Consider the following 44,091-nt stretch of genomic DNA (forward strand, 5'->3'; position numbering starts at 1 on the left):
AGGGGGTCGGAGCACCGACCCCCCAAAGCAACGCTGCCAGGGCAGGATCCAGCCGGCCCGCCCCGCGAACACCCCGCCTCCCTTCACCCCAAAACCTGACAACCCAGGAACAAAAGCCCCCGGAACACCCAGCCGCGAGGCAGCCGGCCGACCCTGGCCGGCACCAGCCAAAACTGGGGGGGTGGACCGCCACCCCCCCCCCAGCCGAAACGACACCCACACACCAGGAACAGCCAAGGCAGGGAAACCGAAGCACCCCCCAGTGAGCAACCACCACCACGCTGGCCGACTCCCTTACAACGAGCCCCCGCCCAAACCGGAATGCGGCCCAGGGCAGACACCCCAGGACAGCCGGCCAATCAGTCCACAGCGAGGCAGCAGCGACCCAGGGCAGCCGGCCGGAGACTAATCTCCGGCCGCGCGCCGCCGGCCCCTGAAACCCCGCGTCCCTCCACCCCAAAACCTGACAACCCACGCCAGGGAAAACAAAACCGTGTCCTGCTGCGGGCACCCCGCCTCATGGGGTTTTCTAGGACCAATGAAAGGTCGATTCCATCGGAAGTAAAAGGACCAACAGACGTACTGGAACCACCAGCACCACTAGTACCCCCAGGCTGGGCACCGCAAACCGCCGCGTTACAAATCCCGGAAATAACGGTCTTACCCACTTGCGAGCGCAGACCCCCCCAACCAGGCCATGACACTCCTGCGACGTGTCCGCACACAGAGGAAGTAGTCCCCCGGCTGCTGAAAACTCGGTGTCCCTTTGGCCTTTACCCTGACAACCCGCGCCGGGGTAACCAGAGAAACCAAGTCTGCTGAACCGGGCGGGAGCAAAAACTATATGTGAGATTGGTCACTCTCGTCCTCTTTTTGGCCCAAACGGTCACCTATATCCATGACGGAGAAGAAACACGGCGCTGCCAGCAACCGCCGTCGCCAGCCGGCCTACGCATGGAGCCATGTAACCCATCGCACGGTGGCCGACCGACACCTCCGATCTTCCACGCAAGGATCCCACTGCCCATGAAACGTCCCGGTAAGAACGCCGACATTCTTGGCGTCCCACACAAGTCCCGCAAGCAGAAAGAGGATCGAAAGATGCAGACCAAAACCCCCCGGAAAAGCCGTTCCAAACTCTCCTCGGTCCTGGCCTATGTCTTCGCTGGGTTCTTCGTGATCCTCGGAAACATTGCTGACACCATTGCCCTCATGGAATGGGTCCTCGCGCAGGACTGGACGGCGCTCATCGCCTGGTTCTGGTCCAACTTGCCGTGGTTGTAGCCCGGCCCCCAGCGGAACGATCCCCAGCTCCAGAGCCTAAAATGTTCCGGTGATACTAACTGGCACCATCTCGACCGCAGACAACCAACGAGACCACATCAGTGCTGAGGGAAACACCTACGATGAAGCACGGGCAGCCCTAGATGCCCTGCTTACTGAGGGTCAGCGTCTCATCGTTATCCGCACCGACAGGTAACCCACGCTGACCATCCGTTGCCGCTGAGCTATGGATGGTAGCCAATAACCAGGGAAAGCTTTTATGGATTAGTTGTTCCCGCTCAGGGTCAAGGTTCCCCAGTCGCTTGCAGTGCCGCTGGCGAGTTACCCAAACGGACAAGACTTTTTCCAGCGGGTATTCAGCCGTTTTGTACTGCGGGATCCGGCCGTATTGCCTAAGGAAAGCATCCAGCTCCCGTACCCGTTGCGTCCATAGCGCATCTTCCCGTTCTTTCTTCGGTGGCGTCAGCCAGCCAGGTAAGTGCTCATCCAGGAAGGACTTTCTAACAGTGGGAAGTTTGCCCGCTCGATATTGCTTCCGCTGATACTGCAAGAAGCTGTACAGCTGCTGCTCGCCGTCGAGATAACCGCGGGGAAATCTGCCGTGCTCACGCCTGAATCTAGAAACTTCGCCGGCGCGTTCCATCCACGGGATTTTTGGTGTCGGTTTCTTCAGTCCTCCGGGTGGCAGCTTCGGATGGTCGTGAAGCATCAGGCGTTGTCCGAAGCGCTCGGGCTTGTACGAAACCCGTGCATGGATGTGTTCGTAAACCTTTCGATACGGCACCCTGCACACTATGGCGATGCGTCGAGGATCCAACCCCTTAGTCCACATGTAAAACCACTCTTCACGGGACCAATGCTGCGGGGCAACGAAATCTATAACATTGTCGTGTTCCAGGGTTGCTGAGCGAGACATAGCCAACAGCCAATCAAATTGCCCAAGCATTCACCACGGTAAATGATGGCTGGGGATAATCACCGGAACCATCTCCAGCGCAGAGCATAAGTACGACTTCGTTAGTGCAGAGGGCTCCACCTATGAGGAGGCTAAGACAGCTCCGAGCCCTTGTGGCCTCGCTCTACCGCCACGGTCGTATGAGGTATCCCGTGGCCTTATCGCGTGGGCTGAGGGCAAATATGAGGGCTGCGTAGGCAATGGCGGAAGGGATGGTGATTGCCAGCCAGATGAGGACTTCATTCATGGAGGTGATTCCTTTCTCTGCCTGGCGGGGCTCCAGAGCGGGGTAGTCCAGGCATTCAGCGGGCAGGGAACAAGCTTTTATTCGTCTGACAAAACGCTGCGGGCATGCTCGTATTTTGCTGCAAGTCTCTGCCGTGTTGCTGGGTCGAGCCGGGCTGTACGAGTTGGGTCGGTGTTATCGTCCAGATCGGCCTGCTTGACTACTCGTGCGATGCGGTTGGACCGGACTCGCCTGTAGTAGGTATCGCGGTCCTCATCGGCGCGTTTCGTCATTGCATCGACGGCGGCCACAACATCGGCAGGGAACTGCTGGGCCAGATCCCCCAGGCTCACTTGGGTGTCCTCTACAACGTCGTGCAGCCACGCGACGGTCTGTGCCTTTTCCAGGTCTTCGCCGGCGGCGTGCTGGGCGACGTGGCCGGCCACTCGTTCTGGGTGTCCGATATACGGGGCGCCGGTTTTATCCACTTGGCCCTGGTGCGCCCGGGTGGCAACTTCTTTGGCTTGGGAAACCAGATCATGCATGGCCGGCCTCGCTTTCTACTGTGGAGGTTGCTGCCTTCTGAGGTGTCCCTACGTTGTTTTTCCTGACAGCGCGTGCCTGGACCAGGGGTGTCTGCTGGTCACCGGTGATTCGCATTTCCAACCCATCCAGACCGAGCGGCTGCTGTCGGCGTGACCAGTCGCTGACGAGTTGACGCGGGGCGCTGCCGGCTCCGGCGGGATACCGCGCGAGGGTACGCCACCGGTTCGACCTGGCAGACCTCCGCAGCAGCTCGGCCAGTCCTGGGGCGCTCATCGGCTTCATTCTGGTCTGTGCCTGGGATAAACCCATTTCAGCATTGGTGCGCTGTTCGGCCGGTTGCTGCGCCCGGTAACGGGCCAGGATCCGCTGGGAGACGGCGCGCCGCTCATCGAACGGGGTCACCTGACTGATCAGTTCGGCCGCTTCGTCTGCGCTGATGGGCTCGTAAGTGCCGCCCTCATCGCTAAACAGGAAGTCGTTTTCGAGTTCAGGCGCGCGGTGCCACAGTCCAGTGTTAGGCACCCAGCGCAGCAGAAAGTCCGCTTCTGTGTCCTCAGCAACCACTACGACAGTCCCGGGGGCTTGCTCCTGGGCATGGACCCTAAAGAACTTGATCACCGGATGGCCTCCTTTCGCCTTGCCTTCAACTAACTATATCGCTTTTTGCTGACAAGCACACTACCTAGCTTATCCAGCTCGTCCAGGCCGGCCGGGGCGGGTAGGTCGTCATAGAGGGCTTTGTTCTCCTCTACGGCTTTGCGGCGTTCGGACAGCGGGCGGCTGTTGTCACGGGAGATTTCATAGAGTTCATGGGCACGGTCTTTGAGCTTCTGAGAGCGGGCGGACTGTATTTGCAGCTCGGCAACCTGTCCGTCGTCGTGACGCACCAGCAGGTGAAGTCCCTTGTAAGGGTTTCCTGACACGTAGGACTGTTCAGCTTCAATTACGTGCCAGCCGCGTTCCTCCAGATCAGCAACAGCAGACCTGGCTGCTGGGACGATCTGATCGTGTTCCTCCGATAGGACCGTATATCGGGTTACATCCGTGATGCCGGCAGCAGTTTCCTCCGGGCTGGCCTGTTTTCCCTGAGCTTCGGCCGCTTCCATTTTGGCGCCTATTTTGCGGGCCAGGGATCCCGGAGATTTGATGCGGAAATCAGCTCCGTGTAGCTGTGCGCCAGCGGCAGCAGCAGCGGATCCCATATCTGTGTAGGTGCGCCCGTCGTGATTTGCGGCTGCTTCCACGGTTTCCAGGGCAGTGCAGACTTCGGCCCTGTCGTGCTTGGTCCACAGAGGCTTTAGGTCTTCGTTGGCCCAGTCAAGGCTAGGGGCTCCGCTGGTGGAGGGTGCGAGGTCGGCAGCGCTCAGTTTCTCCAGTCGGCGGGAGTTAGCGCAGCGGCGTTCCCCGTCTGCTTTAGATCGACACATGAGGGGAAGCCTAGTGTCCCTTGCTTATCTTCGCTGACATTCCCAAGAGCGTGTGTCCGGGATCCGGCAAGTCGCAATAATACTCATCCTGGTGCATGTGGGGGCGACTCCTAACCCTTTGAAACAATTAAGAGCAATTGCAAAGCGTTGGCCATATTTGAAATCCGCGTGTTTGCAGCGGCTCCCCTTTCTGTTAGTAGGCTGTCGCGCATGAATATTTCGCTCACCCCAGATTCCGCAGGGGTCTACGCCCAGATTTTCGCTACCCTTTTGATTGCGTTGGCTGTGGAGCGATTTGAGCCGATACCCAAAGACGCACCGCGCATCCTCCTGATATTCGATTCCACCTCTCGGGCATTGCGAGCCGTAGCTGTCCTCGCCACAGCAGTAGCTCTGGGAACTCTCTTCCCGGTTATCGGCGGGGCAGAAGCAGACGGCTTTAGTATTTTTTTGGTTTACGTTGCCATTTACGTTTCTTCCTTGGCCATCTCGTCCTGGGCCGGTGCAAGAATCGCCTCGATGCTCGTGGACACCAGGGTTTAGCACTCCGCGTCATTACATCCAGTACTGGGTGCCAGACCCCGCGGCCGGGCTGCCCCCGCCTTGAAATCCGATATTCTTGGGCCGGCGTGGCGGTTTGGTCGCTGCCGCGTCCCCGCTAAGTCTGCGTCAGTGAGTGATGGGTTTTTCTCGCGATTTTCCTTCTCACCAACTGCCGGAGCTTGCGGCCTGAAGGCCCCCTCTGATTCCAGTGGGGGCCTTCGGTGTTTTGCTCTGCCACAGGTTTGCTGTGCCAGTGAGAAACATTCGCCTGGGCCTGTCACTACGCCGAACCAGGACGCGGGGTGGCTCTCTGTTCCAGCTGCTGCGGACTGGTGAGAGCGTCCCCCCTGAAGATGCTGGCAACTCGGCAAAGCAGAAATAGCTGCTCCCTCAAACTGCCAGTGGGATTGTAGATCCGGTGGCGCGCAGGCCGGCTTGATCAGGATGGCCGCCGGCAGCTGCTCCTCGACCATTACCAATGGTTCTCCAACCTCTCGGTCGCCGGCTCCCCCTGGTCCAAAAATACTTCCATTGGATCTATTAGTTCCATTGGAAGCCTTGTTCGATTTGGTGCATGAGTTGTGGAACTCAGCAGCAGTGAGCACGGTCCGACACCACGCGACAAGGGTGCTCGCATCCCGCGCACAAGTCAGATCCTTGCCTTTCGCCCCCGGTCGTTTCGTCCTGGGCCGCCGGCTGTCGGGGTAACTAATTCACAGCTTCCCAACCGGCAGCCCAGGGTGGCGGCCGAAAGGTGCCAGCGGTCTCCGTGGATGCTCTGGAGCTTGCCGGGCCGGTTGGGAGTGCTGCCTAAATTGCTGCGAGCTACCCCCACTCGGGAGTGGTGTTGGCGGCACCGGTGAAACAGGGCAGCCAGGAGTCTTGTCTCCTTGCTACGGGTCTCCTGGATGAAGGCTTGAAGTTCTCAGCTAAGCCGGCTCTCCAGCGTCAGGCGCATCGGGTGGGAGACCGTCCTGTGCAGACACTATTTCGACGGCCGCCGGCAGCTGTGGGGGAACTATTCAGCCCCCCCCTGGGCTGTGCAGCTCGGACGGTATCCGGGATACCGTGCGACGTTCCCTGATGGGTTGAAGGCCAGGCGTTCCTGCCAGGGTTAGGCCGGGGCTCTGGTCTGCGCCAACGGCTGCCCGCTTCCTCCCACGGACCCCCAAGCCAGGGTCAGACAGCCCTGGCAGCATTTCATCTTGTCCCCACTACTGCTGATAGGGATGGCGGGGCCGGCGGAGTCAGCGGAAGTGTTGATGGCTTTACTTCCAAGAGGGTCAAGCCTGCGCCTCCTGGGGAAGGGTCGGCCGACACGCGGAAAATGAGGCCCCGATTTTTCTCGGTGTGCTACGCTCGGGGTAGTCTGAACTCGCGAAGCGAGGAGCTAAGCGGACCCGAGCGGACACCTCCAAAACCCTTAATGTACATGCCAGATCTGGCCTTATGTACATGGTTTTTAGCCCCCGATGTACATGCTTCTGCTGGGTACGTTACTTCCACTGGGTGCGGTGGAGACATTGGATCCGGCGTTGCTTTTGATGCTTTCGGAAGCACCTGGCAGGCCCTGGGCGTGGGGCATTTTTCAATCCACCCTCCCTCCTCTTGGAGGAGCGGTGGTCCGAGCTGGGCCTGTTCCTGGTTTGTGTTGGACTGTCCTAAATTCTGATTAACGACACTAGCCGGCGACCCGTTTGCGGAGTCATGTGGAGCGGTGCTTTGCCGATCATCTGCGAGGGTCAATGGGCGGGCCGGGGGCACCCATCTGCCCCCCCGGGGGCTTCATTCTTTGGCTGCCGGGCGGGGTCGGTCAGCTTACTTTTGGGTGCCGCGGGGGATCCTTGCCAGCCCTTGCCTGCCCTCGGTCAGGCCCCGTGCAGTGTCGTCCAATTGGGAGGGGAGGGCTGGGTTGGTCTACCCCTTTGAGCAATCTCTTGGGAGGAACGCTGAACTGATCGGAACAGCTTGTTTCGTTCCGACCGGTATTCGATCCGTGGGTGCTGGATCCGGCAAGTGGGCGCCGGCTTTCATGAGGTTCCGTGCTGCTGCCGCTCACTCATCCCCGCCGGCAGCCGAATCGACTCCCGGCAATTTTGTCTTGTCCCCTCGGGTGGCTCTGCCGCTGTCGCGTAGAGGCTCCCCCTGGCCGCCGGGCTGGCCAAGACGTGCCAGTTCTGGATCCAACCATTTAGAGGGGGGCGGGACCGACCCGCGGGCCGGCCCCGTTCCCTGCAACCTGTACTTCCATTGGAAGTATTACTACCTTCTGGCAGCGGCCACCAGCTACTTACTGCGGACGTTGCTTGCCGGCTTTCCGGGGATCCGTTGCACCCTTGTTTTTCTTCTGCCGGGTCTGTGCGTATGCCTGAACTTCGAGGCGGGCGTACCGGCGTTCGTTGATGGCAGGGCGAGGAAAGATCACGGACTGGCGCATGAGTTTGCGGACGGAATCAGGTTGAATCTGGAGAGCTTCGGCGGTCTGGCCTGCGTCGTAAGTTGCCAGCTCCACTATCTCTCCCAGGGCTCCGCTGGCTGTTATCTGTGCTGCCAGTTCGTCCTCGGTGTTCGTGGATTCCAGGGCTTCGCGCAGTTTGGCGCGCAACCCGGGGGAGTGCTTATCGGCAGGTCTCATCGTCCGCTGCCTGCCCGTCCCCAGCGGCGCCGTCCGCTGGCTTCCTGTTCCTGCCGCTCCACCTTGGTGCGGGATGCGTCGAAACTAGTTTGTTCCATCTGCACTACCTTGAAACCTGCCAGTGATTCCGGCGCTGAGGATCCCGGCTTGGAACCGGCACCCTGTAATTGATCGTCTACCCAGCTCTCCATATTTCCGCCGTGCACAGTACGAACGTCAGTAAGAACATCGGAGGCGTGATAACCGGATTTGGAACCAATATTTACTATCCGGCGCTCTCCGTGTTCATCTTCCAAAACAACCCGAACTTTCACCCGCTTATCTTTTCGTGCCTGCGATTTGGAGACACGGCGCAGCTCATCCCTGACGCTTTCCCAACCTTTTTTACGTCCCTGCGAGCGCGAGGTTTTGGGCATATCAGTAATGGCTATTCTGTTTCCGCCTGCGAGGTTTTGTACTTCGTGGCGGAACCGTCCTCTTTTTACAGGTTGTGCTCGTAGTCCTTTGGTATCGACGGGGGCGACTGATTTTGTGTCGGCTCCTCGTTTTGCTCGGACGGGTGCCAGCTGTCCGTCTTTTCGCCGGCGGCGGGGTGTGAGGTGTTTTACCTGACCGTCTTCGTAGAGTTCGGTAAGCGATTGGCGGAAGCTTTCGCCGGCGGCTTCCCCTTTGGCCAGTTTGCGGATCATTTTTTCTGATCGTCCCAGCTGCTGGCCCATTTCTGCCCAGGTGAGTCCGTAGGCATCTTTGGAGCGCTGCACCAGCTCCTGGATGCTCAGTCTGTCGTTGTCTGTTGGCACTGGATTATTCCTCCTCGGCGTAGGCTGCTGCGTCGTCGTTCTGATAGGTGAACTCGAAGTCGAAGGTGGCTTGATCCATCAGCAGCTCGGGGGTGACGTTCACCCCTGCTTTGTTGGCCTGGTCGCGGAGTTTGTCCCGTTCGGATCTGGTTACGGGAGTTTTGATTGGTCCGGGCAGGTATCCCTGGAGGCGGAGCCGGCCGGCTTTCCCGTCGTCGGCGCCTCCCTGGTCGGTGGGCAGGGACCAGCGGGGGAGGTGGGAGGTATAAACGGCATCACCGTTGATTCCCAGGATGGAGTTAGCCGGCAGAGTGAGTGCACCGCATTCCTGGCCGTTGGTGACGTTGTGCAGCACCTTCGCCCGGCCGCGGCCCCATACCTGCACGGCGAACTCGGGGCGGTAGTACAGCTGTTGTTGTGCCGTCATTTTCTGAGGCACCAAATAGGTGTACGCCTGCCCCTGGCGCACAACACTGTCGGCGTATTCCGGCGGGATGGCCTTGGGGTCATAAGTGACCTTTGTTGAACCGCGGCCGCGAGAAGCAAACTTACCGATGGACTGGATGAGGATGGCCCGCAGCGCGCCACCGAGTGCTGTCTTAAGTCCTTGGGGAAGCTCAGGATCCTCTGCAACCATCTGGCGGGCCTCGGTAAGTTTCTTCGCCCAGGTGTCCAGGGGCTTTGATTCCGTCATGGTCCGCCTGGCCACAGCATCACCCTCACGGAAACGCTTTCGTTCAGCCGGCATCTTGTCGTTGAACAGAACAGCCTCCAGCGGGTCCACCAGCCAGCCGAATTTTTGAGCAACAAAGATCTCTGCCCCGTCGCACCAGGTCTCTCCTGTTGCTCCGGGCCGGTTGGGGTAATACCAGCCCTGCCTGGCGTTGTGGTGCTGCACTCCGAAGATCCCGACGTTCCGCCAGCCCGGGGGAACGGTAAACCTGATCCGGTAGCGTGCCCGCGCATAGGGCTTTTCGAGCAGCAGATCCGCAGCCTCGGAACGTTTGAGTCTGATGCCTGGACCAATACCGAGCCGGTTGCACAGTGAAGCGTACATAAACCGACCGTCGATGTAGGCGAACCCATCAAGTTTGGGCAGCACGTTTGGATCCACCAGGGGCAACACGTCCTCGTGCCGATCCATCGACGGTCCTGCCACGGTGTGCTCCAGGTGGTGCTGTCCGCTCGTGGCGTGCAGTTCCTCAGCAATATCGTCTGTGCAGGGAAGCAGTTCGATCTGTTTGGGCAAGGCAGCGGCCCACAAATTCATTCCCGTGGCAGCCGGGGTTTTCATCAGGACGGTGGACATTCCCTCAGGCAGATAGCTGCGGAAGCGGTTCGCCAGGATCTGCTCCAGCACCATAAATGCCTCGCGCGCCTGGGGCGGGGTCAAGGCTGCGGATCCGAACCATTCGGCTGCCGTTCGTACCTCTATGTACTTGCGGGTGTTCCTATGCTCGAAACGGCCGGTGGGGGGAGTGCCCAGCCAGTGGCCCACGGATTCCCAGGCTCCGGTACGGACAAGTAGCCAGTGACGGCTTTTTGCGTCCTCTCCGGGTGCCAAGTCGCCGGGCTCGACCTTGGGCACCTTGCCGGTAAAAATGATCGTCGCCGCTTCCTGAGTCTGATTGGCGAGCGCGGCAACGGTTTCCAGTTTGTCCTCCAGCGTGGGGTTTTTACGCCCTGGGCTCACGCGGGAAGTGAAGGTGGCACCGCTGTCAGTGACCCCGCGCCCGGTCTGGAAATCCATGTAGAACGTCTCGATGCGCTTGGGGCTGTACGGCCTTGGTCTTGTACTCACGGGCGCCCTTCCTTGGTTATGTCGCTTCGTCACTACTCTACAGGTAATGACGTTCCGTCACCACCCTTTGGTCGGCGCGCCGCCTCTTTGGGGTGGCCCCTGCTCATAGGGCTTCTACTGACCCCTTTGGAAGTATTGGAACCATTGGAAGCAAAATTACCAACGCTCGTGGATCACTGTAACCACGCGGTTTTTTTGGACGCGACACGATTACTTCTAATGGAACTATTGACTCTTTTGGAAGTATTAGAGGTACTGTGACTGCCAGAACAACTACGACGGAGGGCAGCACCGTGACGACAACCATCGCCATTGCAAACCAAAAAGGAGGGGTGGGTAAAACCACCACCACCTACCACCTGGCCCGCGCCGCCCACAGCCAGGGCCTAAAGACCCTGGTAATCGACATGGATCCCCAGGGCAACCTGTCCTCAGCGCTCGCGGAAGAACGGCTGCCGGAAAATATTGCCGGCGCTGCTGATGCGCTGACCAAGCGGACAAATCAGACTCTGACGCTTGAACAGGTCACCATCGGCACTATCTGGGACCAGGTGAACCTGGTTCCAACCGTGGGTGATGTGTTGGCCGATGTACGCGACGAGATTGCCGCTGCCAAAGTAGGCCGGGAGTTCCGACTCCGGCAGGTACTGGAACAGCTGCCCGCCGGCTATGACCTGATCCTCATTGACTGCGCTCCGAGCCTGGATGTGCTGACTATCAACGCCTTCACAGCGGCCGATCACGTCCTGATCATCACCCACGCAGCGCAGTGGTCCTCCAACGGACTTGCCCGGCTGCTGGGCACTATCAAGGACATTGCTCACTACTACAATCCCGAGCTGACCGTGGCCGGTGTCGTGATCAACCAGTACGAAAAGAACACCCTTTCCGGCGCCCAGTGGCGTATGGAAATTGAAAAAGAGGTCACGGATCGCGGCCTGCGTGTGCTGCAACCGCCGATGCCCAAGCGTGTCTTTATCAAAGATTCCGCTGAGGCTGCTGTCGGGCTCGATGAGTGGCCAGATACCCAGGCACCCGAGATTCACCGCCTCTACGTGCAGTACCTGAAAACCATCACCAGCTGACCTGGCATTCCCTCCCGCACCCCCCCATCACGATCACGGAGATTCACCCAATGACACCTCGCCCCGCAGCCCGCCCCTCCAGCCTCGCTGGACGGTCCCCCGTAAAGCCAGTGGAGAGCCCTGAGAGTCGCGTAGAGCCCAATGTGGCCACTGAGACCCCGGAAGCCCCTGAGGCAGCCCCACAGGCTACCGCTAAGCCTGTTGGCGGGAGTCCAAAAGATGATGAAGCAAAGAAGGTCGGTTTCTACATGAAACCCACCGATCAGATCAGGGCTAAGAGAGCGCACACTACGACGATCATTCACACCGGGCTGAGTTCCTGGACCGCCTACGTCAACGAGGCAGTGATGGCCTACACCAAGCAGCTTGAAGCGAAGTACAACGACTCAAAACCGTTCTAAGCAAAACCCAACTCATGGATCTGTGTTTGAAGTTCTGGACCACAGCCAGGTGAGTGCAATGGACAGTGGCAGCAGGCACAGAGATGAGTTGCCCAGGTGATCATCTGCTGAGTTGCCTGGGTGATCAGTAAATCCTTGAAGCCCAGCGAGATGAGTTTTACGAACGCTTCCCCTGGTAACTGGTCACCTTAAGGTGACCAGGTGTTAAAGGTGGTTACAGGAGAGTTACAGGGGACTGTGGTGAATCAGCCGAAAATCCGCGCCACTACTGGGATGCAGGCCCCTAATCGGATTGAGGGGCGCGACTAAAGTACGGACTTCCGCGACTAAAGTACGGACTTCCGCGACTAAAGTACGGACTCAAACCCAGTTATCCACAGGCTTAAACCCCGTACTTTAGTCGCGCCTCGCCGGGGCATGTGACGTGCACAGCAGTGAGGCATCGGGTATTGTCCGAGGTTGCAGGTAAATAAAAAGAACCCCCACGGAGCGCGAACTCCTGGGGGCGTGGATACTCACATGATTGGGATGGAGCATCACCAATGAATAATACCGCCAGCGGGCTGGCTGAGGCCCAAAAGTCCTCTGCCGACAGCCCCGGGTCTAAGCGCAAGCCTCTGATCACCAGGCGACAAGCAGCCATCACCACCGCCGCCGCTGAACTGGAAAAACGTTCCGTCCAGAGCCAGCCCAAGGCACTCGTTCCCTGGTTCATGGCCATCCTGTCCATGCCGTACAAAGATCCTGGAAACGTGCCTGCCTGGGAGCGTGTGAACGGTGATTACAGCATCCAGATAGTGCCAGATGTGGTGGACGGAGTAGCCCGCTACCCTTACGGCAGCATCCCCCGACTGCTGATGATCTGGATGAGCACTCAGGCACGGATTACAGACAGCCCGGTTCTGGACGTGGCCAGCAGCCTAGATGCCTTCGTCAAGGAAATAGGGCTGTCCTCAGGAGGCAAGCAACGCGCGGCCGTCATGGATCAGATGAACAGGCTTTTCGGTGCCGGAGTCAGACTCAAAAGCAACACCGAGCAGGAGCGCGACGGCGGGCCAGTGCGTCGGCTCCAGGGTAAAAACTTCTTCCTGGTGGATTCTTCCGACGTGCTGTTTACCCGGGCGGACACTGATGGCCAACAGCCCCTGTGGGGCTCCACCATCACCCTGTCGGCGTCCTTTTTTGAACAGATCAAAGGGCAGTCATTTCCAGTACTCACTCAGGCCCTCAAAACTTTCAAGACAAGCCCGCTCCAGACGGACATATATCTGTTTCTGGTCTACCGGCTGTTTTCCGTGAAAGCTCCGGTGCGGATCACCTGGCAGCAGCTCAACGCCCAGTTTGGTGCCCAGTATGAGCGTGACAGGGATTTCAAAGCGGCATTCATTAAGAACCTTGCCGAGGTGGCCAAGTTCTATCCCGAGGCGAACTACAAAGTGACTCAGGACTACCTGATTCTCTACCGGTCCAAGCAGCACATACCGAGCAAACCAATCAAGGAAGCCCTGGAGGAAAACTAGGCAACCGAACGGGGCCGCTGCGGGAGTTTATGACTCTCCCGCAGCGGTTCCTTTTATGTGCGCTAGGAGAGCCGCAACCGCCTGGTCAAAAGCATCGGGGTTCACGACGTACAGAACTCGTTGACCGAGCCGGCGACCCTTGCCGTCATGGGTGGCAACAATGCCCTGTTCTTCAAGCTGAATCAGATGATTGTGAACGGTTCGGTGTCCAGTGCCGACAGCCTCGCCTATCTCTCCGCTGCTGGATCCTTCCGGGTGCAGGAAAAGGTGGCGCAGCACTTCGGCCCGCAACGGGTTCAACCCCAGGATCGAGACGGCTTGGGCGGCATCTTCGGGCAGCGGATTCTTGGCTTGAACTAGGCGGGGCACTATCTAAGTTTGACCCATCCAGACACCTGAACACTCGAAGCTACCTAGGTACCGGAGTGTCTTGTCCCCACCTGATCATCCCCAGGGATCCGCTTGTGAGAGATAAGTGGGCAGGGAATTGAGCCTGTGAAGATCCCGCCCCTGCAATAAATGCTGGTCGTTTACCCTTTTTGCCTAGCCAGAGACGTTATTAGCTGACTCATTCAACCTGGAGTTGTCCCGTGCGGATAATGTAGAACGGGTGTATTTACAGCGGCAGGAGGTCGGCGGGTGCGTCTGACCACGGATGAACTCTCGGCATGGGCCGCTCCGCTGTACAACAGTTTTGGCGAAAAACTTACCTGGGCAACGGTGGCCAGAGACGCAGATTTTCGCGGCGTCACCATCAGTATGCAGCGCACCCGCAACGAGGTTGATGCCCAGCTGGTGATCAATGTGGCCCGCAAACGCGGCCTCAATCCCCTGGAGGAGCTGGCGCGGATCCCGCGATGGAAACACCTCACTGCCGCACGCTCCGCACCTTCCCAGATGGAAATTGTTGCCTCACTGAATCCGGGCCACGTTTTTCAAGAGCTTTCAGATCGGCTGCTGATTAGGGCGCCGGCCCACACGGATCTAGGGCCCTGGGACAGTTATCACGCCCGTTTTTCCAGTTGGATCGACGTGGCCGGGCCGGAGAACGCCCGCGACGTTCTCAAATCCGCGTTGCAATTGCGAACCTCCTCCACTCTCAGCGGTAAACTCAACAGCCGTGCCAAGTTCGAGGTGGATGAGGCTATCGACGGGTTTACAGCTCTTGGGATGGATCCCGTCTACGCACTCGTGTTGGCCACCAAGCTGACACCCCGGGAAGTCGGATACGCGGACACGATCCGGGAAGATGCGTTGCTGTCGATTTCAGATGATGACCTTCTTGCCCTGGTCCAAAAGCAGGCACGGTACACAAGCCGTATTCTCGTGGATAACCGGATCGCGGAGGACCATTTGAGGAAATTGCAATGAAGATCACCGATGCGGTGTCCCTGATAACTATTGCGGCCTTGCTGCTTAGTATTTGTCTGCGGATGAGGCCGAAATCGGGAAAGACCTACGCCCCGCTGTTTTGGGTGCAGGTCTCCGGTGTGTGGATGCTGGGCACGTCACTTAGCTGGATCTACCCCACGCTCGATGCCGCCCTTGGCGGGCGGAACTACCTGAACCTGACCTCTCATCTGCTGTTTTTGGGCGCGAGCTGGATTTACACCGTTGTGCTGGCCGAACCCTTTTTTAGGAATCGCCCAAAGCCAGCAACTCTGAGCAACTGGGTACCCATCATTGCCGCGATAGGTGCCACTGGCAGTTTCGTTCTGCTTGACGCTGATACGACCTCGCGCGGCCTGAACGCATTCACCAACGAGCCGGCATGGATCGGCTACTGGGTGTTCAACATAATGACGCTTTGGGTGCCGGCGATCACCCTGGTCCCACTGTTGCTGGGAGTCGTGAAGGAAACCCGGATCCGTTCCCTGATCATCGTTTACTGGGCCATGATCATCGGCTACACAACTTCTGTTGCGGCGATGCTTAGCTACGTCGTCACTTATTTCTACCCAGGATTGATTGTCACCAGGGAGATCCTGGTCCTGATTACAGAATTGGGACTGATGACAGCCCTTATTGCCATCCCGGTGCTATCGCATCAAAAGAGCGCAGAACGTAGCGCCCGCCAGCAGGCCCAGCAGAAAGCCGCTGCCCGCTTCCAGCGCTGAATGGCGGCCGTGACGGACTCTTGCCCACGGCACACACAATGCGGCCGGCACCAGGACGAAAGCTGCGGCCGGATACCCGAGCACGATAGGCGCGCACAGTGCTGTAAATGACGCCGCCAGGGAATGAACGCTGATCTTCAGCCGAAGGTTGATCACTGCCACCACTGCCAGGATCCCGAGCGCGTAGGCAGAAGAAAAGCGCACCTCCCATGATGCCTGGGCAATCCAGGCGAACACGATGCCAACGAGAAAAGAGCCGGCAGACAGGCCGTAGAACAGGTGTCGCTGCTCCCGCCTGACCATGAATTTATCGGTGACTCTCTCGGTGCGGGCCATCCATAAAGCGAGCGCCTGAGGGATCAGGACCAGGAAAAAAAGGAGCCCGCCGGCTATGAGGGCGGGGTGATTCTCGTAGCGCAGCGCCACCACTGCCAGCAGCAGCCCCACCAGGACGAACGGGGACAGCACCTCAGCGACGACGGTGGCAGACTTATCCAACAACTTGTTCATATAAACGCTATATCTCCGGTTTTGCTGATATTGTGAAGGTGTGGTTGTGAGGGCCACTAACACTGAGGTACCGGGGGGTCTGACGTTGAATCGTCTTTCATTAGTTGGCAAACGGGCTGGATATGCAGCCGCCGGCGCAGTTCTTGTCGTGGGATCTACTGTGGGTCTGACCAGTCACAATACCGGCTCGGTCACCGCCACCGACGACGACGGGCTGACGATTACCTACCCGCGTCAGGGTTACGTGGGCACTACTGACAACGGCCTGACATACGCGCCGCGGCCGGCAACTGAATTCCGTGCCCAGAACTGCGATCTTTCCTCTCAAACCCCGGACAAAACGCCAGCGGCAGGCCAGCTCACGGTCCCCAGCATCGGTGTTGAGGTTCCCGTGGGAATCAGCGCCAATCTCTCCGCACTGCCCGACGCACCCCAAACGGTCCGGTTCGACCAGTCCGTGCCGCTCGGCGCCGGCTCAGGAAAAACCGTTATCGCCGGCCATGTGGACTACGCCCCCGAGGATGGACACAGCACCGGAAAACTCTCACCCTTTGGCCAGCTGCACACCGCCGGCCCCTGCGATCACATCTATGCAGCAGATGCACAGGGACAGCAGCGCGAGTACATACTGACCGATATGTACACCGTTCCCCAGGAACAGATCGAGACCACCGGCATATACACCACGGAGGGAAACCCCGCCCTGGTACTGGTCACCTGCTCCGGTCCCTCAGTCAACGATGCCAGCGGCGATGATCTTTTTGCCTACCGCTACAACCTCATCCTTGAAGCCATACCGGCGGAGGTTGCGGCATGAAACCGGGAAAGAAAAACCCCGAGCTGTATACCGTTGTCCCGGGTAACCCCTGGACGATCAACGGCGAACCCTCCCAGGCGCGCAGCCCGCAGGAAGCCGTTGCCGAAATACTGTCCCTTACCAAGCGCTTCCCAGCCCGTATCAACGTCCACGACGGGGAACAGATCATCTCCCTGGAACTGGACAAGCAGGGGCGCACCCGCCCCGTTAGCAGCGACAGCCTGGAGGGAAACCTGGGAACCAGTACCCAGGCCACCGTTCCAACTCCAGCCCCAGCCGCAGCAGTCACCGCGCCGCCGGCACCGACAGAACCAGCGTCCACCGAGGAACCAGCGGAAACAGACCGCCGGAAAATCACACCGCTGCGCGTGGCAGGAGCAGTAGCTCTAATCCTCGCCCTGGGAACCGGCGCCGCGCTCGCTTTCCCCGGTTCGGACAATGGTGGGGATCCGGCCGCTGCTACTACACCCACACCCACCCCCACCTCCAGCGGCTGGAAGCTGCCCGGGGGACAAGACGCATTAGTGGTACTGGGAGACCGGATCATTACCGCCGAAGGAACCACTATTCGCGTATTGGATGCCGAAACAGGGGAACAGGTGGGGGAAAGCTATGACGTTCCAAACCCCGAGCAGATCCGCTTTATCGAGGGGCAGACGGCGAGCGCGTTTGATACCGGCGCCGGTCAGGTCATTATTCTGCGCGAGGACAGCGTGAAAGCGGTTGATGGCGTATTAAACGCCCGCGGCACGGAGCCGGTGATTGTCCAGGGCAGCGAGTATTTCACCGCTGACGGCGCAAAGCGCCCGTTTATGGCCACTCAGGCGGTTCTTGCTGCTGTCGATGAGGACGTGGTTCTGATCGAGAGCCCAGGCAAAGCTCTAATCGGTGAGCGTTCCTTGGACCTGAAAGCCCCGGAGCCGGAGGCAGCTATCACCCAGTTAGTCAGCGCCACGGATAGCCGCGTGGTCGTTGTCTGGTCTCGCGGAGATGCCCGCTTACTCACCACTCATGACGTGGGATCAGGGGAGGCGGTGCTGAAAGAGGACATTGGTGCTGCCGAGGTCATTGTCCGTTCGGGGATCGTCTGGGTGGGATCGGACCGATACCTCGAAGGAGACCTGATCGAGCAGGTTTGCCAGGGCTTTGAGCAAGTAAACGCCACGATCCTTTGCCCGGCAGCTGAGGGCTGGGAATCAGCCACTGGCGGCGGCCGGTTCCCCGAGCTGCCAGACGCCGTTTCAAAGAATTACTCCGTCGCCGCAGGCACCGTTACCAACCTAAGGACAGAAAAATGAAGGCGCCCCAGATCCTAGCTACCGCTGCTGTAGCTTCCGTTTTCACACTCGGCTCCGTCAGCGCCGGCTATGCCGCTGAAATCCCTGTTGTGGAATCCCCTGCCGCAGTTGCAGAACTGGCGGCTCAGGTGCCGGTAGTTATCCTGCCGGTCCTAGATGAGGAGCCGCCACAGGTTCCGCCTTTTGAAGGTGAGGAACCGGTAATTCCTGTTCCACCGGAGCCGGAGCCCGAGCCGGAGCCTGAGCCGGCACCGGGTCCCACCCCCGGGCCGGAGGAGCCGGAAATCCCCGTGCCCCCGGCACCTGAGCCCGCACCTGAGCCGGATCCTGAACCGGCACCCGTGCCGGATCCTGAACCGGCACCCGAGCCCGCACCTGAACCGGCACCCGAGCCCACTCCTGAACCGGAAATCCCTGTACCGGGGGACCCGGCACCCGAACCAGCGCCGGCTCCGCAGCCGGCCCCTGCACCTGCCCCGGCCCCCGCGCCGGGCGAACCTTCCGCGCCGGTCCCCGGCGCGGGAACCGGCCCCGCGGGGTCTGCCAATCCGGCGCCGGTACCCCCCGGTACCCCGGCTCCCGCCATCCCTGAACCTCACCTCCAGGGAACGGCACAGGCAGACCCCGCGGCCTACACCAACCCCCGCCACGTCAACGCGGGAGGAGCAGGGCGAGCAGGCACGGATCCGACCAACTGGGTACTGGGATCAGCCCTTCTCCTGGGAACCGGCCTGCTAACCCGAGCCGGGCTTATGAAGCGTTCCCAGGGCAAACACCTGGCACAGAACAAGTAACGACCTACAGCAAAGGAGGACACGATGGGCAGCGACCGCGAGGAAAAAATCGATCAGTGGATTTTCCAGGAAGGCGTAAAAAAAGACCGCCGAAACAAGATCATCCCTTCCTCGACCGACTCTATTACGCACACCCCGGTTGGCACTGCCCTGGACGCGATGGAAAAAATCGCCTTCTACTTCGGGGACCGGCCGGAGCTGCCCATCGTGGAACTCGGATTGATCAAAGTGGAGGAAATCACTCTGACATTCGGCGGGGACGTGCACCTGGATCCTCCGTTTTGGCAGGTATCCGAGGAACACCAAGACCATTGGGGCATCACCCACAACGACGCCCTGGGACTCTCGACCGGAACCATCTACGGAGAGCAGACAGCGGCGCTGACCGCTATCGGTAATTCCCTGGCAGGTGCCAAGGTGCTGCTTAATACCAACCGCTGGCAGGTCCTGGGCTCTGCCGGCCTGGACCGGTTCTCAACTGCGCTTATGGTCGGGCAGGTCATGGAACAGGCCACCGAACCGTGGGCCAAAGAACACCACATCTGGTTGGTTGGCTACAGGGAGTTAGGCCCCAAACTGGTCAATTTCCTGACTCACTATCACGACGAATCACGCTTTCACCTGGTGGAATCCGTGGAGCAGATCATCGCAGACGATCTGGCCGGCACGACCTCAACCCTCTACGTGATGGGATCCAGCGATGCCAGCCTCAAATCCTACGAGCGGCTGCGTGGCCTGAACGTTGGAATGCTCACAGATACCGTCGTAACCGAGCTGGCGATGTTCATTTCCGAAGACGACGACGGCGGAGCCACCATCCTCAACGCCACACCGGACGGAATGAAGATCTGGCCCAACCTCGTTGGTGAGGGAGATGCCCTGTACGAAGCAATGGAGCTGACCTGGAAGAAACACCTGGAAGAAGCCAAGGAAGCCCAGCAGGCCGTTGAATCACTCACCATAGAGGACTTCCTGCCGGCCACACCCGCAGCTCCAAAAACGTCGCCGGAAGCAACCCCAAGCATTAGCGTGGCAGAGCTTGAAGCGCTCGTGAATTTCGAGAGCGTCACCCCTGATCACGAAAAGCCGGCTGAACCCGAACCCGCCCAGGCTGAGACCATCCAGGCAGAACCGGCAGCAGCAGCTGAACCTGAACCCGCCGAACCCGCTCCAGAACCGCCGGCAGCAGCAGCTGAACCTGAACAGGCTGAACCCGAACCTGCCCAAGCTGAACCCGTCCAGGCGGAACCGGCAGCCAAACTGTCCCAGAACTTCGCGGCGCCCCTGTGCCTCTTGGGCCAGCCCCAGCTGCACAGCGACAACGGATCAGCGGTGACAGGCAAGCCGGCGGAAGCTGTGGCCTACCTGAGCCTGAACGGACGTTCCAGCGATGCCGTAGAGCTATCGCAGAAGCTGTGGCCGGAAGCGGAAAACGAAGGCAACACCGCCCGCATACGCCGCAGCCGAACGGCAAAAAAGATCAAGGAAGCGCTCCCGGCATCCTTCCGCAATGACACTGCGTGGGAAATCGACCACCTGGACACCGACCTGAACCGGATCATCAACGCACTGACTCAGGAAGGAAACCCACAGGCAACGCTCGTGGCCTGCCACTCAATCCAGACACCCCTGCAAGGCTGCGCCGAATGGGCAGACGAGCACCGGGACCGAATAGTTCAACAGCTCCGCCAAGTGCTTGACGACACCACAGGCCGGGCACTCGAAAATGACCAATTCGAGATCGCCAAGGCAGCCCGGCAAGCCTCCAAAAAGCTCTAGCTCAGCAGGAAGGAAAATCGCGTGAAAAGCATCAGATCCAAGAAATCAAAGCAATCCGCCGGGACAGTCTTGTCCCCCGCCGGATCCACCAGGAAACAAAAGAAGAAGCCCCAGCAGCACACGACAACCGCCGGCAACGGCACCGTCGTCCAGTCCTGGGCATCAGACGCCGGCAGATGGGCTGTCTACGGATTGACGGTTCTCGTTTCGCTGGGAGCCCTGTGCGGATTCCTCGCTTTCACCAGCCCGCCGCCCCAGGTACAGGCGAGTACAGAGGTCGGCCTGGGTGCTAAGCAGCAGGAAGCCGGCGCGTTCGCACAGTCCTACCTGGCCGCGTGGCTGACGGCTACCAGCACAGACCACGACGAACTGGACCGGTACGCCAACGTCACCGGCTCCAGCCTGGTAGGAACCACCCCCACCGAGTACCGAGATATGACTGTTGCCAGCATTGAGGATGCGCCCGGAGGGCTGACCACAGTGGTTGTTTCCGCTTCGCTCAAAACCGTCGAAATGGACGATGCCGGGAAGGAAACAGTCACCTGGACCCCGTACTGGTATCAGATCGCCGTACAGACCCAGGGGGAGGAAATGGCCCCGGCAGGGATGCCGGCCCCTGTCTCAGTGCCAGCGGTCGGAGACGCCCCTCAACTGGGTTACACGAGCCGCGTGGCTAATAAGGAAATCCAGGCCACTGTGGCTGATTTCATGACCGCGTACCTCACCGGTCAGGGAGACGTCACCCGCTACGTGAGCCCGGAAACCACGATCAGCGCCATCACCCCCGCGTACTGGACCCAGGCGAAAGTCAAAACAATCCAGTCCGTATCCGAGGTGGAAGATGGCACCCCCGTCGCCGGCCAAACTGCGGAGGTTCTGGTCGATATGAACCTCACCCGAGATACCACCACCAAGCCAGCTCAGTACGTACTGAGCCTGAAAGTCCGGGATGGGCGCTGGGAGATCCAGTCACTCAACTCAGCCCCGGCACTGTCGAAGTAACCCCATCCCTAGAACTCAAGGAGCCACCATCATGTTCAGCACCGCTATCGCCACCGCCACAGACAAAATTGCTGCCGCTTCCACCTCACCGCAGGCAGCAGGCGTTTTCGACTGGGTAAACGAAAAAACCGCCGCAACGCAGACCGCCATCCAGGGAATCCTGGTCGTTCTCGGTCTGATCGTCGCCCTGATCATCGCTTGGAGGGGTAAGAACGTCGGATCCGTGGTTATGGGAATCATCGTCGGCGGCCTGATTGCGGCCCTGCCCATGCTCATCTCGTTCTTCTCCGAGCGTGCCGCGGGGGAAACGGTGGGAATGGATACGGCCAACCAGATGATCACCTACGCGCGCGCAGCACTGACCACACGAATCTAAGCCGAGACCGGGAGATAAACCCATGAGCAACCAGGACCACGTTCAGACGGGAAGGTTCTACACCGCAGCGCGCAAATTCCAGCAGCTGATCGGCGTGACTCCTGCCGGTGAGGCCATCCCCGGCGGCCCCTACACGGTGACTCAGTTCATCGTTGGCATCGTGACCGTGGTTGTTGGGTTTATCTCCCGGCCACTGTGGACCCAGGGCGCCATCACGGACGTGCTGTTTATTGCTGCCGCGGCCGTAGGGATCACTTACGGGGTGGGCAGGATGCCCGGATCCCGCCGATCAATCATCAACCTGATCAACTGCTCGATGGCCCTGATGCTCCGTCCGCGGACCGGGAAATACCGCGGACAGAAACTGCCGGCCACCTACTCCAAAACCAAGCCGAAGAAGAAGCCCAAAAAAGCGCCGGCAGCCACGGCCCCGGAAACGGATGCCACGGACTCCGGGCACCGAAACGGGCCGGCCATCGAGCACGTACAGATCAACTCCGGGCTGGATCGGCTCACCGCCGATCTGACCACAGCCCGCTAAAAAAATCGCTAGGAGCCTCACATGGCAAAAGACAACATCCGCCAACCGGTCCGCTGGATGCGCGAAAACATCTTCGTCACCCGCGACGGCGTGGCCTACGGCATTTGGAAGCTCGAAGGCCAGGCATACGGGCTGGGCACCATCGCCCAGAAGGAATCCGTGCGTGCCAAGCACCAGGACTTTTTCCAGGCGCTGACGGGAGAGGCAACACTGCTGGGACTGGTTACCACCAGCTCACCGGAAACCCTTATGGGCAAAATGCTCAAAGACGTACAGGATCCCTCCCCGCAGTGGCTGGAGGAGTGCAGCCTCACCTACCAGGATCTGGCCGTAAACCCCGCCGGCGAGCGCCTGTACTTCCTGATCGCGCCCTTGACCTATAAGACGCCAAATGAGCTGTGGAGCACCTTCCGGCGCAGCGTGGATCTGACCCTTTCGGAAGCTGCCCGGCTGACGATCCGGCCGCCGGCAGAACGGCAGTTCACCACCTGGAAAACTCGGATGGCGCAGATCGAAAAGAGCATTCCGGCCAGTTTCCAGGCGCAGAGGGTCGGGATCTCGGCGCTGCGCTGGATCACCCATCACCTGGTGAGCCGCGGCGTGGAGTCCACGCTTCCCTACGATCACCAGGGAATCGCTGAGGTGGAGGACTGGATTAACCCGTCGAGCTGCCTGGAGGATCCGCTGCTGGACGAGGGCGGGCTGACAGATCTGGCGGATGAAAAGATGCCGCAGATGAAGCTGTTCAAGCGGCGTTTCGTGAAGGTCGAAACAGGGGACACTGAACCGAGCTATCAGCAGTTTTCCATCATGGGGCTGACGCCTCAGGCAGGGTTCGTTTTCCCTGGCGCGGAGTTCGTGAACTTCGCAGCATCCATCTCTCACGACATTGATTTTGCGCTGCGCCTGGTGATCACGTCTGCCGATAAGGTCAAGGCGAAAAACCGGCGGGCGGAGAACAACCTCAAAGACCAGTACAAGCAGAGGCAGGCTGGGGAAAACTCCATCGTTGGAGGCAACGCCGAAATCGACAAGTCCGCCCGGGCACTCCAGGAATATGCGGAGGAGCTGAGCGCCACCGACCGCGAGGTCGAAGTGGCAGCGTCGATCATTTTCTCCTCCTCGGCTCCCACCCCGGAGCTGGCGATGGATGAAATGAAGGATCTGAGAGACCTCTACACCTCGGACGAGTGGACGCTGGACGTTCCCCTGGGCGGGCAGGAAAAGCTGTTCTGGGACTTCTGGCCCGGGACCACCATCTCCTCGGTCTCCAATGAGTTCGCCCAAATCACCACCGGGCGTAACTTCTCGATGGGAGTGCCGCTGACCAACGACATGCTGGGGATGCCGCACGGGTTCCGCTTTGGCACCAACGTCACCACCGGCCGATTCTCCCCGGTGCTGGTCAACCTTGGCGGCCTGGCGGAAAACGACGTTTCCGGGTCGATGGCTTTTGTGGGGGAGCTGGGCTCGGGCAAGTCCGTGGGCATGAAAACCATTGCCAGTCACAGCATCGACCGAGGCGCCCAGATGATCGCGGTCGATCACTCCGATAACCAGGAATGGCGGAACCTGGCCCAATCGCTGACCACGGCCAACGTCGTTGATTTCATGGCCCCGGACTGGTCCCTGGATCCGCTGCGGATCTACCGCGCTCCCGCCCAGCGTGTACGCGAAACCCTGAACCTGCTCACCACAATGCTTGGAGTCTCGGTAAAAGACGATGAGGGAATCATCCTCAACGCCGAGCTGAAAAAGCTGCTGAACAATGAACTGGAAATCGGTTCGCTTGGGCACTTGAAAGACCACCTGGCATCCGCCGCCGTCGATCCCGCAGACAGGGACGTTGCCCGCCGGGTTGCACGGCTGATGGACGTTTTTGCCGATATTGATTTTGGCGAAACGTTCTTCAATCCCGACCTGCCGCCGATGGACTTCTCCGCCCAGGCAACAGTGTTCTGCACACACGGGATGGCACTGCCGACGATGGAGGAGCTGAACAACGCCCAGGCCCGCAAGGAAATGAGCCTGGATAAGACAATGGGCCGCGCCTCCTACGCCTACCTGGCCAGCGTCGGACGCAACATCATGTACGCCGACGACTCCCACGAAACACTGTTCGCCGTCGATGAGTGCCACCACATGACCGGATCCCCGGAGGGAACCGCAACGATCAGCGAGGCCCTGAAAACCGGACGTAAGCACAAAGGCGCGGTGCTGCTGGGAACCCACTCCGCCCTGGAACTTGGGCCGCCTGAACTGCGCGGTCTGATCCCCCAGCGCGCGATTTTCCGTACCCGCGATGCACAGCTGGCCCGGCAAAACCTGGAATGGCTGGATCCCAGCTACGCCACGGAGGAATACATCGACCTGATAACCAAGGATCTTTCCCCGATGGACTCCTCAGGATCCGTGCCAGAGCACCGCCGCGGTGAAGCCCTGTTCCGGGACCACCTCAGCCGGATCGGAAAGATCAAAGTCCTGATCCCGCGGGCCTCTAACCGGGCCGCAACTGTGCTGACCAGTCCTCCCAAAATCAGGATCGAGGCAGAAGCATGAGCACAGTATCGGCCACCCCCGCCCAGGACGCCCTGCTGCGCGCCTGGATCTGGCTTTCCTTCCACCGCAAAACCCGCTTCTTCCTGGGCATTTTCCTGACCTGTTTCCTCTGCCAGATGGCCAACGCCACAATGGCAATTGCCGCGGATGAGGAGGAGCAAACCACCTCCCTCAACACCTATTGGCTTCCCCTGGGCGGCATCACGGACACCCACGGCGTGCCGGTCGGCCAGTACACCACCCTGCCCCTGGACTACGGGCAGAGCATCTACGTCACCCGGCAGATCCGCGGCCTGATTATGCGGTTCGCCTGGATGATCTACACGGTCAGCGTTTACGCCATCCTCGCGCTGTGCAATTTCATCTTGTCCCTGGAGTGGGTGGACTGGATCCTGTCTCCGTTCATCCTGCTGGCCAACACGATCCAGGGGCTGATGGATCAAACCGGAATCGTCGGCCTGGGCATCTTCATCGCCGCCCTGACAATCTCCTGGGGACTGCTGCGCGGAAAGATGGGCGCAGCCATCCTGGAAATTGCCATCGTCGCCGTATTCGTCGGCCTGGTCTCCAGCCCCATTGCCAACCCGTCCGATCAGATCAAGTCCTGGATCGGCACCTCATCTGACTACGGCACCGAAGCCGGTTCGGCGGCAGTGTCCGGGACCGAGGAAGGCGCCGAAGCATCCGCCAACCCGGTGTCGGGGCAAATAGTTGATATAGCCGTCCGTACCCCGGCGCTGATGCTCTCGTTCGGTTCCAACCTGGAAGGGGACAGCTGCTCCAGCACCTGGGACGACAAAGCCAAAGCGGGGGAGGACGCCGAGGGGCTGCGTAAAGCGGTGCTGGGGTGCAACGGCGACCTGAAAAAGGCCAACGAAACTGACGGGTTCGACATTTTCGCCTTCCTGGTCATGTTCTCGATTTCCACCGGCGGACTGCTGGCCCTGGTCGTGGTGTTCCTGTTCTTCGTCCTCAAAGACGTGCTGCTGGCCGGTTTGGGACTGATCAACACGGTTTTCCGCGTTCACCTGGCTGTTTTCCCAGGCGGCGGCCGGCAAGCGTTTGTTAACGCTTTTCTCCAGCTGCTGGTGAACGTGTTTATGATCGGCGCCTACATTTTCATGCTCAGCCTCTACCTGTGGCTGGTTGGCAAGCTCTACTCCGCTCTGGGCGCGACCGTCATGATGATCGCCAACCTTATTTTCGGGCTGGTCCTGCTGGGGCTGGCGCTGACGTTCTGGAGCCTGAAACGTCAGGGCAAGTCCGTCGCGCAGCGCCTGGCAAAGGTCCTGGGCGGATCCCCGATGAACAAGGCACCGGAAATGAAACCTTCCGTGTTCTCACAGAAGGCGTCCCAGGTGGCCGGTGTCGGAAAACGGGCCGCGGGCAGTCACCTGAGAAACCGCGCCGCTACCCGGGCCATGAGCAAGGGGTTCCAGGTAGCAGCGGCAGGGGCAACCGGCGGCGCCAGTGTGGCCGCAACCCGGATGGCTGCCGCGGGCTGGTTCGTAGCCGGGCACCTGGCCCAGAACCGCGCCGGCATGCAAAACCCCGAAGCTGGAGCCGCGCCTCCTACCCAGTCCTACCGCCCCTCACGCATGAGCCTGGCCGCATCCCCGGCAGCAGCGAATCCCGACTACGTGCGCGACGAGGGTGGAGCAATCCCGATGGGCCAAAACACGGCCCCGGCAGATAACCCGGTATCCGGCCCGCAGCCGGCAAACAACCCGGCCCAGGCGCGGACGCTGCGAACCTCAGAACAGCTGAACCGGCCGACAGGGGACCGAGTACCGGCAACAGGCGACACTGTTCCCGACAAGCCCGCCAAGCCCGCCAAAACGCCCGTACAGCCGGCTGGAACCACAGCCAGCGAGGCCGCAGCCGCAGCCAAACAGTCCGAGCCCCAAAGCGGCCCATCCGAGACCGGACCGACCAAGGCCGGCAGTGCACAGCCCACCCAGCAGCGCTCCACACTGCCCACCGGGCAGTACGGAAACGTGCGTGTCCACCGCAACGGATCGACCAACAAAATCCTGACCGGCCAGGTTGTCGAAACCCTTCCCTCCGGCATCAAAGCAGCCCGCTCCTGGGAGGCCCCGGCGAATGGGCCGGCACAGTCACGCAGCCGCCGGCAGGCAACCATCCACACAGCCGCCTACCAGATGCAAAACCGGTCCAAGACGAACCACGCAGCAGAAAGAGGCGAAAACGGATGAACGCCAAAAAAGCAGCGTGGGCAGCCTTCGCCGTAGCCGCGGCCCTGATCATCGCGTTCTACTTCGCCGCCCAAAACACAGACACCCAGGCCGGAGCCGACAGCGAAACCACCACCGGGAATCAAGAGCCGGCCCCGGCCGCGAGCGCGAGTCCAGACACTGACCTGGACAACGGGTTTTCCCAGGTGGCCCCGGACGGTCCACAGGCCCCGTCGCAGCCGACCCCTGTGCAGTACGAGCGGCAGGAAATAACGGCACCGGCCCCGCCGTCACCAGACACCCAGGACGCGGCAGCGGTGGCCGAGGCTTTCCTGACGGTCTACAACTACCGCGAGAGTGAAACGGATAAGAGCTGGCAGGAAGCCGCTCAGCCGTGGCTGGTCCCGGATCTGGCCGCGCAGCTGCCCGACCTCACCAACGCAGCCCTGGAGGGTAAAGCCCCTGCCGCGGTCTCCAAAGTCGAAGTAGGGGAGAACATCGAAGACTGGGGTGTTGATACGCCGCTGCGCTGGTCCCGCCATGTGCAGGTAACCGTGGATACCCAGGACTACGGCAGCTACCGCCTCGCCTACCGTGTACAGGCCCAGCTCACTGACCAGGGCTGGCTTATCAACACCGCGCAGCTGGATAGCTGGCAGCGGGTGGAGAAGTAGGCCGGCATGTTGAAGGAAAAATCGCGAGATAAAAACCCCTGGCTGCCGCTGCTGCTGGCTGCCGTCGCCGTCCTCCTGGTTGGAGTCCTGGTGATGGGCATGATGATCGTAGGCGTCATTTTCGGCGGCTCCAGCCAAACCTCAGAGGCATGCACCCCCGGCGCCCCAGGATTTCCCGGCGCAGTCCCAGACCCCGGCCTGCGGCCACCTGAGGAGTTCCGCCAGGAACAGATCAGCAACGCCAAGATCATCGACCAAACTGCCACCAACCTTGGCCTGTCCGGTACAGCCTCAAAAATCGCCATCATCGCCGCTATGGGTGAATCCACCCTGATCAACCTCGACCACGGAGACGAGGATCAAGGAGTCCTAAACCCAGGCGGAACCCCCACCACCTCCAAGGGCCTGTTTCAGCAGCAGACGCCGAGCTGGGGAACCGTGGAACAGGTCATGAACCCCGAATACGCGACCACGAGTTTTTTCCTGGGAGCCAACCACCAAGGCACCACGGAGGGCCTGGTCACCGTCCCGAACTGGGAGACCGCGGAAATCACCCTGACCATCAACAAGGTGCAGCGCAACAGAAACCCCAACCACTACGCCGCCAGCTACGTAACCGCGGGCACGGTGATCGAAGAAGCCGGCATCAACGTGGACCGGCCGGCCGACGAGAGCAAACAGGATTGGCGCACCGGCGACACCCCCGCAGTACCGGCACCCGGCGGCACCGAGGAGCCCGTACCCGGCGGCTGCGCGCCCGGCGGAGGATCCGGCGGCGGCGGCGGTGTCCCCGGGAAATCCACCACGGAAGGCAACACCTACCCCTGGGACCACCTGGCCCCGCCCCCGCTCGTGTACAACATCGACCCGATGAACTTCTACTACGGCGAATGCACCAGTTACTCCTCCTGGAAGGTCAACGAGGCAATGGGCGGAACCGCCGAAAACATCATCTTCGATAACCACTACGGCGGGCATCAGAAGGGAAACGGTGGGCAATGGAAAGCAGCCTGGGAAGCCTCCGGCTGGACAGTCTCCACCGTCCCCAAGGTCGATTCCGTGGCCTGGTGGGGAGCGTTCGGCGGAGACGGCATCGGATCCGCCGGCCACGTCGGCTGGGTCGATGAAGTCACCCCCGAGGGCAAAGTCATCATCTCCGAATACAACAACTCCTACTACGCCCCGCCCGGGCACGAATACAGCCGCCGAATGACGGCCATCGACCCCAGCGAAGTCAACGCTTACCTCTACGTCCCGGAGAGCAGATAACCATGAGCGCAACGACGCCGTTTGGAAAGACACCCACACAGATCCCCAGCTACAGGGATAACTTCTACGATCCCCAGCGCCCCCGGATCGTCTCCACCGCCGGCCTAGGCATCAGCCTCACCACCGCACTGTGCAGCATCCTGATCATCGCCGGGCGCTCGCAGACCCTGGTGGTTCTCCTGGCTGCTGCCGGTGTCCTGGGAACCGTGGCCCTGATCATCGCCACCCGCCGGCACTGGCTGAAAACCTCCGCCCGTCCCGCCGCCATGCGGCAGGCTGTCGCGGCTGCGGTTGGCCAGCCTCTGCCGGAGCGGCTGGAGAGCCAGGCCGGAAAAACCCTGGTGGCCAGCCGGTATGGACGCGGCACGCTCACCACGCCCGGCCCGGCCCGCAGGATCGTCCTGAACGCCCGTTTCCTGGCCATGATCGACCCGGCCCGGCTGGAGACGATCACCGCCATCCTGTCCCGACTGGAGGGCATCCAGTACACAGTCACCGCCAAGAAGGGCAAACCCGGCCGGTACATTTTCACACCCAAACCCAAAGAGACCGCCGTGAAGCTCACCGGCCGGGAAGCAGTGGAGGACCGTTTCACCAGGGCCGCCAAGGAAGTTTTCGGCGCCAGCGCCCGGGTGGCCTACACCTGGGATGAAAAGGATGAGAACTACCTTGTTTCCGCGGACATTACCGGGATCCGGGGAATCGACGTCGCCCTAACCGGCAAGCAAAACCAAGCCGGCGCCCGCCTGCTGTCCCAGCTGCCGGATAAAAATTTCAAGTTCGCCGCCCACCCCAGCGAAGACCGTTTCTCACTGTTCCGCTCCCGACCGCTGCCGGGGATCGTTCTGCCGCCGGCCGGCGCCGGGCAGATGATGGCCGACCACCGCGCATACCGACAGTTCGAGGTTCCCCTGGGTATCGGCCCCAACGGCACCCAAGCAACCTGGCGGCCCGCCCGTGACTCACACCTGCTGATCATCGGCGGCACCGGTGGCGGTAAAACCATCTGTGAGCACGGCGTTATCCAGGGACTAACCCAGGCCGGCTGGCGGGTGTGGCTGGTGGACGGCAAGGAAATCGAGTTCCTTGGCTACAAGGACTGGCGCAACGTCGAATTCCTCGCCCAGGAAGTAGACGCCCAGATCCGCCTGGTTTACCTGGCCCACGAAACAATGAAGGAACGCTACAACCTGATCCGGGCCGGCAAGATCCGCGCCGAGGAGCTGGACCCGATTGCGCTGGTCATTGACGAGGTAACGTCCTTCCTGGCCGCGGTAGATCAGCGTTACGCCGAGACCAAGGCCAAGGGCATGCGCGCCAAACCCCCGGTGCTGGAATGGCTGGGAAACCTGGGCCGGCTGGCCCGTTCGGCAAAGATCCACCTGGTGTTTGGTATGCAGCGCCCTGACACAACCATCATTGACGGCGAGCTGCGCGATAACTTCGGCGCCCGCATCAGTCTGGGACAGCTCAAATCCGCTGCCGGCTCCTACATGATGTGGGATAACTACGCCATCGGCTGCCAAGTCCCGCCGATCCAGGGCCGCGCCGTATCACTGATCGACGGCAAGCCCACGATGATCCAGGCAACGTACAACGCCAACCCCGACCCCAACCACGACGACTACCACCCCGGCATCATCGCCGCCATGACACCGCCCAACGAGGTCTACAGCCGCAAGAGGATCCAGCCCCCGACACCGACCGTCACCGACGCCGAGGAAGGCCCGGAAATCAGCTGGACGGATCTGCTGGAAGCCAAGCTGATCGACTCCAGCGGACACGAACTCATCCTTGATCCCGTGGCCAGCGAAGAATCCCGCCGGTTCCGTGCCCAGGCCCGTCCCGGCACACAGACTGAACCCCGCCGCCTCCAGGCAGCTGACTCATTCGAGGAAGGACTGGCCCTGTTCCCGGCCCCAACACCGGATCAAAGCCTGGCCTACGGCAGCACCGTCGCCGCAGCCATCGCCCGCAGGTTCCCAGCCCAGAAAGCCCCCCAGGGAGCCGCACAACCGCAACAGGTCAAGGCATCCCGGCAATCCCTGATCCCTGAACCCGAGCCCGAGCTGGTCACCGTCCCCGACGACGGCAACACGTTCATAAGCACCGCTGCCGAACTCACCGCTGGCCAATACGCAACGTTTGACCAGATCGGCACGGAAATCATGATCGCCGAAACCCACCCCGCCGGCCCCGGCTCATTCCTGTTTGTCGGATACGACGACGAAGGCCAGGAAGTCACTGTGGAAGTACCCGCCAGCGCCACAGTTCAAACACGCAGCGGCAACGACGACGACGAAGCCTGAGAAGGAGAGAACGATGAGCAACCTAGCGAACAACGAAAACGAAGAACTCGCCCTAATCAACATCGCCGCTTTCATGGTCCCGGTAATCCTGGCAGCAGCCGGCGCCTGGGTCAGCGCCCAATCAGCCACAGCCGCCGCCTGGCTGATCAGCCACAGCATCATGGTCGAACCAGCGAGCGCACTGATCCCCGTCACCGAAAACGCCGGCCTGGACCTGGTGCGCGTCGTCGCCATCGCCGCGCTCGCGTGCACTATCGGGTTTGGGTATGCCCGGTTCAAGCCGCGCAAGAAGGCCGACGCCGGCCGGTCCTGAACCGCGCCACGATAACCGCGAACACTCACACAGAAGGGACAAGACGATGTGTAGGGCAGCAAATCCCGGCCCGGGACAACCACACCACGCTAAGCGCCGGTGTCCGTACCACGACAATCCGCACGTAGCTGCGGTGGCCAACGCGAAAACCTCGATCCGCCGGCTGGAGCGGCGTGTTGACCGCCTCGAACACGACGGCGCCCCGGACGAGAAGCTAAACAGCGCACTGGAACGCCTCTACACGGCGCACGAGCGCCTGGGATCCCGGGAGCAGCTTGCCATCCCGGCCACGGGCCGGCCGGGCGCGAAACCGCCGGCCAGCGCGGTTAAGGATGAGGACAGCGCCGAGCCCAAGACATTCCACGCGCTGCCGGCGCCGCGGCCGTCCGCGGCCGACAGCCTCACGCCGGAATCTGTCCGGGAGCTTTCCTGGGATGAGGTGGCGGAGCTTTACGAGCGGCACGCCGATGATCCAGAGGCAATGGAAAAACTGGAGCTGCTGGTTGATGAACGCGAGCGGTCCGAGGGCGGGCAGGAGAACGATTCTTCGGCCTGGCAGCAGTCTGAACCGCCTTATGGGCTGGGCAACGAGCTGACCAACCCCACGCAGCGCAAGCAGCGGAAACTCACCCCGCACGAGGTGGCGCGGGAGGAGTACGACAACTACGTGTACAGCCAATACGCCAAATGCGAATCAGAGGTTTCCTTTCACCTGAACGAAAAGGGCCGCGCGGCCGGTATCGACTCCATGAGCCTGTTTACCGGGCCGGTGTCACGGGTGAAAAAGTACGGCTCGGAGGAGCTAAATGCCTGGTTCGCCGTCAACGGCCGGCACACCCTGGCATCGTTCCGGTATGGGATGTTTGGTTGGTCCTCGGACTATGACGCTTCCTACCGCAACCGAACCCAAGGATGGGAACATGCCCACAGAAATTACTAGGAGCGAAGTGCTCGAAATCCAGCGTGCCGGCTACCGCGCCTACCTTGCCGGGGAATCCCCCAAAGAGAACCCCTATAAGCGCGAGTCTGAGGAGAGCATCCAACGCCAGGAAGCCTGGTTCCGTGGCTATGCTGCCTCAAAAACAGACCGCGCCCGCGCCAATCGAGAAGCCGCAAACACAGAAAAAACGGAACCGTAGACGGATCCCGAAAAGCAACTAACCGGCCGTCTACCGGATGGGCCAACCACCTAGAGCTACACCTCAGCAGGGGGAAACAAACATGAAGAAGAAACTCACGGCCGCGTCCATCGCCGGCCTTGTCTCAATCATCGGTTTGACCGGTTGCGGCGGCCCTCAGCTGATCTATCAAGGGCAGGAACTTTCCGACGTAGAGAAGTCCCTGGAAGAAATCGACGCCGCATGGAAGCAAGCCATCACTGACGGGGTGAAAGCGAACGTCAGCGACGACTCGCGCTGTTACCTCCAAGTCAGCGAGGACACTGTTGCAGAGACCGCAGTATGCGGGCCGGTGCACTACCTCGGAGACGACGAGACAACCTGGGACGGGGCACAGTGGGAGGCATCCGCAGACGGGAACAAACACACCCTAAAGCACCTGAGCATCTTCACCCCTGGCCAGGAATTGCAGGCGAACACTGAGCTGTACAGGCCAGACGATAAGGAACCCCCCGCTGAGCTGGCTCTGGACGAGCCGGATGCTCCGGTAGCGGAGAAAGATACCCCCTTCTGGCTGCCCGTCGCCCAGGCGCCGGCCGAAGCGGAATCATCAACCGCCAAGCCGGGAATCTTGAAAAGCCCTGTGGGAAACGTGAGCGTGGTCAGCACAGCAATATCTGAGCGCATAGGGGACGCCACCAACCGGCAGCAGGCTCCAGAAGGCACACAGTTCCTGACGATCAACTTCTCCGAACTCAGCGGATTCAAGCCTTCTTCGGACGTGTCAGCAATGGCCGTGGTCATTGGGGACAAGACGTATCCGATTGAAACCGCAGAAGGGCAAACAGTCGTTGTCCCGGTGGCCGGGGATCCCGAAAAAGCGTTGCTCCGGTTGACCTATGACGGGTTGGATCAAGACCTGGCACTGTCAGATCTGACCCGCACGGATGAAGCCGTGGCGGCCGGCCTGTACAGCAATTTGGAGACAGAACCCAAGCAATCCGACAGCCGCAGCGGGGAAATGGCCATGAACCCGGCCAAGGCAGATAACACCTTCACCGGAAATCTCACTTACAACGTGAAAGCAGAACGGCTGGCCTACGACGATCAGCGAAAGTGGCCCGCGGCCGGAATGTCCTGGCTCAAAGTCAGCCTCAGCACCACCACCCGCGGACCGGAATGGGACGGGGAAACCTACACGAGCGGCGTCTACAGCCTGACCAAGACAATCGAAGCTCCAACGGTGCAGGTTGACGGTGCAAACATCACCGGGGAACTAGGAGACCTCAATCAAGGCATCTTCGGCGGAGGTCAGGAAATCTGGTACCAAGTGCCGGCAACGTCGCCACAGGCAACATTCTCAGCTGACGTGAAAATGGTTGGAACCCTCAAATCCGAGTCAAGCAGTTCAAAAACCGCGCCGGCATCCGTGGAACACGTCTACCCAATCCGGGACGTAAACCTTGAATTCGCACCCCAGGCCAAAAAGGGATAGTTAGCGGGCTGGCTTCCTGGGATCCCGGAATAGCTATCCCAGGAAGCCCCGCGGCGAGCGTCTGGGGCCGCGTGGCCGGGAGAGGCGTTTTCAGGCGGCTAGTACGTCGTAGGGGTCTTGCCAGTCTGATTCTTCACGGGTGATGCGGGTGACGGCGGGGGCTGGTACCCATTCCGCGTGGACGGATCCTTTTTTGGTGTGGAACAGAACCCAGGCAGGGGTCCAGGCGACGGCCTTGCCGTCCCGGGTGCTGCCGTCCCGGTAAGTCACCCGGATATAGGGCTCCTGGCGGTAGGGGGCGTGGGTTACTTTCCCGGGGGGCGGGCCGCCGATGCGCGGGGTGTTGAAGATTTCAGATGCTGCCTTGGGGTCTACCTTGTTCACGTTTACAGGATGGCATCGGGCGGTGACACTTCGGTATGGGGAGCCGGAGACTAGTCTCCGGCTCCAAAAATGTGACGCCGGCGTGTCGGCTTTTCCGTTTTTCAAAGGACCTACACACGCTTAGACCTATGAACGAAAAACCGGAACGTCGAGGAAGCGCCGCTCGTGGGCAGACGCTGGCGGCGCAGTATTCAAAGTTGCTGGCGCCGATGGCTGAACAGGTGGCGATGGCGCAGCGTTTTGCTAGTCAGCTGGGGCCTTTGGCAGAGCAAGCGGTGGCCGCGCAACGTTTTGCGGCGCAGCTGGCGCCGATGGCTGAACAGGTGGCGATGGCGCAGCGTTTTGCTAGTCAGCTGGGGCCTTTGGCAGAGCAAGCGGTGGCCGCGCAACGTTTTGCGGCGCAGCTGGCGCCGATGGCTGAACAGGTGGCGATGGCGCAGCGTTTTGCTAGTCAGCTGGGGCCTTTGGCAGAGCAAGCGGTGGCCGCGCAACGTTTTGCGGCGCAGCTGGCGCCGATGGTCGCGGAGCATTCAGCCGCGCAGCGTCTGGCCGTGCAGATGGCGCCAATAACCGCCCAGCTGGTGACAATGCAGCGTTTTGCTAGTCAGCTGGGGCCTTGGATGGGGCAGGTGGTGGCCGCGCAGCGCCTCGTAGAACAGGTACATGCGGAGCGGATAGTCGGCATGCTGCCTCACACGGTGCACAGTCCCGCTCTGAGTGCCATGCTTCGGCCCCTGCTGGAGACCCCTGAATACAAGAAATTTGGCCCTGCCGCAGTAGAACTATCCCAATGGGCAGCAGAACGACTGTCAGGAGCGGAAACGGCTTCACCCGAACGGTTCGCGGAGATTGCCAACAGGTTCGACGGCGTAGAGCTGGATAAAGAATCCGAGCAACAGCTTGAACAGCTAGCCGAGGACGAGGGAGCCCTTAGAGCCTTCCTAGCCTCCTGGGGTATTGAAAAATTCCTGCCAAAGACACGAGCAAACATCATGACCGCACGGGCACTCATGGGGTACGCAGCCTTTTTGCTCCTCGTTGTGGGCCTGCTAGGGAACCCAGTATTGACCGGGATCATTCTGACAAGCCTGGGTGGCGCATGGAAAGTACAGAAAGAAACCGGAGTTTTCCTGATCAAATACTCTCCTGAGGCACGATCCCAGATCGACTCAATGGGACCTACAGATCCTGAGGCAGACGGTACTAGCGCCAACCAGGAGAGAAGTTAGCCCGCGGGCGGCGAGCGCCCATTGGAGGGTGTCTAGGGTGTTGTAGTGCAGCGCCCGTCCGGGGGGGGGAACAGGTGTTCCCCCCCGTCTACGCGGACATCGTTGGATGGGACAACACCTGTGGAAGCGTTTAGCGGGCGTCCTGGTTGAGCTGGTGGACGCGCTGCACGCTCAGGCCCAGCAGCTCGCTAATGTCTTGCAGCGTGAGGCCCTGGGCTTTGAGGTCTTGGACTACCTGCCGGCTGAGGGTAGAGGCTTCCGCGGCGGCTTCGCGTGCTTCGCGCTCGCGTTCCTTGGCCTGGTTCCATTTAGCGGCGGCGTCGTCGGGCAGATTGATAGTGAGATTCACGGTCACTTCATCGGGGGCCAGGCCGAGTTTTTCGACGGCGAGCGCGTGGGAGATTCGGTGCGCGTTGCGTAGGTTTTCGGTTTGGGTGCCCTGGCCGATTTCGGGCAGTTCCACTACCCATTGGGGGCCTTTACGGGTGGCAGTGGCAGCGACTTCCCGGGCTCCTGGCTTCGCTTTCGGGATGCTCAGGGTGTCCTTGGGGATGGGGCAGCCTTCGGCCTTCCAGGCGTCGAGCTTGTCTACGTCGTACTTCCGGGCGCGCTCGCCGGCTTTGGGCGGTGTGCGGAGGTCACGGCCGCCGGCGTTGAGTTTGGTCATGGTGGTGCGGAAGTAGGCGGTTTTCATGCCGACGCGCTGGGCTGCTTCTTCGAGGGTGAGCGCGGGGTGGACGCCTGCCGGCACGTTTGCGTGGGCGGGATCTGTGGGCATGGGTGTGTGTCCTTTTTTGTTGGGGTGCCGGGCCTTTTGGACTAACTCTAGCCCCGCTAGATACATAAACAGGTAGAGGGGGGTGGACCTCCACCCCCCTCTACCCCTGGCTTAGTGGGGGATCCGCCCGGTGTCGTGTCCGCGTTGCCGTTCGGCACGTTTTTTGCGGTGGTGCGCGGCGACTTCGGCGTCTGCTTCCTGGCGGCGTCGGATTGCTTCGGGATCCCCGTGGATCTCGTTTATGTGGGCGGCCGCTGATTCGAGACGGCGTTTGAATTCGGCTAGGAGATTGGTTTCAAACTCGCGGAGGTAGGCGCGTTGAGCGTTTAGCAGCCTCACCGCTTGCTGCTGCTGGGGCCAGTACATGCGCGCGTATTCGGCCGGGGTGGGGGGCTGTTTTGGCATGGCTGGTGCATCCTTTCGGTTGCTCAGGGGCCGCTGTTCTCATAGATCACGGCTGCGAGCGCGAGGGTGAGAATCAGGGGTTCGGTGTCGAGAATTTGGCGGAGCGCGCTGGGGTTTGGTCGGTGGCGGTGGGGGGGTTGGAGGTGCAACCCCCACCGGTCGCGTTGGTCTTAGCGGGCGCCTGCTGCTGTATCGGCGGTGGTGTTCAGTTCTGTCTGCTGGCTGGGGTGATCCGGGCTGCCCAGGCAGCGGCGGCAGGTGGTCTGGTTTTCGTCGCAGTCCGTGCGGGTGTTCCGGCGTCCCCATGCGTTGGCTCCGCAGAGATAAGTGCTGCTGCGTCCGTCTGTGAGGTAGTGCTGCATTTTGGTTCCCTTCACTGGTTTCCGGCTGAGCGGGACGAGCGCCCCGTTATTCGTTGGCGGCGCCGTGTCCGACCCGAGCGGGCCGGACACGGCGGCGCGGGTCTAGGTCTCCCGAGCGGCTACGTAGGCCATATGGGCTTCCCGCTCCGCTTCCTCGCAACGGAAGACGGTGGCGGCGTCCGCTCCCCGTGCTTCCGCCTCCAGGCGGCAGGTGCGGAACTCTGTCCAGCGAGCCCAAGCGGCTCCTTCGCGGGTGGTGACGGTGACGGGGGAGGTGGCCACGGTGGCCTCCTTTCGGAAGGTGGGGGCCTTTTGGCCTCCGGGAGTATCTATATCCTTATTCTAGTAGGGCTTTAGTTATTTACACAAGGGGGGCTAGAAAAAATATTGACTGGGCCGGCTCCCCCAGTAGGGAGGGGACAAGACGGATGCGTGCCGGGGGTTGTGCCTAAAATCTGTCGGGGTCGATCCCGTGGGCGGCGGCGACTTCCAGCCAGGCGGCCCGCACTTCTCGCCGCGCCTCCTTTAGCGGCCCGGATTCGTAGCGCTCGCGCTCTGCGGTGCAAGCGGCCGGCCGCTGCTCCCAAGCCTCAGACAAGGCCCGCGTAGCTGCCTCGTAGCGCTCCGACGTAGGGGCGGGATCCTTGGTTGGTTCATCTACCCGCTGAGCTTCCGGCCCGCAGCGGCGGACTTTGGAGGGGTGGCTCTGGTGACTTTCCACGGCGTTCCCTTTCCTCTGGTTTGGGGGCGGTTGGTGACTGCACGAGCGCAGCAGACGCCGCGGCTGATCATGTCGCGCGGTCCAGTCATGGTTCCCTTCCTTAGTCGAGCGGGGCCGGCGGTGTGCCAGCCCCGCGGGGTGTTGGTTACTTGGTTACCTCCTCGGCGTCCATCACGGTGACGCGGTAGACGCGGCGGGCTTCGCGTTCGGCCTCAGAGCCGGCCTCGGTGGCCTCGACACGGGCCGCGGCCTTGGCGACTTCCTCGGCGGCGATCCGGGCGAGCCGGGCTTCGGCCTTGCTGGCTTCCCTGAGGGCGGCGCTCCACTCATTGCGGCGGGCGCCGCGGTCGGCGGGGGTCGTTTCCCGCATGATCAGGAAAGCGTGTGCCTGCCGGGCGCGGGCCATATCGGCATCGGTTGCGGCGGCGGCGATTCGGTCGTTGTGGAGGATCATTGTGTTCGCTTCCTTCCGGGGGGGGTGGGGGGCCGGTCGTGCCGACCCCCCCTTAGTAGGTCTCGGTGCGGGTGCCTGTGCTGCCGTCGGGGTGTTCCGGCGCCTCAGTTGGGCGGGGTGCCCCGCGGCCTTCCGGCCGGGGCGGGGTGCCCCGCGGCCTTCCGGCCGGGGCGGGGGTCTAGCGGCCCAGTTCGGCGCGGACCGCGCCCTGTTCGGCTGCCCGGGCTGCTGTCTCGAAACTTCCCCAGTAGTCGTGTCTGGCGGCGTCCTCGGGAGCCTGGAAGAAGTACAGCTTTCCGGGGATCGACTCGATCACGCGCCCGGCGTACTCGCCGTTGGAGGTCACATGGCCGTTGGTGGGATCCAGTGTCCAGCGCACGGGAACCTTGCCCAGGATCTTTGGGGCGTTGGCGGTGCCTTCGGTGGGTGTTGCCGTTTCGATTGCTCGCTTGGTCCTGTGCATGGTGTGTGCCTCCGTTGTCGTGGTCATAAAATAATTCTAGCCCCCCTTTAGTTATCTAACAAGGGGGACTAGAAATATTCCTTAGTCCTCGCCGGGGAGCCCGATGGTGATTACCGGTGCGGCGTCGTCGCCGGGGCCGATGATCATTTGCAGCTCCAGCAGGCGGGGCACGGTGGCCCGGGGTGTGTTCGGTATGCGTGCCACCTCAAACCGGCGGCGGTCACTGGCTCCGCCGCTGACTGCGGCCAGGTGGGCCATCATGAGTACGTCCCAGAGCCGCCCGGTTTCGTCCTGGTAGGCCCGGTTCGTTTCCGTCCAGGCCACCGCATCCGCCCAGGCGGCGGCCGTCAGTGCCACCGGGAACCGAAAGCCGGCCTCCCGGGCACGTTCCCCGGCGTCGATCAATACGCCATCCCGCAGCGCTTCCGCCCGCGTGTAGCTGGCGATGATTTCCGCATCTTCAAACAGTCCGGTCATGGTGTCGGCCTCTCAATCGGTGATTCGGTGTGTTTTTTGGGGGTTTTAGGGGCGGACCTCATGGTCCGCCCCATGCGGACCTATAGGTCCGTTAGTCGCTGTATCGGGCGTGCATGGCTGCCCAATCGGTGCCCATGCGGTCGCACTGCTTCGCGGCTGCCAGGCGGATCCGCACACCCTCCAGGAGTGCATCCGCCAGCTCGAAGCTGCCGACCGCTGCCCGGGCCGCTGCTTCCTCGGTCAGTTCTTCGGCTGCCTCGATGTGCTGCGCGGCCCTGGCGTGCCAGGCTGCGGCCTTCCCTGACGGCGGCAAAAACCGCGAAATCATAAGGAATCCGGCGAACTCCTCGGGGTCGAAAGTGGACAGGCCCCGCAGTGGTTCCATCACGGCGGCGAGGGTTTCGGGAGCTGGTTTGTTCGTCATGTTCATAACTCTAGGGGCACTTGACTAAATAAGTCAAGAGGGCCTAGAGTTAGAAACATCAGGTAGTTGACCCAGACCGGGAAACGAAATCTCGGCCGCGTCGGGGGTCAGCAGCCCACCACCGGAAGGAAAGAAATGGCACTGGCATTTTTGCGGACGAAGTATGGACGGATAGACCTCAGGCAGCCGCTGTATATCGCCGTTGATGGGGGGCATACCTCCGTAGTGGTTATGCACGACACCCCCAGAAGTGGAGCAGGGGGACAAGTTGTAGCGGAGTTGAAAAATGAGGGACAGAGCGGGAATAACATTTCACAGCTGCACGCAATTGCCGATTCACTGGCAAACGCAATCGCATACGCGAACGCATACGTGGCAAAAACCCCTGAGGAGGGCACTGCGTGGATGCTCTCATTCGAGCCGGTAGGGGATAGCTACTGGACGATGAACCGGGCAGACGAAAACCCCGGAGTAACACCCGTTTATCACATCAAGTAATAGGAGCGGGTGGGAATAATTGATATTCCCACCCGCCCCCTGTCTAATTGGCAAGGCCGGCAACTCCGGCACCGATTCACCTAAGGGGCAGCAATGGCACAAAAAGTACAGATCCATCTCATCGACGACCTGACCGGAGAGGACGCCCAGGAAACCGTCCGGTTCGGGCTCGACGGCAGCAGCTACGAAATCGACCTCACCACAGACAACGCAGCCAAGCTGCGCGAAGTCCTCAGCATCTACACAGACAAGGGGCGAAAGGCCGGCAGAGCCACCGGTAAACCGCGGACAACGGGCAGCCAGCGTGAGGAAATGCAGAAGATCCGCAAGTGGGCCCGGGACAACGGACACAACCCGAGTAGCCGCGGACGCCTCAGCAGCGAAATCCTCGACGCCTACCAGGCAGCCCACCAGTAGAAGATAGGAATCCGCCGTTGAAATGGACAATAACAAGCCCGCCCAGCGAGAAATACAACGACCTAAATAAATTTCTTGAAGACAATATAATCGGGTTCTCGGCGGATAATGCGCGCTATGACACAGAAGTGGCAGGCAAAAGGGTGGCGTCCCTCTTGCCCCGCAATGTGGCCGGCATCCCGTACCAAGGTATTTGGCGCGTTGCTTACGATGAGAATGGAACGCTGGCAGGCGTGATAAATTCCTCAATGCCATTTTCAATGGCATTTGAGCTAGGAACTTCTGGATACGCGGTCTACGCCAAGGGATTCCTGAAAGAGCGGAGAGTTATATCCGGTTTGGCCGTCCGTGAGGAGATGAGGGGCCGCGGGGTAGGCAAGTTACTACTCCAGGCAAACGAGGCAGCTGCTAAACAACAAAAGGCGTCGCTAATTGTTGGATTCATGGACGATCGGAACGGGTCTCCACAGGTTTATAAATCTGCCGGCTACGTGATCGTACCGCATAACCAGCCCTTGCCCAACGTTGGAAAATTCGGATTGAACGAGGCTCATGCTGCATATCTGAACGGGCACTGGTTCTACAAAAAAATCTAATTATCGCTCCCCACGGACTTTAGCGCCGATTGGTCTAGAGCTAAATCAACTCGCATAGATCCTTAAGATACTCACTGAGTTTAGAAATTGTCCGCAGGTACTCATTGAAGACACCCAGAGGAAGAGTGTTGGATTCATGGACGACTTGATTTCTGATGCGGCGAGCTGCAATCAGGCTCTCGGCACTATCTTCTGTAATGATTCCCCTAGCCCTAAGCAGTTCGATATTTGCCATTGGGTTATGCACATCCACATATCGAGCTTGGTAGTCTGAGCGCCAAGGAGCCTCGACGGTTGCGAGCTGAAATAAAGAAGCGTCGATTTCAGTCCAAATACGGATAATCGTGCCTCTCATGAGGTCATCCAGATCCATATTTTTGATCCATGCCGGCATCTCTGTATCCGCCAGCTTGATGTACCGGCTGGACGCTTGCCGGGTGCGGGTGTCTGGCGTGGGTGCTTCGCTGGTAGGCGTGTCCGTCGTGGGGGCGTCTGGCGTGGGTGCTTCGCTGGTAGGCGTGTCCGTCGTGGGGGCGTCTGGCGTGGGTGCTTCGCTGGTAGGCGTGTCCGTCGTGGGGGCGTCTGGCGTGGGTGCTTCGCTGGTAGGCGTGTCCGTCGTGGGGGCGTCTGGCGTGGGTGCTTCGCTGGTAGGCGTGTCCGTCGTGGGGGCGTCTGGCGTGGGTGCTTCGCTGGTAGGCGTGTCCGTCGTGGGGGCGCCGCTGGTCGTCGTTTCCGTCGTCGCGTATTGCCCAAACCTCGATTTGATTTTCGGGCTCGGCACCACATCATCTGTACTTGGCGTGAGGTCGATTAGCTCTACCTTTTGGCTTAGCTCATTGATTAGTTCGATGGTGGTTCCGGGTGCTGTGAACTTCTTAACCCGATGTACGGCCGACCCGATGTTGGCGAGCAATTGTCGGAGCTGTTTACGGAATATCAGAATTGCCGTAATGGTGATGCCAGGCCATGCCAGGGCCTGAAGGTACTCCAGCACCAGTCTTGCAATTTCCACTGTTTCCCCTAGAAATTTTATGGAGGCCCGCAGATTTGGGGCACCATCAGCCTAACTCCCCGAGGAACCGGATTGACTGCTGCCCGGGGGGCGGGGTTACGGGCCGGCATGGTGCTGGTGGTTCCAGTACGACTAAGGGTTCTTTTACTTCTGTTCCGTCCGGTTGCGTGTCCCGTGTTTTAGGAGGTTTTGGGGCTGTCCGGGCCGGTGGTTTGGTTCTAGTGGTTCTGTTGGTTCTTTTACTTCCGGCTGCCTCGCGGTTGGAGATTAGTCTCCGGCTGGGGTGCCCTGCGGGCGGGCCGGCGGGCTGACTGGATCCTGTCCTGGCCGTTGTCGGCCGGCTGCCTGGCTGGGGGTGCTGGGTGGCCCTGGCTGCGGTTTTTCCTGGGGGGGTGGCGGTGCACCCCCCCATCCGGGCCGGCCTGGTTGCCTCGGTGTGTTGTTTCCCTGGGCGGGGCCGGCGTGCCCTGTCGTCGTCGGCCGATTGCCCTCGCCGGGGCAGGCAGGGCCTCGCGGCTCTGTCAGGTTTTGGGGTGAAGGGACGCGGGGTTTCCTGGCGGCCGGCGGGGCCGGGCTGCCTCGCGGTTGGAGATTAGTCTCCGGCCGGCTGCCTCGGTGTGGGCCGGCTGTGCCTGGTTGCCCTGGTTGCCCTGGCCGTCGTCGTCGGCCGGCTGCCCTGGCCGGGCTGGCCCTGGTCGTCGTCGGCCGGCTGCTTCGCTGCGGGGCCGGCTGTCCTGGCTGTGGTGCCTGGGGGGGGTGGTGCTCCGACCCCCCCCCCAGGCGGGCCGGCAGGGCCGGCCGGGGTGCCTTGGTTTCTCTCGGTGCGGGTGGGTCGGTTGCCTCGGTGCCTGGGGCCGGCGGGGGCCGGCTGTTTCTGGTGTGGGGCTGGTTTGGTGGCTGTTTTGCGGGGTTTTGGGCGGTTGGTGGGGGTTCTGGGTGGTTGGCGGTTTGCGGGGCTGGCAGGGGGGCGGGCTGCGGGTTGCTGGCGGGTGGTGCGGTTTCGTCTTGTCCCCTCGGTGCGGGGGTTCTTGGGCGGGCCGGCAGCGCCTCGCTGCTGGCCCTGGGGGCTCCCGTCGTCGGGGGGGGGGCCGGCTGCTTTTCCGCTGCGGGGCCGGCGGGCTTGGCGGGCCTGCTGCCCTGGGGCTGGGGCGCCGGGGTGGGGGAGTGGTGGCGGTGCTGGGTGGTGGGTCGGGCCGGCTGCGGTGCGGGGGCTGGGCGCCCCGCCTCGTCATTGAAAGGGCGCCGGCCGGGCTGGGTGGCGCGGATCCGTGCGGGAGGCCGTCCACGGGCCACCTCACGCCGCTGGGCAGGCGGGCAGCGCACCCACCTGCCGCGGCCCCGTGCGAAGGGCCGGCAAGAGAGCTATCCAGCCACCCCCACGCCGCGGCAGCGGCGCCGCTTTTAGCGCGCGTCAGCGCGCAAGGCCCCGCCAGGGGCCGCTCCGAGCAGGCGCGCCAGCGCCGCCGCTCGCTGCCCCCCCCC

46 protein-coding genes are annotated in these 44,091 nt (G+C 61.2%); 26 read left to right on the plus strand and 20 right to left on the minus strand.

All coding sequences use genetic code 11. The annotated features are described in order from the left end of the window. Window positions 1-1,026: 1,026 nt before the first annotated feature. Window positions 1,027-1,284 (plus strand): hypothetical protein, encoded by a 258-nt coding sequence (locus CXR00_RS17445; protein ID WP_104056250.1) that lies wholly within the window; start codon window positions 1,027-1,029, stop codon window positions 1,282-1,284. A gap of 139 nt (window positions 1,285-1,423) precedes the next feature. On the opposite strand, the gene CXR00_RS18135 is transcribed toward CXR00_RS17445, so the two are convergent. From CXR00_RS18135 to CXR00_RS17460, 5 genes are all read right to left on the minus strand, one after another. Further along, window positions 1,424-2,200, minus strand: coding sequence for a helicase associated domain-containing protein (locus CXR00_RS18135; protein ID WP_146068828.1), 777 nt, complete (start codon window positions 2,198-2,200; stop codon window positions 1,424-1,426). A 163-nt stretch (window positions 2,201-2,363) separates the two neighbouring features. Next, window positions 2,364-2,486, minus strand: a complete 123-nt coding sequence (locus CXR00_RS18690) for a hypothetical protein (protein WP_258060591.1) — start codon at window positions 2,484-2,486, stop codon at window positions 2,364-2,366. A gap of 77 nt (window positions 2,487-2,563) precedes the next feature. Next, entirely contained in the window at window positions 2,564-3,010 is a 447-nt protein-coding gene (locus CXR00_RS17450; RefSeq protein WP_104056252.1) for an HD domain-containing protein, read from the minus strand. Next, complete coding sequence (locus CXR00_RS17455; RefSeq protein ID WP_104056254.1) at window positions 3,003-3,629, minus strand: hypothetical protein; 627 nt, start codon at window positions 3,627-3,629, stop codon at window positions 3,003-3,005. Before CXR00_RS17455 ends, CXR00_RS17450 begins: the two co-directional genes overlap by 8 nt. A 29-nt stretch (window positions 3,630-3,658) precedes the next feature. Beyond that, window positions 3,659-4,255 (minus strand): hypothetical protein, encoded by a 597-nt coding sequence (locus CXR00_RS17460; RefSeq protein ID WP_181032612.1) that lies wholly within the window; start codon window positions 4,253-4,255, stop codon window positions 3,659-3,661. Between the two features lie 393 nt (window positions 4,256-4,648). Here CXR00_RS17460 and CXR00_RS17465 point away from each other — a divergent pair, with 393 nt between their 5' ends. Then, the gene (locus tag CXR00_RS17465; protein WP_104056258.1) at window positions 4,649-4,981 is read left to right on the plus strand and encodes a hypothetical protein; all 333 of its coding nucleotides are present in this window, start codon (window positions 4,649-4,651) and stop codon (window positions 4,979-4,981) included. Window positions 4,982-7,271: 2,290 nt separating this feature from the next. Here the strand turns inward: CXR00_RS17465 and CXR00_RS17470 are convergent. The 3 genes from CXR00_RS17470 to CXR00_RS17480 are packed head-to-tail and all read right to left on the minus strand — an operon-like array spanning window position 7,272 to window position 10,217. Further along, a complete protein-coding gene (locus CXR00_RS17470; protein WP_146068537.1) occupies window positions 7,272-7,616 on the minus strand; it encodes a hypothetical protein in 345 nt (114 codons plus the stop codon). Beyond that, window positions 7,613-8,416, minus strand: coding sequence for a hypothetical protein (locus CXR00_RS18140; RefSeq protein WP_146068538.1), 804 nt, complete (start codon window positions 8,414-8,416; stop codon window positions 7,613-7,615). The genes CXR00_RS17470 and CXR00_RS18140 overlap by 4 nt, the downstream gene beginning before the upstream one ends. Window positions 8,417-8,420: 4 nt before the next feature. Further along, a complete protein-coding gene (locus CXR00_RS17480; protein ID WP_181032613.1) occupies window positions 8,421-10,217 on the minus strand; it encodes a hypothetical protein in 1,797 nt (598 codons plus the stop codon). Between the two features lie 293 nt (window positions 10,218-10,510). On the opposite strand from CXR00_RS17480, the gene CXR00_RS17485 reads away from it, so the two are divergent. The 3 genes from CXR00_RS17485 (at window position 10,511) to CXR00_RS17490 (ending at window position 13,223) form a co-directional block, all read left to right on the plus strand. After that, window positions 10,511-11,302 carry a ParA family protein gene (locus CXR00_RS17485; RefSeq protein WP_104056264.1) on the plus strand — a complete coding sequence of 264 codons (792 nt, stop codon included), beginning with the start codon at window positions 10,511-10,513 and terminating at the stop codon, window positions 11,300-11,302. A gap of 248 nt (window positions 11,303-11,550) precedes the next feature. Next, entirely contained in the window at window positions 11,551-11,703 is a 153-nt protein-coding gene (locus CXR00_RS18385; protein ID WP_181032614.1) for a hypothetical protein, read from the plus strand. Window positions 11,704-12,245: 542 nt separating this feature from the next. Beyond that, complete coding sequence (locus CXR00_RS17490; protein WP_104056266.1) at window positions 12,246-13,223, plus strand: replication protein RepA; 978 nt, start codon at window positions 12,246-12,248, stop codon at window positions 13,221-13,223. Between the two features lie 27 nt (window positions 13,224-13,250). Here the strand turns inward: CXR00_RS17490 and CXR00_RS18800 are convergent, their stop codons facing one another. Then, window positions 13,251-13,592, minus strand: a complete 342-nt coding sequence (locus tag CXR00_RS18800; RefSeq protein WP_219816048.1) for a helix-turn-helix transcriptional regulator — start codon at window positions 13,590-13,592, stop codon at window positions 13,251-13,253. 270 nt (window positions 13,593-13,862) lie between these two features. On the opposite strand from CXR00_RS18800, the gene CXR00_RS17500 reads away from it, so the two are divergent. Together CXR00_RS17500 and CXR00_RS17505 are read left to right on the plus strand one after the other, a co-directional pair. Next, window positions 13,863-14,594 carry a hypothetical protein gene (locus tag CXR00_RS17500; RefSeq protein ID WP_104056268.1) on the plus strand — a complete coding sequence of 244 codons (732 nt, stop codon included), beginning with the start codon at window positions 13,863-13,865 and terminating at the stop codon, window positions 14,592-14,594. Continuing rightward, on the plus strand, window positions 14,591-15,340 hold the full coding sequence (locus CXR00_RS17505) for a hypothetical protein (protein ID WP_104056270.1): 750 nt from the start codon (window positions 14,591-14,593) through the stop codon (window positions 15,338-15,340). The genes CXR00_RS17500 and CXR00_RS17505 overlap by 4 nt, the downstream gene beginning before the upstream one ends. Here CXR00_RS17505 and CXR00_RS18145 read toward each other — a convergent pair. Further along, a complete protein-coding gene (locus CXR00_RS18145) occupies window positions 15,263-15,907 on the minus strand; it encodes a hypothetical protein (protein WP_146068704.1) in 645 nt (214 codons plus the stop codon). The two genes, CXR00_RS17505 and CXR00_RS18145, sit on opposite strands and share 78 nt — an antisense overlap. A 103-nt stretch (window positions 15,908-16,010) precedes the next feature. Here CXR00_RS18145 and CXR00_RS17510 point away from each other — a divergent pair, with 103 nt between their 5' ends. The 15 genes from CXR00_RS17510 (at window position 16,011) to CXR00_RS17585 (ending at window position 34,389) form a co-directional block, all read left to right on the plus strand. Further along, a complete protein-coding gene (locus CXR00_RS17510; protein WP_181032615.1) occupies window positions 16,011-16,667 on the plus strand; it encodes a class F sortase in 657 nt (218 codons plus the stop codon). Further along, complete coding sequence (locus CXR00_RS17515) at window positions 16,664-17,965, plus strand: hypothetical protein (RefSeq protein WP_104056273.1); 1,302 nt, start codon at window positions 16,664-16,666, stop codon at window positions 17,963-17,965. The genes CXR00_RS17510 and CXR00_RS17515 overlap by 4 nt, the downstream gene beginning before the upstream one ends. 818 nt (window positions 17,966-18,783) lie before the next feature. Next, window positions 18,784-20,538 (plus strand): hypothetical protein, encoded by a 1,755-nt coding sequence (locus tag CXR00_RS17525; RefSeq protein ID WP_104056275.1) that lies wholly within the window; start codon window positions 18,784-18,786, stop codon window positions 20,536-20,538. A 21-nt stretch (window positions 20,539-20,559) separates the two neighbouring features. Beyond that, complete coding sequence (locus CXR00_RS17530; RefSeq protein ID WP_104056277.1) at window positions 20,560-21,540, plus strand: conjugal transfer protein; 981 nt, start codon at window positions 20,560-20,562, stop codon at window positions 21,538-21,540. A 31-nt stretch (window positions 21,541-21,571) separates the two neighbouring features. After that, window positions 21,572-21,916 (plus strand): hypothetical protein, encoded by a 345-nt coding sequence (locus CXR00_RS17535; RefSeq protein WP_104056279.1) that lies wholly within the window; start codon window positions 21,572-21,574, stop codon window positions 21,914-21,916. A 22-nt stretch (window positions 21,917-21,938) separates the two neighbouring features. Beyond that, window positions 21,939-22,457: a hypothetical protein gene (locus CXR00_RS17540; RefSeq protein WP_104056281.1), complete on the plus strand. Its 519-nt coding sequence runs from the start codon at window positions 21,939-21,941 to the stop codon at window positions 22,455-22,457. A gap of 21 nt (window positions 22,458-22,478) precedes the next feature. After that, a complete protein-coding gene (locus CXR00_RS17545; protein WP_104056283.1) occupies window positions 22,479-25,016 on the plus strand; it encodes an ATP-binding protein in 2,538 nt (845 codons plus the stop codon). Then, the gene (locus CXR00_RS17550) at window positions 25,013-27,232 is read left to right on the plus strand and encodes a hypothetical protein (RefSeq protein WP_104056286.1); all 2,220 of its coding nucleotides are present in this window, start codon (window positions 25,013-25,015) and stop codon (window positions 27,230-27,232) included. Before CXR00_RS17545 ends, CXR00_RS17550 begins: the two co-directional genes overlap by 4 nt. Next, window positions 27,229-27,885 carry a hypothetical protein gene (locus CXR00_RS17555; RefSeq protein ID WP_104056288.1) on the plus strand — a complete coding sequence of 219 codons (657 nt, stop codon included), beginning with the start codon at window positions 27,229-27,231 and terminating at the stop codon, window positions 27,883-27,885. Before CXR00_RS17550 ends, CXR00_RS17555 begins: the two co-directional genes overlap by 4 nt. A 6-nt stretch (window positions 27,886-27,891) precedes the next feature. Further along, window positions 27,892-29,154, plus strand: a complete 1,263-nt coding sequence (locus tag CXR00_RS17560) for a CHAP domain-containing protein (protein WP_104056289.1) — start codon at window positions 27,892-27,894, stop codon at window positions 29,152-29,154. A gap of 2 nt (window positions 29,155-29,156) precedes the next feature. Beyond that, on the plus strand, window positions 29,157-31,463 hold the full coding sequence (locus CXR00_RS17565; RefSeq protein WP_104056291.1) for an FtsK/SpoIIIE domain-containing protein: 2,307 nt from the start codon (window positions 29,157-29,159) through the stop codon (window positions 31,461-31,463). Between the two features lie 13 nt (window positions 31,464-31,476). Beyond that, a complete protein-coding gene (locus CXR00_RS17570) occupies window positions 31,477-31,776 on the plus strand; it encodes a hypothetical protein (RefSeq protein ID WP_104056293.1) in 300 nt (99 codons plus the stop codon). Between the two features lie 133 nt (window positions 31,777-31,909). Continuing rightward, window positions 31,910-32,716, plus strand: coding sequence for a hypothetical protein (locus CXR00_RS17575; protein WP_104056295.1), 807 nt, complete (start codon window positions 31,910-31,912; stop codon window positions 32,714-32,716). After that, window positions 32,697-32,915, plus strand: coding sequence for a hypothetical protein (locus tag CXR00_RS17580; RefSeq protein ID WP_146068540.1), 219 nt, complete (start codon window positions 32,697-32,699; stop codon window positions 32,913-32,915). Before CXR00_RS17575 ends, CXR00_RS17580 begins: the two co-directional genes overlap by 20 nt. A gap of 82 nt (window positions 32,916-32,997) precedes the next feature. Continuing rightward, window positions 32,998-34,389, plus strand: coding sequence for a hypothetical protein (locus tag CXR00_RS17585; RefSeq protein ID WP_104056299.1), 1,392 nt, complete (start codon window positions 32,998-33,000; stop codon window positions 34,387-34,389). Window positions 34,390-34,479: 90 nt separating this feature from the next. On the opposite strand, the gene CXR00_RS17590 is transcribed toward CXR00_RS17585, so the two are convergent. Beyond that, window positions 34,480-34,773, minus strand: a complete 294-nt coding sequence (locus CXR00_RS17590) for a hypothetical protein (protein ID WP_104056301.1) — start codon at window positions 34,771-34,773, stop codon at window positions 34,480-34,482. Window positions 34,774-34,901: 128 nt separating this feature from the next. On the opposite strand from CXR00_RS17590, the gene CXR00_RS17595 reads away from it, so the two are divergent. Next, entirely contained in the window at window positions 34,902-36,002 is a 1,101-nt protein-coding gene (locus tag CXR00_RS17595; RefSeq protein ID WP_104056302.1) for a hypothetical protein, read from the plus strand. Between the two features lie 130 nt (window positions 36,003-36,132). Here CXR00_RS17595 and CXR00_RS17600 read toward each other — a convergent pair whose 3' ends face one another. The 8 genes from CXR00_RS17600 to CXR00_RS17640 all read right to left on the minus strand — a co-directional run bounded on the left by CXR00_RS17600 (window position 36,133) and on the right by CXR00_RS17640 (window position 40,086). Continuing rightward, window positions 36,133-36,780 (minus strand): sigma factor-like helix-turn-helix DNA-binding protein, encoded by a 648-nt coding sequence (locus CXR00_RS17600; protein ID WP_104056304.1) that lies wholly within the window; start codon window positions 36,778-36,780, stop codon window positions 36,133-36,135. Window positions 36,781-36,891: 111 nt separating this feature from the next. Beyond that, entirely contained in the window at window positions 36,892-37,185 is a 294-nt protein-coding gene (locus CXR00_RS17605; RefSeq protein WP_104056306.1) for a hypothetical protein, read from the minus strand. Between the two features lie 170 nt (window positions 37,186-37,355). After that, window positions 37,356-37,547, minus strand: a complete 192-nt coding sequence (locus CXR00_RS17610) for a hypothetical protein (RefSeq protein ID WP_146068542.1) — start codon at window positions 37,545-37,547, stop codon at window positions 37,356-37,358. A gap of 102 nt (window positions 37,548-37,649) precedes the next feature. Next, the gene (locus CXR00_RS17615) at window positions 37,650-37,829 is read right to left on the minus strand and encodes a hypothetical protein (RefSeq protein WP_104056309.1); all 180 of its coding nucleotides are present in this window, start codon (window positions 37,827-37,829) and stop codon (window positions 37,650-37,652) included. A 584-nt stretch (window positions 37,830-38,413) separates the two neighbouring features. Next, window positions 38,414-38,722 carry a hypothetical protein gene (locus CXR00_RS17625; RefSeq protein ID WP_104056313.1) on the minus strand — a complete coding sequence of 103 codons (309 nt, stop codon included), beginning with the start codon at window positions 38,720-38,722 and terminating at the stop codon, window positions 38,414-38,416. Between the two features lie 178 nt (window positions 38,723-38,900). Beyond that, window positions 38,901-39,212, minus strand: coding sequence for a hypothetical protein (locus tag CXR00_RS17630; protein WP_146068543.1), 312 nt, complete (start codon window positions 39,210-39,212; stop codon window positions 38,901-38,903). Window positions 39,213-39,266: 54 nt separating this feature from the next. Next, window positions 39,267-39,662: a DUF6573 family protein gene (locus tag CXR00_RS17635; protein ID WP_104056317.1), complete on the minus strand. Its 396-nt coding sequence runs from the start codon at window positions 39,660-39,662 to the stop codon at window positions 39,267-39,269. 91 nt (window positions 39,663-39,753) lie between these two features. Next, window positions 39,754-40,086, minus strand: a complete 333-nt coding sequence (locus tag CXR00_RS17640) for a hypothetical protein (RefSeq protein WP_104056318.1) — start codon at window positions 40,084-40,086, stop codon at window positions 39,754-39,756. Window positions 40,087-40,221: 135 nt separating this feature from the next. Between CXR00_RS17640 and CXR00_RS17645 the strand changes: the two genes are divergently transcribed. The 3 genes from CXR00_RS17645 (at window position 40,222) to CXR00_RS17655 (ending at window position 41,597) form a co-directional block, all read left to right on the plus strand. Further along, complete coding sequence (locus CXR00_RS17645; protein ID WP_104056320.1) at window positions 40,222-40,584, plus strand: hypothetical protein; 363 nt, start codon at window positions 40,222-40,224, stop codon at window positions 40,582-40,584. Window positions 40,585-40,677: 93 nt separating this feature from the next. Continuing rightward, complete coding sequence (locus CXR00_RS17650; RefSeq protein WP_104056322.1) at window positions 40,678-41,001, plus strand: Lsr2 family protein; 324 nt, start codon at window positions 40,678-40,680, stop codon at window positions 40,999-41,001. 17 nt (window positions 41,002-41,018) lie between these two features. Then, a complete protein-coding gene (locus CXR00_RS17655; protein WP_104056324.1) occupies window positions 41,019-41,597 on the plus strand; it encodes an N-acetyltransferase in 579 nt (192 codons plus the stop codon). 40 nt (window positions 41,598-41,637) lie between these two features. On the opposite strand, the gene CXR00_RS17660 is transcribed toward CXR00_RS17655, so the two are convergent. Continuing rightward, on the minus strand, window positions 41,638-42,609 hold the full coding sequence (locus CXR00_RS17660) for a hypothetical protein (RefSeq protein WP_146068544.1): 972 nt from the start codon (window positions 42,607-42,609) through the stop codon (window positions 41,638-41,640). Between the last annotated feature and the right edge of the window lie 1,482 nt (window positions 42,610-44,091).

Source organism: Arthrobacter sp. 9E16 (assembly GCF_002929435.1).
Taxonomy (GTDB): domain Bacteria; phylum Actinomycetota; class Actinomycetes; order Actinomycetales; family Micrococcaceae; genus Arthrobacter_B; species Arthrobacter_B sunyaminii.

What these genes read in the sequence shown, in the direction of transcription:
- CXR00_RS17445 (WP_104056250.1), top strand. Translation starts at nt 1,027, where the DNA reads ATGAAACGTCCCGGTAAGAACGCCGACATTCTTGGCGTCCCACACAAG.
- CXR00_RS18135 (WP_146068828.1), bottom strand. Translation starts at nt 2,200, where the DNA reads ATGTCTCGCTCAGCAACCCTGGAACACGACAATGTTATAGATTTCGTT.
- CXR00_RS18690 (WP_258060591.1), bottom strand. Translation starts at nt 2,486, where the DNA reads ATGAATGAAGTCCTCATCTGGCTGGCAATCACCATCCCTTCCGCCATT.
- CXR00_RS17450 (WP_104056252.1), bottom strand. Translation starts at nt 3,010, where the DNA reads ATGCATGATCTGGTTTCCCAAGCCAAAGAAGTTGCCACCCGGGCGCAC.
- CXR00_RS17465 (WP_104056258.1), top strand. Translation starts at nt 4,649, where the DNA reads ATGAATATTTCGCTCACCCCAGATTCCGCAGGGGTCTACGCCCAGATT.
- CXR00_RS17470 (WP_146068537.1), bottom strand. Translation starts at nt 7,616, where the DNA reads ATGAGACCTGCCGATAAGCACTCCCCCGGGTTGCGCGCCAAACTGCGC.
- CXR00_RS18385 (WP_181032614.1), top strand. Translation starts at nt 11,551, where the DNA reads ATGAAACCCACCGATCAGATCAGGGCTAAGAGAGCGCACACTACGACG.
- CXR00_RS17490 (WP_104056266.1), top strand. Translation starts at nt 12,246, where the DNA reads ATGAATAATACCGCCAGCGGGCTGGCTGAGGCCCAAAAGTCCTCTGCC.
- CXR00_RS17505 (WP_104056270.1), top strand. Translation starts at nt 14,591, where the DNA reads ATGAAGATCACCGATGCGGTGTCCCTGATAACTATTGCGGCCTTGCTG.
- CXR00_RS17515 (WP_104056273.1), top strand. Translation starts at nt 16,664, where the DNA reads ATGAAACCGGGAAAGAAAAACCCCGAGCTGTATACCGTTGTCCCGGGT.
- CXR00_RS17525 (WP_104056275.1), top strand. Translation starts at nt 18,784, where the DNA reads ATGGGCAGCGACCGCGAGGAAAAAATCGATCAGTGGATTTTCCAGGAA.
- CXR00_RS17535 (WP_104056279.1), top strand. Translation starts at nt 21,572, where the DNA reads ATGTTCAGCACCGCTATCGCCACCGCCACAGACAAAATTGCTGCCGCT.
- CXR00_RS17540 (WP_104056281.1), top strand. Translation starts at nt 21,939, where the DNA reads ATGAGCAACCAGGACCACGTTCAGACGGGAAGGTTCTACACCGCAGCG.
- CXR00_RS17545 (WP_104056283.1), top strand. Translation starts at nt 22,479, where the DNA reads ATGGCAAAAGACAACATCCGCCAACCGGTCCGCTGGATGCGCGAAAAC.
- CXR00_RS17550 (WP_104056286.1), top strand. Translation starts at nt 25,013, where the DNA reads ATGAGCACAGTATCGGCCACCCCCGCCCAGGACGCCCTGCTGCGCGCC.
- CXR00_RS17555 (WP_104056288.1), top strand. Translation starts at nt 27,229, where the DNA reads ATGAACGCCAAAAAAGCAGCGTGGGCAGCCTTCGCCGTAGCCGCGGCC.
- CXR00_RS17560 (WP_104056289.1), top strand. Translation starts at nt 27,892, where the DNA reads ATGTTGAAGGAAAAATCGCGAGATAAAAACCCCTGGCTGCCGCTGCTG.
- CXR00_RS17565 (WP_104056291.1), top strand. Translation starts at nt 29,157, where the DNA reads ATGAGCGCAACGACGCCGTTTGGAAAGACACCCACACAGATCCCCAGC.
- CXR00_RS17570 (WP_104056293.1), top strand. Translation starts at nt 31,477, where the DNA reads ATGAGCAACCTAGCGAACAACGAAAACGAAGAACTCGCCCTAATCAAC.
- CXR00_RS17580 (WP_146068540.1), top strand. Translation starts at nt 32,697, where the DNA reads ATGCCCACAGAAATTACTAGGAGCGAAGTGCTCGAAATCCAGCGTGCC.
- CXR00_RS17585 (WP_104056299.1), top strand. Translation starts at nt 32,998, where the DNA reads ATGAAGAAGAAACTCACGGCCGCGTCCATCGCCGGCCTTGTCTCAATC.
- CXR00_RS17595 (WP_104056302.1), top strand. Translation starts at nt 34,902, where the DNA reads ATGAACGAAAAACCGGAACGTCGAGGAAGCGCCGCTCGTGGGCAGACG.
- CXR00_RS17600 (WP_104056304.1), bottom strand. Translation starts at nt 36,780, where the DNA reads ATGCCCACAGATCCCGCCCACGCAAACGTGCCGGCAGGCGTCCACCCC.
- CXR00_RS17605 (WP_104056306.1), bottom strand. Translation starts at nt 37,185, where the DNA reads ATGCCAAAACAGCCCCCCACCCCGGCCGAATACGCGCGCATGTACTGG.
- CXR00_RS17610 (WP_146068542.1), bottom strand. Translation starts at nt 37,547, where the DNA reads ATGCAGCACTACCTCACAGACGGACGCAGCAGCACTTATCTCTGCGGA.
- CXR00_RS17625 (WP_104056313.1), bottom strand. Translation starts at nt 38,722, where the DNA reads ATGATCCTCCACAACGACCGAATCGCCGCCGCCGCAACCGATGCCGAT.
- CXR00_RS17630 (WP_146068543.1), bottom strand. Translation starts at nt 39,212, where the DNA reads ATGACCACGACAACGGAGGCACACACCATGCACAGGACCAAGCGAGCA.
- CXR00_RS17635 (WP_104056317.1), bottom strand. Translation starts at nt 39,662, where the DNA reads ATGACCGGACTGTTTGAAGATGCGGAAATCATCGCCAGCTACACGCGG.
- CXR00_RS17640 (WP_104056318.1), bottom strand. Translation starts at nt 40,086, where the DNA reads ATGACGAACAAACCAGCTCCCGAAACCCTCGCCGCCGTGATGGAACCA.
- CXR00_RS17645 (WP_104056320.1), top strand. Translation starts at nt 40,222, where the DNA reads ATGGCACTGGCATTTTTGCGGACGAAGTATGGACGGATAGACCTCAGG.
- CXR00_RS17650 (WP_104056322.1), top strand. Translation starts at nt 40,678, where the DNA reads ATGGCACAAAAAGTACAGATCCATCTCATCGACGACCTGACCGGAGAG.